General features: G+C 41.3%; 51 protein-coding genes and 1 tRNA gene (1 of these 52 only partly in view). 17 read left to right on the forward strand and 35 right to left on the reverse strand.

The window, feature by feature from the left end:
* The 8 genes from KVY11_RS13295 to KVY11_RS13330 all read right to left on the reverse strand — a co-directional run.
* Positions 1-27, reverse strand: the 5' portion of a protein-coding gene (locus tag KVY11_RS13295; protein WP_218289228.1) for an acyltransferase. It extends 540 nt beyond the left edge of the window; the window shows 27 of its 567 coding nt (coding positions 1-27); it begins with the start codon at positions 25-27; its stop codon lies beyond the left edge, outside the window.
* Positions 28-30: 3 nt separating this feature from the next.
* The gene (locus KVY11_RS13300) at positions 31-1,053 is read right to left on the reverse strand and encodes a TDP-N-acetylfucosamine:lipid II N-acetylfucosaminyltransferase (protein ID WP_218289229.1); all 1,023 of its coding nucleotides are present in this window, start codon (positions 1,051-1,053) and stop codon (positions 31-33) included.
* 8 nt (positions 1,054-1,061) lie between these two features.
* Positions 1,062-1,931, reverse strand: a complete 870-nt coding sequence (rfbA, locus tag KVY11_RS13305) for a glucose-1-phosphate thymidylyltransferase RfbA (protein WP_218289230.1) — start codon at positions 1,929-1,931, stop codon at positions 1,062-1,064.
* Positions 1,928-2,989 carry a dTDP-glucose 4,6-dehydratase gene (rfbB, locus tag KVY11_RS13310; RefSeq protein WP_160362233.1) on the reverse strand — a complete coding sequence of 354 codons (1,062 nt, stop codon included), beginning with the start codon at positions 2,987-2,989 and terminating at the stop codon, positions 1,928-1,930. The genes rfbA and rfbB overlap by 4 nt, the downstream gene beginning before the upstream one ends.
* 89 nt (positions 2,990-3,078) lie before the next feature.
* Positions 3,079-3,846 carry a glycosyltransferase family 25 protein gene (locus KVY11_RS13315; RefSeq protein ID WP_218289231.1) on the reverse strand — a complete coding sequence of 256 codons (768 nt, stop codon included), beginning with the start codon at positions 3,844-3,846 and terminating at the stop codon, positions 3,079-3,081.
* 11 nt (positions 3,847-3,857) lie between these two features.
* Entirely contained in the window at positions 3,858-4,622 is a 765-nt protein-coding gene (locus tag KVY11_RS13320; RefSeq protein ID WP_218289266.1) for a glycosyltransferase family 25 protein, read from the reverse strand.
* 9 nt (positions 4,623-4,631) lie between these two features.
* Entirely contained in the window at positions 4,632-5,603 is a 972-nt protein-coding gene (locus KVY11_RS13325; protein WP_218289232.1) for a stealth family protein, read from the reverse strand.
* Between the two features lie 37 nt (positions 5,604-5,640).
* Positions 5,641-6,414, reverse strand: a complete 774-nt coding sequence (locus KVY11_RS13330; RefSeq protein ID WP_218289233.1) for a glycosyltransferase — start codon at positions 6,412-6,414, stop codon at positions 5,641-5,643.
* A 182-nt stretch (positions 6,415-6,596) separates the two neighbouring features.
* Between KVY11_RS13330 and KVY11_RS13335 the strand changes: the two genes are divergently transcribed.
* On the forward strand, positions 6,597-7,766 hold the full coding sequence (locus KVY11_RS13335; protein WP_148825490.1) for a nucleotide sugar dehydrogenase: 1,170 nt from the start codon (positions 6,597-6,599) through the stop codon (positions 7,764-7,766).
* A complete protein-coding gene (locus KVY11_RS13340) occupies positions 7,763-8,785 on the forward strand; it encodes an NAD-dependent epimerase (RefSeq protein ID WP_218289234.1) in 1,023 nt (340 codons plus the stop codon). The genes KVY11_RS13335 and KVY11_RS13340 overlap by 4 nt, the downstream gene beginning before the upstream one ends.
* A gap of 484 nt (positions 8,786-9,269) precedes the next feature.
* On the opposite strand, the gene KVY11_RS13345 is transcribed toward KVY11_RS13340, so the two are convergent.
* From KVY11_RS13345 to KVY11_RS13365, 5 genes are all read right to left on the reverse strand, one after another.
* A complete protein-coding gene (locus KVY11_RS13345) occupies positions 9,270-10,145 on the reverse strand; it encodes an ATP-grasp fold amidoligase family protein (RefSeq protein WP_218289267.1) in 876 nt (291 codons plus the stop codon).
* Between the two features lie 211 nt (positions 10,146-10,356).
* On the reverse strand, positions 10,357-11,283 hold the full coding sequence (locus tag KVY11_RS13350) for a branched-chain amino acid transaminase (protein WP_087528050.1): 927 nt from the start codon (positions 11,281-11,283) through the stop codon (positions 10,357-10,359).
* A gap of 33 nt (positions 11,284-11,316) precedes the next feature.
* Positions 11,317-14,061: a bifunctional [glutamate--ammonia ligase]-adenylyl-L-tyrosine phosphorylase/[glutamate--ammonia-ligase] adenylyltransferase gene (glnE, locus tag KVY11_RS13355; protein ID WP_078388493.1), complete on the reverse strand. Its 2,745-nt coding sequence runs from the start codon at positions 14,059-14,061 to the stop codon at positions 11,317-11,319.
* Positions 14,062-14,142: 81 nt separating this feature from the next.
* Positions 14,143-15,411: a sensor histidine kinase KdpD gene (locus KVY11_RS13360; RefSeq protein WP_218289235.1), complete on the reverse strand. Its 1,269-nt coding sequence runs from the start codon at positions 15,409-15,411 to the stop codon at positions 14,143-14,145.
* Positions 15,412-15,771: 360 nt separating this feature from the next.
* A tRNA-Leu gene (locus KVY11_RS13365) sits at positions 15,772-15,858 on the reverse strand.
* Positions 15,859-16,042: 184 nt separating this feature from the next.
* Between KVY11_RS13365 and queA the strand changes: the two genes are divergently transcribed.
* The 7 genes from queA (at position 16,043) to secF (ending at position 23,517) form a co-directional block, all read left to right on the forward strand.
* Positions 16,043-17,083, forward strand: a complete 1,041-nt coding sequence (queA, locus tag KVY11_RS13370; protein ID WP_218289236.1) for a tRNA preQ1(34) S-adenosylmethionine ribosyltransferase-isomerase QueA — start codon at positions 16,043-16,045, stop codon at positions 17,081-17,083.
* 9 nt (positions 17,084-17,092) lie between these two features.
* Entirely contained in the window at positions 17,093-18,121 is a 1,029-nt protein-coding gene (locus tag KVY11_RS13375; RefSeq protein ID WP_218289237.1) for a hypothetical protein, read from the forward strand.
* A gap of 25 nt (positions 18,122-18,146) precedes the next feature.
* A complete protein-coding gene (locus KVY11_RS13380) occupies positions 18,147-18,716 on the forward strand; it encodes a LemA family protein (RefSeq protein WP_218289238.1) in 570 nt (189 codons plus the stop codon).
* Between the two features lie 296 nt (positions 18,717-19,012).
* On the forward strand, positions 19,013-20,143 hold the full coding sequence (gene tgt / locus KVY11_RS13385; protein WP_004697695.1) for a tRNA guanosine(34) transglycosylase Tgt: 1,131 nt from the start codon (positions 19,013-19,015) through the stop codon (positions 20,141-20,143).
* 104 nt (positions 20,144-20,247) lie between these two features.
* The gene (gene yajC / locus KVY11_RS13390; protein ID WP_004697692.1) at positions 20,248-20,577 is read left to right on the forward strand and encodes a preprotein translocase subunit YajC; all 330 of its coding nucleotides are present in this window, start codon (positions 20,248-20,250) and stop codon (positions 20,575-20,577) included.
* Between the two features lie 55 nt (positions 20,578-20,632).
* On the forward strand, positions 20,633-22,534 hold the full coding sequence (gene secD / locus KVY11_RS13395) for a protein translocase subunit SecD (protein WP_218289239.1): 1,902 nt from the start codon (positions 20,633-20,635) through the stop codon (positions 22,532-22,534).
* An 8-nt stretch (positions 22,535-22,542) separates the two neighbouring features.
* Positions 22,543-23,517, forward strand: a complete 975-nt coding sequence (gene secF, locus KVY11_RS13400; protein ID WP_171527554.1) for a protein translocase subunit SecF — start codon at positions 22,543-22,545, stop codon at positions 23,515-23,517.
* Positions 23,518-23,547: 30 nt separating this feature from the next.
* Here the strand turns inward: secF and KVY11_RS13405 are convergent, their stop codons facing one another.
* From KVY11_RS13405 to KVY11_RS13500, 20 genes are all read right to left on the reverse strand, one after another.
* On the reverse strand, positions 23,548-24,222 hold the full coding sequence (locus tag KVY11_RS13405) for a 4'-phosphopantetheinyl transferase superfamily protein (RefSeq protein WP_218289240.1): 675 nt from the start codon (positions 24,220-24,222) through the stop codon (positions 23,548-23,550).
* Between the two features lie 90 nt (positions 24,223-24,312).
* On the reverse strand, positions 24,313-25,722 hold the full coding sequence (gene der / locus KVY11_RS13410; protein ID WP_004697684.1) for a ribosome biogenesis GTPase Der: 1,410 nt from the start codon (positions 25,720-25,722) through the stop codon (positions 24,313-24,315).
* A gap of 169 nt (positions 25,723-25,891) precedes the next feature.
* Positions 25,892-27,037 (reverse strand): outer membrane protein assembly factor BamB, encoded by a 1,146-nt coding sequence (bamB, locus tag KVY11_RS13415; RefSeq protein WP_058870298.1) that lies wholly within the window; start codon positions 27,035-27,037, stop codon positions 25,892-25,894.
* The gene (locus KVY11_RS13420; RefSeq protein WP_005401704.1) at positions 27,034-27,732 is read right to left on the reverse strand and encodes a tetratricopeptide repeat protein; all 699 of its coding nucleotides are present in this window, start codon (positions 27,730-27,732) and stop codon (positions 27,034-27,036) included. The genes bamB and KVY11_RS13420 overlap by 4 nt, the downstream gene beginning before the upstream one ends.
* Positions 27,733-27,759: 27 nt before the next feature.
* A complete protein-coding gene (hisS, locus tag KVY11_RS13425; RefSeq protein WP_218289241.1) occupies positions 27,760-29,055 on the reverse strand; it encodes a histidine--tRNA ligase in 1,296 nt (431 codons plus the stop codon).
* A complete protein-coding gene (ispG, locus tag KVY11_RS13430; RefSeq protein WP_004697677.1) occupies positions 29,052-30,167 on the reverse strand; it encodes a flavodoxin-dependent (E)-4-hydroxy-3-methylbut-2-enyl-diphosphate synthase in 1,116 nt (371 codons plus the stop codon). Before ispG ends, hisS begins: the two co-directional genes overlap by 4 nt.
* Positions 30,168-30,185: 18 nt before the next feature.
* Entirely contained in the window at positions 30,186-30,962 is a 777-nt protein-coding gene (locus tag KVY11_RS13435; RefSeq protein WP_218289242.1) for a helix-turn-helix domain-containing protein, read from the reverse strand.
* On the reverse strand, positions 30,953-31,753 hold the full coding sequence (gene pilW, locus KVY11_RS13440; protein ID WP_218289243.1) for a type IV pilus biogenesis/stability protein PilW: 801 nt from the start codon (positions 31,751-31,753) through the stop codon (positions 30,953-30,955). The genes KVY11_RS13435 and pilW overlap by 10 nt, the downstream gene beginning before the upstream one ends.
* Positions 31,754-31,769: 16 nt before the next feature.
* Complete coding sequence (gene rlmN, locus KVY11_RS13445; protein ID WP_004697671.1) at positions 31,770-33,005, reverse strand: 23S rRNA (adenine(2503)-C(2))-methyltransferase RlmN; 1,236 nt, start codon at positions 33,003-33,005, stop codon at positions 31,770-31,772.
* Positions 33,006-33,127: 122 nt separating this feature from the next.
* Positions 33,128-33,559 carry a nucleoside-diphosphate kinase gene (gene ndk, locus KVY11_RS13450; RefSeq protein ID WP_004983508.1) on the reverse strand — a complete coding sequence of 144 codons (432 nt, stop codon included), beginning with the start codon at positions 33,557-33,559 and terminating at the stop codon, positions 33,128-33,130.
* A gap of 110 nt (positions 33,560-33,669) precedes the next feature.
* Entirely contained in the window at positions 33,670-33,870 is a 201-nt protein-coding gene (gene iscX, locus KVY11_RS13455) for a Fe-S cluster assembly protein IscX (protein WP_004697668.1), read from the reverse strand.
* A 90-nt stretch (positions 33,871-33,960) separates the two neighbouring features.
* Positions 33,961-34,512 (reverse strand): phosphatase PAP2 family protein, encoded by a 552-nt coding sequence (locus KVY11_RS13460; RefSeq protein ID WP_178904921.1) that lies wholly within the window; start codon positions 34,510-34,512, stop codon positions 33,961-33,963.
* Positions 34,513-34,704: 192 nt separating this feature from the next.
* Positions 34,705-35,985: a glycosyltransferase family 1 protein gene (locus KVY11_RS13465; RefSeq protein ID WP_178904923.1), complete on the reverse strand. Its 1,281-nt coding sequence runs from the start codon at positions 35,983-35,985 to the stop codon at positions 34,705-34,707.
* A gap of 140 nt (positions 35,986-36,125) precedes the next feature.
* Complete coding sequence (locus KVY11_RS13470) at positions 36,126-36,542, reverse strand: hypothetical protein (protein ID WP_218289244.1); 417 nt, start codon at positions 36,540-36,542, stop codon at positions 36,126-36,128.
* 13 nt (positions 36,543-36,555) lie between these two features.
* Positions 36,556-38,862, reverse strand: coding sequence for a fimbria/pilus outer membrane usher protein (locus KVY11_RS13475; protein ID WP_218289245.1), 2,307 nt, complete (start codon positions 38,860-38,862; stop codon positions 36,556-36,558).
* Between the two features lie 15 nt (positions 38,863-38,877).
* Positions 38,878-39,582, reverse strand: a complete 705-nt coding sequence (locus KVY11_RS13480) for a molecular chaperone (protein WP_218289246.1) — start codon at positions 39,580-39,582, stop codon at positions 38,878-38,880.
* Positions 39,583-39,672: 90 nt separating this feature from the next.
* Entirely contained in the window at positions 39,673-40,185 is a 513-nt protein-coding gene (locus tag KVY11_RS13485; RefSeq protein WP_218289247.1) for a hypothetical protein, read from the reverse strand.
* A 1,008-nt stretch (positions 40,186-41,193) separates the two neighbouring features.
* Positions 41,194-42,210 carry a ketol-acid reductoisomerase gene (gene ilvC / locus KVY11_RS13490; protein WP_004983494.1) on the reverse strand — a complete coding sequence of 339 codons (1,017 nt, stop codon included), beginning with the start codon at positions 42,208-42,210 and terminating at the stop codon, positions 41,194-41,196.
* 105 nt (positions 42,211-42,315) lie between these two features.
* On the reverse strand, positions 42,316-42,807 hold the full coding sequence (gene ilvN / locus KVY11_RS13495; protein ID WP_004697653.1) for an acetolactate synthase small subunit: 492 nt from the start codon (positions 42,805-42,807) through the stop codon (positions 42,316-42,318).
* On the reverse strand, positions 42,804-44,531 hold the full coding sequence (locus KVY11_RS13500) for an acetolactate synthase 3 large subunit (protein WP_035327125.1): 1,728 nt from the start codon (positions 44,529-44,531) through the stop codon (positions 42,804-42,806). The genes ilvN and KVY11_RS13500 overlap by 4 nt, the downstream gene beginning before the upstream one ends.
* Positions 44,532-45,300: 769 nt before the next feature.
* Between KVY11_RS13500 and KVY11_RS13505 the strand changes: the two genes are divergently transcribed.
* The 7 genes from KVY11_RS13505 (at position 45,301) to KVY11_RS13535 (ending at position 55,000) form a co-directional block, all read left to right on the forward strand.
* Entirely contained in the window at positions 45,301-45,669 is a 369-nt protein-coding gene (locus tag KVY11_RS13505; protein WP_218289248.1) for a DUF4124 domain-containing protein, read from the forward strand.
* Between the two features lie 134 nt (positions 45,670-45,803).
* Complete coding sequence (gene leuS / locus KVY11_RS13510) at positions 45,804-48,425, forward strand: leucine--tRNA ligase (RefSeq protein WP_218289249.1); 2,622 nt, start codon at positions 45,804-45,806, stop codon at positions 48,423-48,425.
* Between the two features lie 203 nt (positions 48,426-48,628).
* Positions 48,629-49,138, forward strand: a complete 510-nt coding sequence (gene lptE / locus KVY11_RS13515) for an LPS assembly lipoprotein LptE (RefSeq protein ID WP_010327541.1) — start codon at positions 48,629-48,631, stop codon at positions 49,136-49,138.
* Between the two features lie 9 nt (positions 49,139-49,147).
* Positions 49,148-50,137 (forward strand): DNA polymerase III subunit delta, encoded by a 990-nt coding sequence (holA, locus tag KVY11_RS13520; RefSeq protein ID WP_218289250.1) that lies wholly within the window; start codon positions 49,148-49,150, stop codon positions 50,135-50,137.
* Between the two features lie 115 nt (positions 50,138-50,252).
* Complete coding sequence (locus KVY11_RS13525; protein ID WP_218289251.1) at positions 50,253-51,587, forward strand: MacA family efflux pump subunit; 1,335 nt, start codon at positions 50,253-50,255, stop codon at positions 51,585-51,587.
* A 2-nt stretch (positions 51,588-51,589) separates the two neighbouring features.
* A complete protein-coding gene (locus KVY11_RS13530) occupies positions 51,590-53,581 on the forward strand; it encodes a MacB family efflux pump subunit (protein WP_058870313.1) in 1,992 nt (663 codons plus the stop codon).
* A 9-nt stretch (positions 53,582-53,590) separates the two neighbouring features.
* Positions 53,591-55,000 carry an efflux transporter outer membrane subunit gene (locus KVY11_RS13535; protein ID WP_218289252.1) on the forward strand — a complete coding sequence of 470 codons (1,410 nt, stop codon included), beginning with the start codon at positions 53,591-53,593 and terminating at the stop codon, positions 54,998-55,000.
* Between the two features lie 24 nt (positions 55,001-55,024).
* Here the strand turns inward: KVY11_RS13535 and KVY11_RS13540 are convergent, their stop codons facing one another.
* Positions 55,025-55,441, reverse strand: coding sequence for a hypothetical protein (locus tag KVY11_RS13540; protein ID WP_218289253.1), 417 nt, complete (start codon positions 55,439-55,441; stop codon positions 55,025-55,027).
* A 374-nt stretch (positions 55,442-55,815) separates the two neighbouring features.
* Here KVY11_RS13540 and KVY11_RS13545 point away from each other — a divergent pair, with 374 nt between their 5' ends.
* A complete protein-coding gene (locus KVY11_RS13545; RefSeq protein WP_218289254.1) occupies positions 55,816-56,577 on the forward strand; it encodes a hypothetical protein in 762 nt (253 codons plus the stop codon).
* A 157-nt stretch (positions 56,578-56,734) separates the two neighbouring features.
* On the opposite strand, the gene KVY11_RS13550 is transcribed toward KVY11_RS13545, so the two are convergent.
* Entirely contained in the window at positions 56,735-57,538 is an 804-nt protein-coding gene (locus KVY11_RS13550) for an enoyl-ACP reductase (protein ID WP_004983469.1), read from the reverse strand.
* Positions 57,539-57,671: the final 133 nt, after the last annotated feature.

Here is a 57,671-nt window from a genome sequence, read left to right on the forward strand (position 1 = left end):
GAGTTGTTCTTCAGATAAATATGCCACTTTTTATGACTCCAACAAACTTTTCCATTTATCTTCAAAGTTTTCTTTTGAAAAGTAATTCTTTATATTGATTTCATTTTTAACTAATTTTTCATTATTAGTTAAACTAAATTCTTCAATATCAAAAATATCAACACCCATTTCTTTCAATAGTTTCCACTGCGACGTTCCAGGCCTCAAGTACACTACTTTCCCCATCCCTAAGAGACTAATAGTATTACCCATAGCCTGCTGTCGTTTGTGATTAAAAATAGCAATATCTATATTTTTAAGAAAACACTGATATTTTTCATAGGTCATGAATTCAGTCAAGGGGACAAACTTATGCTCAAATATAGTCTTACCATATTCGATCACCTGTTCTGCATAAGCTTGATTTCCATAAGATAAAGGTACATAAATCTTAATATTTGACTCTTTAAATTTTTCGAGTTGAGCTAAAGCTTCAATGTGCTCATTTGCAGGGTCAGCAGAATTACCCAATAGAATATGGATAACTTCATTATGCTTTTGATCAGAACCGTGACTTGAACTAAAAATATTGCTTAAATAGCCAAGGTTTTCAACATACTTTCCTTTAGCTCCAAATCTTTTTCTCGCATATTCAACATCGCCTGGTAGATATGTGAGCAAATACCCCATATTCTTTATGACATATTTTTTATAATAAGCAGATAGGCCAGAATTTATATGAGTCTCATATAAATCCCCCCCCCACATGAGCCAATAGCATTTCTTTAATAGCCAAGGGTTATAAAAAAGAAGTTTTATAACTTTTGAACTAAATAATCCATGTAGTATCACTTTATCAGCGCTATACATTTCTGATAAGAGCTGAAAATAGCTGGTGTTATTAGCTTTTTTTCCTAAAAAAAACACCCCTCTATCTTTTAAAAAACCATAAACACTCTCATCTCCATAAAGATAAAAAACATTACCTTCATGTGAAAATTTTTCCTGTATAAAGTCAATCAAAGGAGGTAAAAACTTATCAGCCATACCGACGTGAATTATTTTTTTTTGCACAGTTTTACCTAATCAACCAATGAGATCAAATACTGACCATAACTATTTTTACTCATAGTATGACCAATTTTTAAAATCTGCTCTTTACTTAACCAACCTTGATTAAATGCAATTTCTTCCAAGCATGCCACTTTATAGCCTTGACGCTTTTCTAAAGTTTCTACAAATTGTGCAGCTTCAAGTAAACTACTATGTGTACCTGTGTCGAGCCATGCAAAACCACGTCCAAGTAGTTCCACATTTAAATCCCCACGTTCCAAATACATTTGGTTCACGGTAGTAATTTCTAATTCGCCACGCTCTGATGGTTTAACTTGTTTGGCAATTTGAATCACATCATTGTCATAGAAATACAGTCCCGTTACTGCAAAATGAGACTTTGGATGTTGAGGTTTTTCTTCTAGTGAAATTGCGCGTTTCTGATCATCAAACTCAACGACACCAAAGCGTTCTGGGTCTTTTACTTGATAGCCAAAAACTGTTGCACCTTTTTCACGCGCAACAGCCTGTTTTAGCATTGGTGTAAAACCTTGACCATAGAAAATATTATCGCCTAGTACTAAACACACATTACTATCACCAATAAACTCTTCACCAATAATAAATGCTTGTGCTAAACCATCTGGACTTGGCTGAATGGCATACTCTAATCGAATACCGAACTGAGCCCCATTGCCTAGTAAGCGTTTAAAACTATCTAAGTCTTCAGGAGTTGTAATGATCAGAACATCCTGAATTCCTGCCAACATCAGTACTGACAATGGATAATAAATCATTGGTTTATCGTAAATAGGCAGTAGCTGTTTCGATACACCTTGGGTAATCGGATACAGTCGTGTACCAGAGCCACCTGCTAAAATAATGCCTTTTGTGTTCATTGAGCATTTACACCTAATCTTTCTCGTTGGTAACTACCATCTTGAACTCGACGGGACCAATCTAAATTATTCAGATACCATTCAACCGTCTTTCGAATTCCAGTTTCAAAGGTTTCTAGAGGTTTCCAGCCTAAATCTTTTTCAATTTTTCCCGCATCTATGGCATAACGCAAATCATGCCCAGGACGATCTTCGACAAATTTAATAAGAGACTCATACTTTTGACCATTGGCTTGAGGCTTTAATTCATCCAAGATATTACAAATCGTTTTTACGACTTCAATATTTTGTTTTTCGTTATGTCCACCAATATTATAGGTTTGCCCTACAGCGCCTGTAGTAACAACTTGATACAGCGCACGTGCATGATCCTCAACAAAAAGCCAATCCCGAATCTGATCACCCTTACCATAAATAGGTAAAGGTTTCATATCTAGAGCATTGAGAATAACTAAAGGGATTAGTTTCTCTGGAAAATGATATGGCCCATAATTATTTGAACAATTGGTCACAATTGTTGGCAAACCATAGGTTCTGTGCCATGCGCGAACCAAATGATCTGAACTTGCCTTACTTGCCGAATATGGTGAACTTGGTGCATATGGTGTTGTTTCTTTAAAAAGGTCCGTCGTTCCCTCTAAATCACCATACACTTCATCGGTTGAAATATGATGAAAGCGAAAAGATTCTTTTACTTCTGCGGTTAGACTTAGCCAATATTTTCGTGCAGCTTCTAATAAACTATAAGTTCCCACAATATTGGTTTGGATAAATGTAGCAGGACCATCAATTGAGCGGTCGACATGCGATTCAGCAGCCAAATGCATCACTACATTCGGTTGAAAGTTTTCAAAGATTTTTTCTAATTCAACCTGATCACAAATATCGGTTTGGAAAAATTGATAGCGTTCACTTTTTTCAATGGATTGAAGTGACTCCAGATTACCTGCATAAGTCAACTTATCGACATTTAAAACATGATGATGGGTGTTTTCAATAATATGACGTATTACTGCTGAACCAATAAATCCAGCGCCGCCAGTTACTAGAATGCGCATTTCAAGCTGTTCCTATCATTTCATCACATTTATATTTTGATTTTTTAAATAAGGTATCAACGTATTCAGTTTAAGTATCAAATCAACTTTTATTTAAACTCAACCCGCTTAGCCACTAACGCATATTTTATTTGTTTCAATATACGTAAAATCTCCAGTCGAACTTTAGCCAAGCCCTTCTTCTTTTGCTTTTTCATTCGAGCTTTACGCTCTGCAAGCAAGTCGCTTGAAAGTGTCGTTTTCTTTTCAGGAAATAACATCATTTCCTGTATACATAAAGCAGGCGTCATCTGATATACAGGATGAAATGTATGACGTATAAATTCATCAAACATCACTTGGTCCAGTGGGATCAATTGAATTTTTTTCACATATTCCAAATATTTTTGAGCACCTTCAAGACTCAGGATATAACCTGCGGTGCCTAAGTTTTTTCCCGTGAGTTGAACAATATGACGCGTGCCATTTGCTATTTCCGACTGGGCATTACCGAGAAAAACTTGATCTGCAAATGCTTCCGTCTTAATAATGTCCCAATTTGGGTTGATCCAGCCTGCGTTATTTAATAATTCAGCAGCATTACCTAAATACACATCATCTTCAAAAATAGCCAAATGAGGAATGTGCTCATCTACCATTTTTTGCCAAATCGAGACATGACTCATAAAACAAGCCAACTCACCAGGACTTAAAAACTCATCCCGAATATTGAGCTGCATTTTTTCTGCTAAAGGACGTGCTAAATCAGGCGTCAGCGCATCAAAAAACTCAAACCCAACATTCTGTTTGCCGAATTCTCGCACGATATGCTCACGACGCGCAGCCGCTGTTTTTAAGCTAATGACTATATTTTTCATATCGATACTACTTATTTCGATGCAACCAAATGCTTTACAGCATAAAACTTATCACGCCACATCCGCTTTTGTTTTTTGATGCCGTGAGAAAGACTCCGCCCTTCTTTTTCTTTACGAGAAATACCTTGTGCTGCCACGGTGCCCAAGATATCACTATCCAAGCCAGCAGGTTTCACTAAAGCAGGCCACACGCCTAAACCCTTCCCATTTTTACTGAGCCATGTTTGAAAGAAAATATCGACAGGCATGGTCATTTTTCTCCCAGCTTGCATAAATGCTTCTGCACCTTGACGTGACCACACCAAACCTAAACCACGAATAGGAAAATAAAAAGCATGCCACAAACTCATACCATCAACATTCGTAATATCTTTAGCTAACTTTTTCTTTTTGGTTGCAATGTTAATCAAGTACCAATCCAGCTCTTTATGCTGATCTAGATACTCAATCACGCCATCAAGCTTGTTTTTAAAGTCTTGGTTGATTTTCATATCGTCTTCAAGCACCACCAAATAATCAGCATCTGTACTTAAAAATTTTTCCGCGCAGCCATAATGACTTAAATAGCAGCCCAATTCCGAATTCATCAGTTTACGGCCAAGTACGTCGTTCGCCCCTTGATCATCGTAGTTTGCAAATTCAGTTAACTCTTTACCACGACCATCGACTGCAGAAAAGCGATCAAAAGGCCAGTTGACTTGATTCAGCTGCTGAGTTGCTCTTTCAAGTCGTTCCTGACTGCCGTCCAAATTAATCAAATAAGTAACAACTTTCATCATGAACCTTTAAACTAAAACTGAATGGGGCAAATAGCCTGCTAATTTTTCCTGCATAGCCATACTGATTTTCTTTGCAGCATCACTATCAAGCTGATCCAAACTCTGTATGCAGCCATACTTAATCTCAGGATTATGTAGCGCTTGTATAAAACTATTCAAACTGTCCTGATTTTTAAGATAGGCCAACTCGAGATCAGGCTTTAACTCAGCCTGCTGTTTTTGAATCTTAATGTGGTTCATTAATGAAATCGGATTCAACTGTTCTACACTACGAAATTTAAACTTGATCTGCGTTTCTAAAAGCTGTGGATGTTCCAGCAAATAATCTTTTAATGCATGACGATCTACAATATGTGGATAATGATGGATTTCAAAGAATTTCTTAAAGCCCAAAACATCCGCACCAAGCATCTGCGCAATCATATGTTTCGGCTGAATTGGCTTTCCAAATTGGCGACTCATCAACTGACGATATTTGAGCTTTACCTTGAGTGCAAAACTATTCTGCCAATGGCCATAGATCACCAAGTTTTCCGCTTTTAAAAAGTCTTCGACTTGTGCAGGCGCATTAAAAAAGAAATCATCATTCAGATAAATAAAATAATCTGATAAGCCTTCAATATTCCAAAGCATACTTTCAATGGAACGGGTATTGAAAGTTGGTAAATGCTCTTCAAAACCTCTAAAAATTTCTTGGTGATCAACCACACGAATTTTATCTGAAGTGCACAAACCTTGCGCTGCAAATTCATCGATAAACTCAGGACGCTGACTATCTGCCACCACATAGATATGTCGACAGAACGGTACATATTTCAAGATGGAAGCGATGTTATAATAAATTTCGTTATTACTGGCAAAGCGCGTCGCACTAACTGCATCAGATGCATCTTCACCAGTCAGATATTTATGGCGTTTCTTTTTTAATTCAAGATCATTGCCATCTACCCAGGCAATCACGATATCAATATTTTGCATTCATTTGATCACTTCAAAATCTGAGTCTAATAGGCATTTATTGCCAAGCATCCTTAATCCACTGTGAAGGCAATACATAACGATACCATTTTCCACCACCACCATTAATAGCATCAGGTGGATTGATTTCACCATGGAAAATAATGACCTTAACCCCTTCAGGTTTTACAGGGGGTTTAAAGTATGCCAACGGAATTTTTTGCAAACAGTGATATTTGTAACTCTTACACCAACTATCAGGCCAGTAAGAAAGTTTTTTCTCTTGATCGACATACCAAGACAAATAAGCTTGCTCATTGCGGAATTTTTGACGAATTTCATCAAAATGCTCCCGAAAATAAGGCATCAGTCCAGGGAAAGCGCCCAGTTTAAAACGGTAAACCGAGCTGTTGCCTGTAATCCGCCAAGGACGTTTCCAGTCATGGATAATCAGGAAATCCCCAGGATGGGTAAAGAAACTATCGATATTGTCAACAATCACCACATCCAAGTCTAAAAAGAGTGCATTACCTTGTAAACCGTACAAGTCTGGCTCGAATGTAGACAATTTATTCCAGCCACGTTCAGGACTTCCTTCTGGAAGCGCTAAAGGTGGAATGGGAAAACATTCAACTGCAGGGTCGATTCCTTCGGTACGGTCTGTTAGACAAACCATTTTAAAATCAACCGTGGTGTGACGCTTCACCATGTTATATAAACGATTGACGTACTCGGCCCCATATTTGGTGCCCCATTTCATGCATAACACAATATTTTGATCTGTCTGTGTTTCAGCCTGTTTTGACAACGAGTCGTTTACGTTTTCCAGCATGTTCTATCATCCACCAGCATTCTGCGTTGTATCATAACATTTCTTGCAATAAGTTAGTGTATGGCTTTTTCAAAGCCCTCATAATACTCAAAAATAGTTTGTGCTATGATACGGAATCGCTTAGATAAATCCTTTACAGGGTTCACTTAGCTCTCATATGAAGAATATATAATCAGGTTGATATGAAAATAGCAGTTGCAGGCACAGGTTACGTCGGCCTTTCTAATGCCATGATCTTCTCACAACACCATGAAGTGATTGCACTAGACATCATCGACACGAAAGTTGACATGTTGAATCAAAAAATCTCTCCGATTCAAGACACAGATATATCAACATTTTTAAGCGAGAAACCGCTCAATTTTCGTGCCACAACTGACAAATATGAAGCCTATCGAGGCGCTGATTTTGTCATCATTGCAACACCCACCGACTATGATGTGCAAACTAATTATTTCAACACGCAAAGTGTGGAAAGTGTTATTCGAGATGTCGTCGAGATTAATCCTCAGGCAACGATGATTATCAAATCAACCGTGCCAGTGGGCTTTACGCAAAAAGTCAAAAGCCAGTACAACACTGACAATGTGATCTTCTCCCCAGAGTTTTTACGTGAAGGCAAGGCTCTGCATGACAACCTTTATCCCTCTCGGATTATTGTTGGTGAAAAGTCAGAACGTGCTCAATTGTTTGCAGATATGCTGATCGAAGGTGCAATCAAAAAAGACAGTCCTGTATTGTTTACTGACTCAACTGAAGCCGAAGCGATCAAGTTATTTGCCAACACCTATCTCGCGATGCGTGTCGCTTACTTTAATGAACTCGATACTTATGCCCAGTCTTTCGGTCTAGACACTCGTCAAATTATTGAAGGCGTATGTTTAGATCAACGCATTGGCAATCATTATAACAACCCATCGTTTGGCTATGGTGGCTATTGTCTACCAAAGGATACAAAACAACTTCTTGCCAACTACAATCAAGTGCCAAGTAACCTGATTCAGGCTATTGTAGATTCTAACAGTACCCGTAAAGACTTTATTGCAGACTCTATCATTGCAAAAAATCCCAATACTGTCGGTATTTATCGTTTAGTAATGAAAAGCGGCTCCGATAACTTCCGTGCCTCCGCAATTCAAGGCGTCATGAAACGCATCAAAGCAAAAGGCATTGATGTGATTGTTTATGAACCAACCTTAAATGAAGATGAATTTTTCAAATCCAAAGTGATTAATGATTTAGAACAATTTAAACAACAAAGTGATGTCATCATCGCCAATCGCAAGTCGCAAGATTTAAGTGATGTTGAGGATAAAATCTATACCCGGGATATTTTTGGAGGCGATGAATGAACGTTTTAGTAACAGGCGCAGCAGGCTTTATCGGCTTTCATGTCTCTAAAAAACTACTTGAACGTGGTGATAATGTTGTCGGTTTTGACAATATGAATGATTATTATGATCCTGCTTTAAAGCAAGCTCGTATCGACTTATTACATCAAACCGCTCAGCAAAGTACTGGCCAATTTGACTTCATTCAAGCCAATCTTGCCGATAAAACAGCAGTTGATCAATGCTTTCAACAACACCAGTTTGACCGTGTGATTCACTTGGCTGCACAAGCAGGCGTGCGCTACTCACTTGAAAATCCAATGAGTTATGTAGAAAGCAATATTATTGGCTTTACCAATATTATTGAAGCTTGCCGCTATGCGAAAACACCACATCTGACCTATGCCAGCACCAGCAGTGTATACGGTGCAAATACCACCATGCCTTTTAGTGAGCAGCATGGTGTCAATCATCCTGTCCAATTTTACGCAGCAACAAAACGTGCGAATGAATTAATGGCCCACAGCTATAGTCACTTATTTCAATTGCCAACCACAGGCTTACGCTTCTTTACGGTTTATGGACCTTGGGGGCGCCCTGACATGGCTCCCTTCAAATTCACTAAAAATATTATTGAAGGTAAAACAATCCAAGTATTCAATCATGGCAACCATAGCCGAGACTTTACTTTTATTTCAGATATTGTCGAAGGTGTGATTCGTTCAAGCGATCAAATTGTACAAGCAAACCCAAATTGGGACAGCAATCACCCAGATCCATCGACCAGCAATGCGCCCTTCCGTATTTTTAATATTGGTAATAATAACCCTGTTAAGCTAATAGACTTTATAAGTGCAATTGAAAAATCTACTGGTAAAAAGGCCATCACGGAATTACTCCCTCTTCAAGCAGGCGACGTGGCTGATACTTTGGCAGATAGCAGTGCTTTAGAAAAAAGTGTGGGGTATAAACCATCTGTTTCTGTTGAAGATGGTGTGAAACAATTTGTAGATTGGTATCGCGACTTTTATCAGGTTTAAATAAAAACCACTATCTAATTAATTAAACCAATCTAAAATAAAACCCTAATTACACAGTAGTTAGGGTTTCTAAATACAGGTCTATTTAAATTAAATTGTAGATCGTTACACCATAAAATTTTTCTTACTAAATCACCATCCACCACAAACCTGTCTCCTATACCTATACAAATTCTTTGAGGTAGAAAAAACCTATCCTTCGCTTGAATATCCTCAACTAAATAAACGAAGCTTATTTTTAAATAGCAACATCTTAGCAATAGGATAACTTTTATTTATACTCGCCGAGGTTTATGAAATGGCTTTTATTAAAAATTACAGTATCAAAAAACCATTAAGCTTATACAAAATATTGGCTTAAATTACTCAAGAGAAATACCAAATTAAACACCACCAGAGCCATCATAAATAATCCCATGATGACTCTACCTTTATAAAAATAATTTATTTATTTTTCTTTTTGCATATATTTATCAATATATGATTAAGAACGCCATAATTCTCCAAGTTTTACATCCCACTCAACAGGAGAAATAACCATACGTCCTGCATTTGGGGTCAATGTAATTTCACTAAACAGCACTTCATCTTGTGACAATAGGAAGTCAATTCGGCTATAACCATATTCCAAACATAACTGCTCAGATAGCTCAACCATTTTATGCATCTTGCACGGTTCTATCACCGCTTCTGGCGTATTCTCTTTGCAATCTACGGTGAAAGGCTGTAACACCCAAGAGGTATCATAAATATTTGAATACTCTGTACCATCACTCCCTTGGACATCGACTTCAACATACTTAGGCTGCCCTTCAAAACAGTGAACACGACACGTTGTAATGGTGGCATTCGTGTTAGCATCACGATATAAGTCAACATAATGCTCTGCCAAAATGAGCGGCGAAATATTTTTATAGTGCCACTCTCGCTTGCGGTAGTACATATTCATTTTTAAACTGTTATTTAGTTTACTTTCCGCTCTATTAACATCAAATGTACCTTTATCGCGACAAACAATAGCGCTTCCACTGTCGTGGGTACATTTCAAAACAAACTGGCTTGGAAATTGATCAAAATCAATATTCTTAAAGTCACAATATGTGCCTATAAGTGGGACCAGATGTTTTTCTCCAATCCGATCTATAATCAACTCTCTTACTGCCGATTTATCAGCTAATTTGGTATGTAATGCACTCCTTTCAAAAATCATTCGTGCAGTAACTTTCTCATTAAAACTTTCAGGTTGATTAAAATTTGGCATATACCCTAATTTATTAATGAACCTCTTTTTTAAATATCTCTCATCAGAAACAAACAATGTTCTAAATACTTTTGCTTTATATATAAGACTGTTAATCATGGGTAAAATTTTTAAATACATCTCATTTTTACCAAATAATAACAAATTAAATTATATTATGTATGCTTTAAGAATATTATTTTTACTAAAAGTTCAAAAATCTTCGATCCCTTATAAACAATTAAATGCTATAAAATATAATCCATATATCTTTTTAAATAATGAAAAACAAAAAAGGGCTCCAAAGAGCCCTTTTTTTTCATCGAACCACTTATTTTACATAAGTTAGCCAGTGTGCATATTTCGGGTCTTTACCCTGTACTGCATTAAAGAATGTGGTTTGAATTTGTTCAGTGATTGGACCACGCGTGCCGGAACCAATTTCACGGTCATCATATTCACGAATAGGCGTCACTTCAGCAGCAGTACCTGTAAAGAATGCTTCATCCGCAATGTAGAATTCATCACGTGTAATACGACGCTCAACTACGTCATAGCCCAAGTCTTTTGCAATCGTAATAATGGTCTGGCGCGTAATGCCATCAAGTGCACCGCCCGCGATATCTGGCGTATGTAAAACACCATCTTTTACCAAGAATACGTTTTCGCCAGAACCTTGGCATACATAACCTTGAGGGTCGAGCAACATTGCTTCGTCATAACCTGAGTGTGCTACTTCTTGGTGAGCTAAAATCGACAAGGTATAGTTACCTGACGCTTTTGCTTTACACATCGTCACGTTTGGATGGTGATGGGTAAATGATGAAGTTTTCACACGAATACCTTTCGCCATTGCTTCATCACCTAAGTACGCACCCCAGCTCCACGCAGCAACCACCGCATGAATCGTATTGTCTGTTGCAGCAATACCTAATTTTTCAGAACCAATAAAAATAATTGGACGCAAGTAGCAAGACGCTAATTTATTTTCACGAACCACATCAATTTGAGCTTGCTCTAGTGTTGCTTGATCAAATGGGACTTTCATTTGATAAATTTTTGCAGAGTTCAATAAACGCTTAGTGTGTTCTTTTAGACGGAAAATAGCCGTGCCATTCGGTGTTTCATAGGCACGGACACCTTCAAACACACCCATGCTGTAGTGCAAGGTATGTGTTAATACGTGAGTTTTTGCCTCACGCCAGTCAACCAATTGTCCATCTTGCCAAATAAAACCATCACGATCAGCCAAATTCATGACACACACTCCAAATTTATATACACAGTCATGTTACCCAATGCTCACGATTGAGCTTGGATCAATTAATCTTTGCCATAATTTGCAAACGATCACTCGGGTATCGCGCCAGTCCGCAGCATTTACTTGCATGGATTGATTCGCAAGGGCTAAACGGTGGCTCTCGGCTCGTTCACTGAGATAAGCTTGAATCAATGCAGTCGCATCGTCACTGGATAAGCAACTGGCTTTTGCAGCGTCCTCAAGGATTCGTACATTGTCGGAATAATGGGCAAGATCTGGATGAGATCCGCTCCATGCCAACACAGCATACTGTGCCATAAATTCGATATCGACGATACCACCTGCGTCTTGTTTTAAATGAAAAATTCCATCTTTTTGTTGTTCTTTAGAAGAACCCAAATGGTCTTTCATTTTTTGACGCATCTTCAGCACTTCTGCGCGTACATTTTCCTCATCTCGTGGCTGCGTCAAAATCCGACAGCGCAATGCTTCAAACTTATCACGCAAACTTGGCTCACCCGCAATCGAACGAGCACGTACCAAGGCTTGATGCTCCCAGACCCATGCATTTTTCAACTGATATTGCTCAAAGGCTTTTAAACTGGTGACCAAGACCCCCGCCTCACCCGATGGGCGTAAGCGCGTATCGATTTCATAGACCCGACCATCGAGGGTCTGCGTGGTCATCAACGACATAAATTTCTGCGCAACACGCATTGCAAACTCGAACCCACTGATCGACTTCAGCCCATCTGTATCGGCTTGCTCATCCATATAATGAATAAAGACAAGATCTAAGTCCGAGCCATAACCCAGCTCAATCCCACCAACTTTGCCATAACCCACAACAGCAAATGCCAAATGATCGATCGAACAGCGCTGTCCTTCAACATCGAGCGGATAACCATGTTTCTTTGCCGTCATTTGGTAAGCCAAATTTAAAGTTGTACTGACCGAAACTTCTGCAATATCGGTCAAAGCATCGGATACTTTCATCAACGGACTTTCAGCCAAGACATCACTGGCTGCAACCGCCAATACATTGGATTTTTTAAACAGGCGCAGCACACGCATCAAATCTTCAACATCATCAAGTTCAATACGAAGCAACTGTTGACGCAGAGAATCTTCCAAATCTTGACGGCGCGGCAGCTCAAAGTCCATGGACAAAAATTCATCCAAGAGTACTGGATAATGGGTCAATTCTTCACAAATCCATGGACTTACGGTTGCCATTTTAACTAAGCGCTGTAACGCCCCTTTACTCTCAATCAACATGACCAAATATACGGTGCGGCGCATCACAGACTCAACCAAGGGCATAAGGCGAAGTAGCGCGGCTTGCGGCTTATCTGACTGTAAAATCGCTTCAATCAAATGCGGCCAAAACATTTTTAAACGCTGCACCGCTTTTGCAGGCAGCTTTTTTAGCGCATGACCATTCCAAAATTCATGAATGAGGTTTTTTGCATTCGCATCTAACACCTCATTTAACCGCGCTTCTAACTGACTAAAACTTTCTACGAAAGGGTCATGCTCTTTTTCTTTAATTAAATGCTCAAACTGGTAAATGACTTTGGCGCGCTTTTGATTTAAATGTTCAATAAAAGCATCCCAGCTTACAAAGCCTAAGGTGTCAATCATCCTTTGTCTAAGTTCTGGTTCTGTTGGCAAAGACTGGGTTTGTTGATCATTTAGAGCTTGAATGGCATGTTCTACACGGCGCAGAAATAAGTAGGCATCTTCCAGCTCACTGACTGCTTGCCCATCCAGCAAACCCACTTCACCCAAATGATGTAAGCTCACTAAACATTGACGGTCTTGTAATTCTAATTTTGCCCCACCATAAATTAGCTGAAAAACCTGCACAATAAATTCGACTTCACGAATACCACCCGCACCCAGCTTAATATCATCTTCGATATTGCGGCGTAATACTTCACGCTCAATCATGGCTTTCATTTCGCGCATGGCTTCAAAAGCGGTGTAATCGACATACTTACGGAACACGAAAGGACGAGTCATGTCCAACAACTCATTCCCCTCTTTGCCCCCTGTCACAATCCGCGCCTTAATCCACGCATAGCGCTCCCACTCGCGACCATGCTGGCTTAAATACTTCTCCAGCGCCGCATGACTAATGGCCAATGCAGAACCATCACCCCAAGGACGTAAGCGCATATCCACACGGAAGACAAAACCATCAGCCGTGATATGGTCCAACAAGTAAATGAGTTTCTGACCCCACAAAATGCAAAACTGTTGTACGTCTATGCATTTACGACCATCAGTTTCACCTTGCTCATCAAAAGCAAAAATCAAGTCGATATCACTGGAGAGATTCAACTCTTGTGCACCGAGCTTCCCCATCGCGACCACAATTAAATCTTGAATTTTATGGTTATAACCCACAGGCTGACCATGTTTAGTCACCAATGGCGCTAAGGCAAACGCTTTTGCCACACAAATGGCTGCATCGGCAAAATCCGATAACTCTCGCGTTAGCGTCATCACATCGATCAGTTGATTGGCATCCTGCCAAATCCAGCGAAACATTAAACGCGCACGTAAAATTCGGATGGTGCGCATCCATGTGCTTTCATCACTGATCTCTTTTAAGCTGTTTTGAACGACATTGAAAATTTGTTCGGTGGTCAATGGCTGAGAAAATTGATCAATTGCATAATCTTGTTCAAGATAAACCTGATGTATAGATAGGACTTGTTCCGCATATTGACTTGCGCGCAATGTCTTTTGCAATTGCTCAGCATTCATGATCGACCCTTTCGCATTGTTTTGGTTATTTATAACAGCAGATCATGAGATTAGGCGAATTATTTTATAAGAAAGGTATGATTATTCACTAAATTCTTGCTGGGATGTCTCGAGTGGCAATGCTTGATGTGTGCTGTTCGAACATGGCAGGCTGACGATAAAAGTTGAACCGACACCTTCTTTCGATGTGACTGAAATTTCACCTTTATTCAAATCGACAAACCGCTTACACAGCACCAGACCTAGACCCGTACCTTTCTCCCCCGCTGTCCCCTTAAAACTAACAGTTAGTTTCGGTTCAAACAACGATTCGATTTGGCCCAATGTCATACCTAGACCCGTATCTTGAATGTAGATATCGATAAAGTCATCACGTTGTTTGGCATCAATCGTCACAACACCTTCGCCATGCATATGGGTAAATTTCAGCGCATTTGAGACCAAGTTTTGGATCACCGAGGTCACCATATTGATATCTGCAAAAATTTTTAAATCATCGGGTACACGGTCAATCAGTTGAATATTTTTATTGATAGCCAACGCATGCAACACATCAAAAACAATTTGAGAGGACTGCTTAAGTTTGTAATGGATGGGGTGATAAACAAAGCGCCCGCCTTCTGCCATCGCCCAATTCAGTAAACTCTCCAGCAAGCTATAAGTCGACTGTGCGGTATCATGCAAATAATCTGCAATGCTTTGCACACCAGACTCATCCAAACTTTTACGCTCTTCAGCCAATACTTCTGAGAAACCAATTAAGCCATGAAAAGGGGCTCTTAAATCATGTGCAATAATTTGGAAAAATTTGGTTTTACTGACATTCATGGCCACCTGTTGTTCATACAACTCTTTGAGCTCCGCATTTTCCATGCGCAAATGCAGCAGATTGAGAAAACCAGAGGCCAGTTCATAGACATTTTCTACAGCATCCTGCGTAAAAGCGTCCAACTGTTCATCAAAGAAAATCACTTGCCCCACGGATTTATCCGATGCCTTTAAATCCAATGCGATGACCCGCTGATGTTTAAATCCTAAAGCACCAACCTGCTGAGAAAGATGATGATAATGGCGATGCAGGACATCAATCGCGATATCCCCTTCAAAATGAGTAGCAAAATTGGCTTCAGCGGGCAACTGAAAAGCATTGAATGCGTGTTTGCCCGCATACCAACTATAAGGTTCATTGCTAAACGTTAAAATTGCGGCATGTGCACCTAAAATTTTTCGCGCAAATTTGAGAAAGCTCTTAATTTTATTGTCATTACTGTTCACGCCCAACAATAAAGATAAGTGACAAGCACTTAACTGTTCTGTATCAGACACGACATCTAGCAATTGAATACCCATTTCTGCCTCATCTTTTGTGATTTTTTCGGCACAAACCTATTATTTACTTCTATTTATTAGCAAATTTTCAGCATTAAAACAATATAAAAATACAACAATACAAGCGTGGCATTTAACAAAAAAATCAATTATGTCAGAATTTTATCTTGTGACTGCTTTTGCTTTTTGAAAATTCGTTATTTATCAGAATGATTAAAACAAAATTTTGAATCCATCATATGAGGAAATAATTAAGCAAACCCACACCGAACAATAAATTGCTTTAAACCATCTGTAACGTTTTACGGCGATTTGATTCAAATCTTAAATTTCAGGCAATAAAAAACCCAAGACTGAATATGCTTGGGTTTTTTAATATCTTGGTCCCGAGGGTCGGACTCGAACCGACACGTCATCTCTGACAGCGGATTTTGAGTCCGCCGCGTCTACCAATTTCACCACCTCGGGAAGGTGTTGATGCGTATATTAAACTTTTTGAAAAACTTGTCAACGCAAGTTGGTGGTGATTGGCTATTTTTAAGTCACATTTGATTTTTTAGCTTTATATTTGTTCAATTTCAGCGTTTTTCTGCAAAAACGCATATACTAAGCGCAATTTTGACCTCCCTTATTTTGACGCTGCTTTCCCATCATGCAACTTTCTGATTTTAATTTCGACCTCCCTGATGAACTCATTGCCCGTTATCCTTTAGACACTCGCAGTGCTTCTCGACTATTACACCTCGATGCTCAAGGTCAGCATCATGACTTTCAATTCACCGACATTTTAGATTTGCTCGATGCAGGTGATTTACTGGTCTTAAATGACACCAAAGTGATGAAAGCACGTCTCAAAGGCAAACGTGCCAGCGGCGGAGCTGTCGAAGTTCTGGTTGAACGCATGCAAGATGCATTTATTGCACACTGCCACATCAAAGCCAGCAACACACCCAAAGCCGGCGCTGAGCTCTTTATTGGCCCAGATGCCGTTAAAGTCACGGTGCTAGGTCGTCATGAAAATTTATTTATTGTGGAGTTTTCCCAGCCAATTTTAACGGTACTGGATTTATACGGACAACTTCCGATCCCTCCTTACTTCAACCGTGAAGCTGAAGCCATTGATACCGAGCGTTATCAAACAGTATTTAATGATCCAACCAAGTTAGCCAGTGTCGCTGCACCTACCGCAAGCTTACACTTCGACCAAAAGCTGTTGGATCAACTTGAAGCCAAAGGTATTCAGAAAACCTTTGTCACTTTACACGTGGGTGCTGGTACCTTTCTGCCTGTACGTACCGATGATATTGCCAATCACATTATGCACAGTGAATGGTGTGATGTTCCGGAGCACGCCGTTGAGCTGATTCGCCAAACCAAAGCTCGTGGTAACAAGGTCATTTCTGTTGGAACAACCGCCACCCGTGCCGTAGAAAGTGCGGCTCAAGCGCATCAGGGTGAACTCAAAGCGTGGACGGGAGATACTCAAATTTTTATCTATCCAGGTTATGAGTTCAAAGTGGTGGATCGTCTTATCACCAACTTCCATCTGCCTGAATCGACCCTTCTGATGTTAGTTTCAGCGCTGTCAGATCGTGATAATATTTTGACGGCTTATCAACATGCGGTAGCCAACCAGTATCGCTTCTTTAGTTATGGCGATGCCATGCTAGTCGACCAACTTCAACCCAAATAAGAACCTCACATGCCTATCGATACAATCAAACATTCCATTCATATTCGACGTAAAAAGAATAAAGTTGTGTTTGATAATATCGACAGGCTTTGGGACATCGGCCGAGGGGCCGATTCGGCACAAGACATTCTTGACCGACTGCACCCTTGGAATGCCCCGATTACCCTCAAATTTGAAAATGTGCTGCCTATTCTACTTGGAATAGTCGGCATTTTTTTTATTGTGCCAGTGTTCTTTGCCGGAGAGCACATTTGGACCTTATTCAGCTTTTTATTCGGCTTAGGCTGTCTACTTTGGGCCTATTTAAGTTATGAGCAAGATGATCCGCTTGAAGAGGTCACCGACTATCTAGAAAAACAAATTATTCATAAAAAATACCAGCTCAATGAGTTTACCCCTCCGCAGCATATTGGCGTGGCCCTACAACCTGCATTTTTTATTGCCCATTTAAAGCAGCTGTTTCCAATTTTTAACCAAGGCACCATCAGCAACGATATTCCTTACTACGCCAGTACCACTTGGCAGGATGAAGCAGGACAAGAGCATCAGGTTTTACTATTTCAATACCACTTTGTCGATGAAATTCGCGTACGTGATAAAGATGGCAATGAGTTAAAAGTTAAAGAAGTGCATAAAGACTTATGGGGATGTTTTGTCTTTGAGGTACCCACGCAAGGACTAGCGATTACCGCATACAATAAAAAATTTTATTATCCTTATAGTTTTCCGTGGCATAGCAGTGATATTCAGATTAACCAGAAACTCAAATTTTTTGGCACTGACCAAATGCAGATGGCCAAACTCCTCTCCCCTGCATTTGTGCTACGTACTGCCGATTTTTTCCGTTCCCGTGAAGGCGATTTACTTTTTCATCCTGAAAAAAATATCTTGTGCTATATCAGCCCACAAAACCTGTTTGAAATATCCAGCAGAGCAAAAAAAATCAATGACATTTCGACATTACGTGGACACTTACGCACTTTTAAATTACCTTATCTAGAGCGCTTAGAATCTGATCTAACGCAATTTTTAAAATAATGACATTTTGCCGTTTGAGGACTGTATGGGGCTATTGATTTTCTTCTTGATTATTATTGCAATCGTGTTTGGCGTGATCGTCATTCGCAATAATATTGTGCGACACCACAATGCAACCATTCGCGCATGGTCGGATGTAGCAACCTATGAGCGTCAGAAAATAAAAATTCTAGATGGCTTAGAACCTTTGGTCGAACAATACTCTAGCTTTGAAAAAGGTACCTTGGAAAAAGTCACGGAACTGCGTCAAAACATTCTAAACCTGAACTTAAACAATACAGATGTCAATCAGTTGCAGCGTATCGAAGCATTAAACCAAGAGCTAATGCGCAGCCTCAATGTTGTAGTCGAAAACTACCCTGAGCTCAAGGCCAATGAGATTTATCTAAAGATGATGAATGAAATTGAAGAGCAAAATGAAAATGTCGGTGCTGCGATCAGCATCTTTAACCGCAATGTCGAGTTATTTAACAACCACATTCAAGTTTTTCCAAACAACATTGTCAACACCATGACCGTGGGTAAAAAAGCGGTACGTCCTTTCCGCGACGCGACTGCACTACAAAATTTTGATTACCGTCCAAATTTCAATTAAAGCCGTAATAAGCCAAAGGTATATTTAAAGGCACTCCGATGAGTGCCTTTTTCATCTCCTGTGTTATTTTTTCCAGCAAAGCCTCCCATCACATCTAACACTACTCCACAGCATCAACACAACTTTAAACAACCGTAACCAGCTACGATTCAACTTAAAAAGCTTTGCTTTAAAAGTGTTACAACACTGGTGTTTATTTGCATAATCAAGGAAAATAGCCTCCTTTTAGCGGCGAACTGTTTTTTCGCTCTTGCGCTGCAAGCAGAGCAGTGCTTTGCTCTTGTTCAGGATATTCTATGAAGTTTGAAAAATTAGGTCAGTCGGGTCGCGCCCGTCGTGGTCGTTTAACTTTAGAGCACGGTGTGGTTGAAACCCCTGTGTTCATGCCTGTCGGTACTTATGGTACGGTGAAAGGCATGCTCCCGCGTGATATTGAAGACATCAAAGCGCAAATTATTTTAGGTAACACCTTCCATCTTTACCTACGCCCTGGCCTTGAAGTAATTAAAGAGCACGGCGGCCTGCATAAATTCATGAAGTGGGATAAACCCATTCTGACCGATTCAGGCGGCTTCCAAGTCTTCAGTTTGGGCGCGATGCGTAAAATTAAAGAAGATGGCGTAACGTTCCGCTCTCCAATTGACGGTTCTAAAGTATTTTTGTCTCCTGAAATCTCAATGGACATCCAACATACATTGAACTCAGATATCGTGATGATTTTTGACGAATGTACGCCTTATCCTGCAACGCATGAAGAAGCGCAAAAGTCGCTACAATTGTCATTGCGTTGGGCAAAGCGTTGTAAGACTCAGCATCATGATGTGCTTGAAAATAAAAATGCGCTATTCGGCATTATTCAAGGCGGTATGTATGAAGACTTACGTGATGAGTCTTTAAAAGGCTTGCTTGAAGTGGGTTTTGACGGTTATGCCATTGGTGGGCTGTCCGTCGGTGAACCGAAAGAAGAAATGATTAAAGTGCTGGATTATCTTCCAGAAAAAATGCCAGCAGACAAACCGCGCTACCTGATGGGCGTGGGTAAACCTGAAGACATCGTGGAAGGCATCCGCCGTGGCGTCGATATGTTTGACTGTGTCATGCCTACACGTAATGCCCGAAATGGACATTATTTTGTAACCGACGGTTTAGTACGTATCCGTAACAGTAAATACCGTCATGATCAAAGTCCGCTGGATCCACACTGCGACTGTTATACCTGTACCAACTTTACTCGCGCGTACTTATTCCATTTGGAAAAATGTGGTGAGATGCTGGGTTCAATGCTCGGTACTATTCACAACTTACGTTACTACCAACGTTTCACTCAAGACATTCGTGATGCATTGGATAACGATCGCTTTGATGCCTTTGTTGAAGATTTTTATGCACGTCGTGGTTTAGAAGTTCCACCTTGCCCCCAAGATTAATTGTTGTGAGCATTTGCGCTTGGTAAAAAGACAAGGTAAATTGCAGAACAAGTCTATTTATGATCAATTCGTTGGTCACCGTTTTTTTAGTTTAGGAATTTGAAATGAGCCTTTTTATTTCTACAGCTCACGCAGCGGGTGAAGCTGCACAACAACCAAGTATGGTCGCAAACTTATTGATGATTGCTGTTTTTATTGCAATCTTCTACTTCTTAATTTGGCGCCCTCAAGCAAAACGTGCCAAAGAGCACCGCTCTTTGGTTGAAAGTCTTGGAGTAGGCAGCGAAGTGGTATTTGCTGGTGGCTTAATGGGTAAAATCACTAAACTCGAAGGTGACTTTGCAGTGGTTGAACTGAGCCGCGGTGTAGACGTAAAAATTCAACGCGCAAGTGTGATTTCAGTTCTTCCTGAAGGCACATTAAATAACCTTTAATCAAAAAAATTAGTCGTGCATCCGCACGACTTTTTTCATTTTAAGAAGAAAACAAATGCGTTACCCAGCATGGAAATATCTACTGATTCTCGTGGTTTTGACGATCAGTACATTATATGCCCTGCCTAGTTTGTATCCGGATGAGCCTGCGGTTCAAATTTCTGGTGCCAAAGCTGGTACCCAAATTGACCAAAGCATCGTACAAAAAGCAGAGCAGATTTTAAAATCTGAAAGTATTTCAAGCCATGACAACAGTTTTAGCAATAATGCTGCACTGTTACGTCTTGACTCTAGCGAAGCACAATTAAAAGCCAAAGAAGCGTTACGTCGTGGCCTTGGTGATGACTATGTTGTCGCGTTGAACTTGGCGCCAACCACGCCAGAGTGGCTACAAAAAATTGGTGCAAAACCAATGAAGCTCGGTCTGGACTTACGTGGTGGTGTTCACTTCTTATTAGAAGTGGATATGGATAAAGCGATTGCTCAGCGCATGGAAACCTCTGCGACGGATTTACGTCGTCAGTTCCGTGACAACAAAATTAAATTTAACAGCCTTGCATTAAACAACAACACCATTACCGTTCAGTTCGCCAACAATGATGATCGTACTGTGGCTCAAGACTACTTACGTAGTAATGGTAATGAGTTTAATCAGCAAGCGGTCGCAACTGCGACAGGTTCAACCTTACGTTTAACCTATACCGATGTTCGCCGCCAAGAAATTCAATCTTATGCCGTGAACCAAAACTTAACTACTTTACGTAACCGTATTAACGAGTTAGGTGTGGCAGAAGCCTTGGTACAAACACAAGGTAGTAACCGCATCGTGGTTGAGCTCCCAGGTGTTCAGGACACTGCTGAAGCAAAACGTGTCTTGGGTCGTACAGCAAACCTAGAGTTCCGTTTGGTCTCTGACCAAAATGACCAAGTGATTGACCCTTATACGGGCAAGAGCAATGGTCAGCCACTTCCACCAGGAACCGAGCTTTTTGCATATCAGTCTTTAGACAGCGGACGTGAATTACTTTTAAACCGTAACCGGATTTTAACGGGTGAACGTGTTCAAAACGCATCAAGTGGCTTTAGCCAAGACACTGGTGGCGCTGAGGTAAACATTACCTTAGACACCGCAGGTGGCAAACTGATGGCGGATGCAACCCGTAATGCGGTGGGTAAGCGTATGGCTGTGTTGTTCATTGAAAATAAGCAGCGTATTAGCTATATCACCGATCCTGCGACTGGTGCGCAAACTGAAGTCCGTACACCTTATGCAGAGTCTGTAGTGATTAACGCTGCAACTATTCAAGCAGTACTCGGCTCTCAATTCCGTATCACGGGTCTAGACTCGCCTCAAGAAGCGTCTGAACTCGCACTAATGCTACGTGCTGGTGCACTTGCTGCGCCAATGTACTTTGTTGAAGAGCGTGTTGTTGGTCCAAGCCTCGGTCAAGTAAACATTGATAAAGGTGTGCTATCGACTCAAATCGGTTTCTTACTGGTAGCAATCTGGATGGTAGTCTTCTTCCGTCTCTTTGGTTTAATTGCCAACTTTGCCTTGGTCTTCAACTTAGCCATGATTCTAACGGTCATGTCTTGGATTGGTGCTTCCCTTACCCTGCCGGGTATTGCGGGTATCGTGATTACCATTGGTATGGCGGTCGATGCCAACGTCTTGATCTGTGAGCGAATACGTGAAGAAATGAAGTGGGGAGCATCGCCCAAACAAGCCATTGTGGCGGGTTATGACCGTGCTTATAACACCATTTTCGACTCAAACTTAACCACGTTCTTAGTTGCGTTTATCCTATTTGCTATCGGTACAGGCCCAATTAAAGGCTTCGCTGTGACCTTAATGATCGGTATTATCTGCTCTATGTTTACTGCTATTACAGTAACACGTGCGATTGTACAGCTCATTTATGGCAAAAAACGTAACTTGAAAAAGTTGAGCATATAAGGAGATCGATGATGACTGATGTGACTCAACAAGATTCAAAAAAATACGGCCGTCCAGATGATGAGCGTGTGATTGATTTTATGAAGATTGCGCTGCCTGCAGCCATTCTTTCTATTGTCTTAACCATCGGTAGCCTATTCTTTATTTTCACCAAGGGTCTTAACTTAGGTTTGGACTTTACTGGTGGTATTTCTGCCGAATTGAACTATAGCAAACCAGTGAAGTCGGCCGATGTCTCTGCTGCACTAACCAAAGCTGGCTTTCATGACCCTGTGGTACAAACCATTGGTTCAGATCGTGATTTGATTGTGCGTATGCCTGTACAAGAAGACACAGCCGCAGAAGACTTAACCAAAACCATTACCCAAGCTGTACAGCTACCGGGTAACTCTGCTTCAGTTAACAAAGTTGATGTGGTGGGTGGACAAGTCGGCAATGAACTCTACATTCGCTCAGCGGGTGCTGTGGCTTTAGCGTTACTGCTGATGTTGGTCTACGTAACGATTCGCTTTGAATTCAAACTGGCGATGGGTGCGGTACTGTCTTTGTTCCATGACGTGGTGGTCACCATCGGTATTTTTGCCATGATGCAGTGGCCATTTGACTTAACTGTATTGGCTGCAATTCTGGCTCTGATTGGTTTCTCATTGAATGACAACATTGTCGTTTCGGATCGTATTCGTGAAAACTTCCGTAAGATTCGTGGCGCTTCGCCTTTAGAGATCGTTAACATCGCTTTAACTGAGACCCTACGTCGTACCATTCACACCTCAATGACTTTATTGTTGGTAGTGATCTCAATGATGCTTCTTGGTGGTGATGGCCTTAAATGGTTCTCTGTTGCAATGTTTGTGGGCGTTTTTGTGGGTACCTACTCTTCAATCTACATCGGTACAGCTTTTGCTTTATGGCGTGGCTTAAACCGTCAAGACTTCATTGTTCAAGTGAAGCCTGAGTTTGAAGAAGAAAATGAAATTCCATAAATACACACCATAGTGTGAAAAAAAAGCCTCTCAATCGAGAGGCTTTTTTATGTCGGTGAGAAGGTGTTGTACCAGCTCAATCTGAGGCAACGCATAGCCACGGCAGGACTGTTCTGCCCGCCAAGCCACGGTCAACATCACATCTCCCAACTCAAAATTTTGATAGGCAAAACTCCCAATCAGCGGATGACTACACATGCCGCCATTATGCGTTGGATGTGCTTGAGTATTCAGTTCATTTAAGTTTAAACGAATGCCTAAACCCGAGGCTTTAAGCACCGCTTCTTTGGTGGTCCAGACCTTAAACCAGTATGCTTTGTCCTGATCAAACTCGTGCCACACGCGAAGTTCCTCTACGTGAAAAGCATGTTTAGCCAAAGCCTCAAAGCGTACTTTTCGGCTTAATTCTTCCACGTCCACGCCTAGATCTTGCATCCGCTCACTGGTAGCTAAAGCATAGTAATTTTGGCTGTGACTATGATTAAAATGAAAGGAAGGCTGATCAAGCAAATAAGGTTTACCTGTCTCACTCAACGCAATGGAGTGATCATCCACAATCATCTGCCGTTGTTCGGATAAGCATTGATTGCGATATTGATAAATGGCTTGTTTTCGCTGTGCAATTTGCTCAACACGTGACAGGTTGTGATCCACCAGCACAATGTCCTCAATCTTTTTCAGCTCAACACGTATTGTCCTTGCCACTTTGCCTTCCTATCATAGTTTCATGCATCATAAAATAAAAAAGCCCAAAGATCACTTTGGGCTTTTCAGCATCAAAACCTTAATGCCTGATTAGCGTTTGAATTTCTTCTCAGCTTTCTTAAATTTCTGAACATAACGACGCTTACGCGCTGCTGTACGTTCATCCACCTGTGATTTACGTCCTTCAAATGGGTTTTCAGAGGTTTTAAACTCAATACGTACTGGCGTACCTTCAAGTTTGTACACTTTACGGAATACGTTTTCTAAATAACGACGATAATCCGCAGGCGTTTTATCAACTTTGTTACCATGCACCACAATCGTAGGTGGATTTTGTCCACCCATATGGGCATAACGCATTTTAATACGACGACCACCGACCATTGGCGGTTGGTGCGCATCCGTAGCATCACTTAAAATTTGTGTGATTTTTGCAGGCGAAACTTTCAAATGGGACGAATCATAAGCACGGTGAATCGATGGATATAGATCCCCGACACCCGTACCATGCAATGCAGAAATTAAATGCACTTTCGCCCAGGGAATAAAGTCAAAGCGACGATCGACATCCAATTTACATTGTTTACGATCATACTCAGACATATTGTCCCATTTGTTAATCGCAATCACCATCGCACGGCCCGCTTCAAGCGCGTAACCAATCAAATGTAGATCTTGCTCAACCACACCTTCACGTGCATCAAGTACAACCACAATGACATGGGCATCTTTAATGGCTTGTAGCGTTTTCACAATTGAGAACTTCTCAATCATTTCATCGACTTTACCTTTACGGCGCACACCTGCAGTATCGATTAAGGTGTACTGACGACCATCACGTTCATACGGAATATAGATCGAGTCGCGGGTTGTCCCCGGCTGGTCAAATGCAACTACACGCTCTTCACCCAATAAACGGTTCACTAGCGTCGATTTACCGACGTTTGGACGACCAATAATCGCTAAACGTAAGCCTGTGTTTTTGTCGTGCTCATCTGCATCTTCATCTTCAGGTACACTTGAAAGCACATCTTCAAGCATTTGCTGCACGCCGCGACCATGGCTCGCAGCCACTTGCATAGGTTCGCCCATACCCAACTTGTAGAATTCAACAAGTGCAGCTTCGGCATGTACACCATCAACTTTGTTCGCCACAAGGTAAACTTTCTTACCCAGTGTACGCAGCTCACGCGCAATTTGCTCATCCGATGCGAGCAGGCCTGCGCGTGCATCGACTACGAATACAATAATATCGGCTTCATTGATGGCAGTTTTAGACTGTTCCGCCATGTAAGAGTCGATACCGCCTTCATTTTCGCCAATACCACCAGTATCAACCACAATGAAAGACTTATTTTGAAATACAGCATCACCATATTTACGGTCACGAGTCAGACCGGCAAAGTCAGCAACAAGCGCGTCTCGGCTTTTGGTGATCTGGTTAAATAGCGTTGATTTTCCGACGTTCGGACGACCAATGAGCGCAATTACGGGTTTCATAGATTAACCTTTATTCAAGATCAGCCAGTGAGACTGGTCTGAACATCAGAAACTGGAAGAAAAATTAGGTGAAAAACCTGAATAAAAACTCGGGGTTTTGACTAAGCAAACACCCCGAGGAATTTAAAAAAATACGAATTTCGACTAGTTTAACATAAGTCGAACAGAATTAACGATTCTGCCAAATGCTTAATGCACCCTTTCGTGTCGCAACATAGAGTTGATCATCAATCACACGTAAAGTACGCACTTCACCAGACGTCTTCGCACGACCAATCAATTCACCTGTCGCAGGGTTCAGCATGTGCAAAACGCCATCTAGATCACCAACAATTAGGTCTTGGCCTAACATCACTGGATTACTCAATTGGCGGTTCAGCAGGCTGTCATTTTCCCAAAGCTTTTGACCCGTGCTAATTTCATAAGCCACTAACTTGCCGTCAGTTTGCGCCACGAATACACCATTACCCACCACTTCAGGGCGCTGCGTACTACTCGAATCTTCACTCCACACCACTTGCTGTGAAGCCAAATCTGTCATGGTCACTTGACCTTGATAGCTGGTCGTAATCAAGTACTGACCTGCTACTACAGGATCACCATCGACATCATTCAAACGTTGAATATCCGAACGACCATCCGACACAGCTACACGGCGCTGCATACGGGGTACACCTGTAAGCACATCTAAAGCATAAACATAGGCATTTGCTGAAGAAATCAGCACTGTACGCGCATCAACAGGAACAGGCGCTGCATTACCACGTAAGCTAAGTTGTACATTTGGTAAGTTATAGGTCCACACTTGCTGACCTGTTGCCAAATCATGCGCAAAAACAGTGCCATCATTACTGACAGAAATGACACGACCAGCTTGAATCAACGATGGCGCAAGAAGTGCACCTGTTAATTGTGCAGTCCATTTTTGCTCGCCAGTTGCCTGATCTAAAGCAAACAACTGACCTTTGGCGTTACCTACAATGACATGACCATCGGCAGCCTCAACACCTGAACTCAAGCCTGCTTTAGATACTTCTTTTTGCCATAGTTTTTGTTTACCTTGATATGCCGTTACGACACCTTTAGGGTCAAGTGCAAAAACTACACCGTTGTCTGCATCTAAGCGTAAACGTAAAGGATCAGCAGTCGAAGTTGAAGACACACTTTGAGAAAATACAGGAGTCAGAGTTTTCGCCTGCGTCAGTTTTGGAAGTGGATTCGGCTTAACTTCTTCTACTTTTCCGCTACTTGCACAACCCGCAAGTGCTAAAGTTAATACGGTTAATGCGCACGAAATTTTGTATTTTCTATTCATTCAGTTTCTTCCGCTGCTGTTTCTATAAGTGGACGTTCGATTTCAGGATCATCAACTAAAATACCAACACTTTCGAGTTTAATTTGTAAAATTTGGCGTTCTTGTTTACGTTCAACCAACTGATCCCATGCACTTTGGTACGCTTTTTTTGCATTTTCGATGTCGTTTTTAGCCACATAGACATCACCCAAAGCTTCATCGGCTGTCGCTTTAAAAGCAGGATCTTTTACCAATGCAAGGTTTTTAATCGCATCATCAAACTTCTTTTGCGCCAATTGTGCATACGCTAAACGCAATTTCACAATTTGCACTAAGCCGTCGTCATCCACTTTCGAGTTTTCAACTTTCTTCAACGCTTTTTCAGCACTAGCATAATCCGCCTTGTCATAGGCCAATTTTGCCATTAACAATTGCGTTTGAATGGCCTGCGCCGAATCTGGGGCTTCTTTCACAATTTTGTCCGCAGTTGCAGACAAGGCTGTAAATGCATCGCCTTGCGTTGCACGTGCTTCATCCATCAATTGCTGAACTTTAGCCGTGTTCATTTGGTTCTCGGCCAAAGTTTTCTTCTGCCAGTATTGCCATCCAAAAAAGGCAATCAGCGCAATTAAAATCCCACTAATAATGGCTGAACCATATTTCTTAGTGAAAGACTTTAAACTATCAAGTTGTTCTTCATCACTTAATGCGCTCATGTGACTACCCTTTCCTTATATTTTGGCTTATTTTGAAGAAAATTTTTCAATCATAAATGGCACGATGTCATCCACCGCAACCAAAGTTTGTTCAGCTGTCGCCAACTCTTTTACGGCAAACTGCGCAGCTTCCACCTCGCGCTCACCCAAAATGAGGGCAAACAATGCGCCAGACTGATCCGCTTTTTTCATTTGCGACTTCATTGAACCATGTGATCCAACTTTCAAACGAAGCGTGCTTGATGCAGCATCTAACTGGTTACGAATTTGTTCTGCAAGAACCAAAGCTTTGCCTTGAGAAGCGGGATCTGCCAACAAAAACATTTCACAGTCACGTACAGGTGTAGCGTCTTCCACTTGTTCAAGCAACAACAACAGACGTTCCATGCCCATCGCAAAACCAACTGCAGGTACAGACTGATCGGCCTTGCCTTTAAGCTGACCCACTAAGCCATCGTAACGACCGCCCGCACACACTGTGCCTTGTGAACCTAAATGCGTGGTGGTCCACTCAAATACAGTTTTATTGTAATAATCTAAGCCACGCACCAGTTTTTGGTTAATCACGAAGCTCACACCTGCATCAGTTAAATATTGCTGCAAAGTTGCAAAGTGCTGTAGTGTCTCCTCCCCCATAAAGTCATGCAACTTCGGCGCATTTTCTAAAATGGCTTGAGTTTTGGCATCTTTAGAGTCAAGGATACGTAGTGGGTTGGTGGTTAAACGACGCTGTGAATCTTCATCTAAATCATTTTTATGTGATTCTAAGAACTCCACCAATGCCGCACGATAAGCTGCACGCTCATCAGACTCACCCAAAGTATTCAACTCAAGTTTAACTTTATCTGCTACACCCATGCGTTTCCACAGACGTGCTGTCATCAAAATCAGCTCAGCATCCATATCTGGGGTTGCCACACCAAAGGTTTCCACGCCAAATTGGTGGAACTGGCGGTAACGACCCTTTTGCGGCTTTTCATAACGGAACATTGGCCCGATATACCAGACACGAGGCGTCGCACCGCGAAGCAAGTTATGCTCCAGCATGGCACGTACACAGCCTGCGGTTCCTTCAGGACGCAAAGTCAAAGACTCAGGCGGATTACCTTTGTCCAAGAAGGTGTACATTTCTTTTTCAACGATATCCGTTGCATCACCAATCGAACGTTTGAACAAATTGGTTTGCTCAACAATAGGCAAACGAATTTGCTGGTAGCCATACGCATCCATCAATGATGCGAGATGCTGTTCAAGACGTCTCCACGCTGGTGTTTGCGTAGGAAGAATGTCATTAAAACCTTTGATTGCGACAATTGAACTCATGATGAACTACGGATGATCTCTTTAGATTTAGCTTCTTCAAGCTCTGAAACACGCTGACGAACCATCGTTTCGATTTCGTCAACCAACTGATTTGTGTCAATTAAATGGCTCTTTTCACCATTACGATACACCAGTGAACGTGGACTTGCACCAACTACACCAATATCGGCTTCTTTGGCTTCACCCGGACCATTCACTTTACACCCAATCACCGACACATCCATTGGGGTACGAATATCTTCTAAACGCTCTTCCAAGGCTTGCATCACTGAAATCACGTTAAACTCTTGACGTGAACAGCTTGGACAAGCAATGAAGTTAATGCCATTTGAGCGAAGACTGAGTGATTTTAAAATATCAAAACCAATCTTAATCTCTTCTTCTGGTTCCGCTGCCAAGGAAATACGCATGGTGTCACCAATGCCATCCAACAACAAGCCGCCCAATGCAATCGCAGACTTCACTGAACCTGTACGATAAATCCCAGCTTCTGTCACACCCAGATGTAACGGATTATCAATTTGCTGTGAAAGTAGGCGATAAGCGTCCATGGTTAAAAACACATTGGATGCTTTCACTGAGACTTTGAATTCATGGAAATCTAAACGGTCTAGAATATCAATATGACGCATCGCCGACTCAAGCAATGCCTGACCGGTTGGCTCACCATATTTCTTTTGAATATCTTTTTCCAGTGAACCTGCATTCACTCCAATACGCATAGAAATATCGTTATGACGTGCTGCAGCCACCACTTCACGAATTTTAGCTTCAGAGCCAATATTCCCGGGGTTAATCCGTAAACAGTCCGCACCCAAGTCCGCAACACGCAGTGCAATCTTGTAGTCAAAATGAATATCTGCAACCAACGGTACCGATGAACGCTTACGAATTTCACCAAAAGCCTCTGCCGCTTCCATCGTCGGTACAGAAACACGCATGATGTCCGCACCCACATCTGCACAGCGCTGAATTTGCGCCAGCGTTGCTTCCACATCACAAGTTTCAGTATTGGTCATACTTTGAATGCTGATGGGTGCATCGCCACCGACATAGACTGAACCTACACGAATCTTACGAGTAGGCTTGCGTTTAATTGGATTTACAATCATTGCTTTTCCTTGATCCCATTAACGTGACAAGCGGAAATCTGCTTTTCCACCGACGGTATATGGTGACAATGAAATACTTTCATTATTTAAGCTGAGTGACACAGCAGCGGCATCATCGATACGAATCTGAAAAGGAGTCTCACCCGCAAGCTCAAGTGTAGAGGCTTGACGCCCTGTTGCCAGTACTTTGCCAGTTGAATCGACAATATGTACAGACGTAGGACGATTGAACTCAAGTTTCAACTGATCCCCTGTGGTTGCAGCAGCCCCATTCATATTGATGATTTGCACATCAGATTCCGTCTGCTGAGTCGCAGCCTCATCTGTACTGCCTGACCAATTCTGAATCATGCCGAACAACGCTGCCAAAATCGCAATTACAACAATCGCAATCAGCCCACGTTTCAACCATTTACGGTTACGGTCACGGTTAGAACCGGGTAATTTACCCATGATTTTAATCGGTGAATTATTCAGTGCGTGATTCGGCAATAGCCCCGTATCATTGGCATAGATGTCATCAAAACGCTGAATAATCGTAGTAGCATCCACTTTTAGGAACTTCGCATAAGTACGATAGTAACCCTTAATGAAGGTTGCTTCTGGAAGCGCCGTATATTCGTCCTGCTCAAGCGCAGTTAAAGTCTTGAGTGGAATATTCAACTCTTTGGCAACGTCGCTTAATTCACGTTTTTGTGTAATACGAATTTGACGAAGATAATCACCCGGACGTTGGATATTTCCTAAAGCATTGCTAGAACCATTCGATTGTGGTGAATTAGGATTTACTTCCATACGGCCTCAGTAGTGTACTGTAATTGCAAATAACGTTTGTATTCTTGACTGTCTGGATACAATGCACGTAACTGGTTGACCAGTACTTGCGAACCCATTGTGTCATGATTTGCTCGCGCAATTCGGATCCCAATCCAAAGCGCACGCGCATCTAAATTTTTCTCGCCCACCGCCTGCACAAACTGCTCATAGTATTGCGCAGCTTCAGCATTTTGCTGACGTAAATATGAAATTTCCGCCATTTCGATCATGGCAAGATAGGCACCTGAGTTTACCTGTAGGGCTTGTTTAAAAGCAGCTTCTGCTTCCGCCACTCGACCTACTTGTAGATACGCACGACCTAAATTTTCCAATGCTCGATAACGTTGATCATACCCTAAAGTTGAACCTGCAACTTGAAGTTGATCAATCGCGTCATTATAACGCCCAATTTGATATAAATACGTACCGTAGTTGTTACGAGCCTGTGCATTTTTTGGCTCAGCCGCAATTGCATGCTTAAAATAACGCTCTGCCTTTTCCACATTTTGCGGACTGCCTTCGCGCTGTAACAACACCCCCATCATCATATTTGCAGATGCATCACGAGAGTCGATATCTAATGCCTGATCCAATGTACGTTTCGCAGCATCGTAATCATTCGACTTAATATATTCAGCCGCCAATTGCGTTCTAACTTGTACTGCTTTACTTGGGTCACCTTTCGTATTCACGGTTTGGCAACCCACCAAGTACCACACTGACACACCCAGTGTCAGCGCAAGGTAAAGTTTAGAAACGGGTTTTTTCAATTGGCATCCCCTTATATTATCCTTGTGAACGTAGAATCTCGTTTTTCTCTGCTACTTTCTTTTTCCACTGCTCAGCACGACGTGTTCGATCAGCCACTTGACCGACCAATTGTCCGCAGGCAGCATCAATATCATCACCACGCGTTTGACGAATCGTACACACAAATCCGGCGTCAGACAAAGTTTTTTGGAAAGAAATAATGCGGTTGCGACTTGAACGACCATAAGGCGCATGTGGAAATGGATTAAACGGAATTAAATTAATTTTACTTGGTAAGTTCTTCAACAGTTTAATCATCTGCTGTGCATGCTCAGGATGATCATTCACCCCATCCAACATCACATATTCAATCGTGACATGCTTACGCGCACTTTCATTACCGTCTTTAGCAATATAACGCTGACATGCTGCAATCAATTGTGCCAATGGATATTTTTTATTGATTGGAACCAATTCATTCCGTAGTTCGTCATTTGGCGCGTGTAGGGAGATTGCCAATGCAACATCAATATCTTGTGCCAATTGATCAATTTTCGGCACTACACCCGAAGTCGATAAGGTCACACGGCGCTTAGACATGCCATAAGCAAAATCGTCTAGCATAATACGCATTGAGCTCAAAACGGCATCATAGTTCAGTAATGGCTCGCCCATCCCCATCATTACGACGTTGGTCACCGAGCGCTCACGCTCAGCTACAGGCACATCTTCCATATAAGAATAGTTTGCAACCCATAGCTGACCAATAATTTCATCTGGGTTTAAGTCGCGCTGAAAGCCTTGTTTACCGGTTGAACAGAATGAACAATCCAGTGCACAGCCTACTTGAGATGAAATACATAAAGTACGGCGCAAACCACTGCGATGTTCAGCAGGAATCAATACGGTTTCAACCAAAGAACCTTCGCCCTCACCAACACGAAACACCCACTTACGCGTACCATCTTTAGAATAATTTTTATGCACCACTTCTGGCGCTTTAATTTCACAAAGTTTTTCAAGTTTTTCACGTAACTTGCCTGAGATATTGGTCATCTCTGCAAAATCAGTCACAAAAAACTGGTGAATCCATTTCATCACCTGTCCTGCGCGAAACTTTTTTTCTCCCATATCTTCGAAGAATTTTTCAAGCTGCGGACGTGACATGCCAAGTAAGTTCACTTTCGCAACAGAATTTTGCTGTGCAGGAGCGGATGGAGATTGTTGCTGTTCAGCCGAAACTGTAGAGACAGCGACCACTTCAGTACTCATGTGTATTACCTAAACCATGTCTAACGATGAAAGGAGAAGCTCAATAAACGAGCAGAAATTTATTCAGGGAATAAAAAAACCAGATAAGTATAATAACACTTATCTGGTTTGAATACTTCGAATTAACGAGTACGTGGAGCAATCTCAGTTTGAGCGAAGAAGTAGTTAACTTCACGATCAGCAGATGCTACAGAGTCAGAACCGTGAGCAGCATTTTCGTCGATGCTTACAGCGAAGTCAGCGCGGATAGTGCCTGGAGCAGCTTCTTTAGGGTTAGTTGCGCCAAGAATTTCGCGGTGAGCAAGAACTGCGTTTTCGCCTTCAAGAACTGAAACAACAACTGGACCAGAAGTCATGAACGCAACTAGGTCAGCAAAGAAACCACGTTCTTTGTGCTCTGCGTAGAAACCTTCAGCTTCAGTTTGAGTCAAGTGTTTCATTTTAGTTGCAACGATTTGAAGACCAGCTTTTTCAAAACGAGCAAAAATGTCACCGATGTGGTTTTTAGCAACTGCGTCTGGTTTTACGATAGATAAAGTACGTTCAATAGCCATGATTGGCTCCTTAAGTCAATGTAGACATGAAAATTTTGGCGCATTATACCGACATAATGCACAATTTTCTGCTTTTACTCTGTAAAAAGTTGCTTTTTTCGATGCAAGGATTATCGTGCTTCGTCAATCCATGCCATTTGAATTGCTTCAAGCAAACCTTCAGTCGACTTGGTCGGATCATCACTAAAGTCTGGTAAGGCACACACCCAAGCATGTAAGTCCGTAAAGCGAATCCACTGCGGATCGACATCTGGATGAGCCTCATACAACTCAATAGCAATATCAATAGTGTCTGACCAACGTAAGCCCATGGTGGAGTCTCATCACAATGTAGAAGATGCTGTACTGTAGCAAACTCTGAAATTTAAGCGCTAGTTTGTTTGAGATAAAATTGGGCTTTTTTACAACACGATATTTAAAAATGGTGCACTACAAATTAAAGTGACGGCTACAACCGCACCTATAGCCGCTCCCACCAACACATCACTTGGATAATGCAGCCCTAAAATCATGCGTGACGCGGCAACCAAAACAGTAAAAGGCAACATGAGCACCAATAAAATTGGCTGTACAAAGCCCAATAAAGTACTGACCATCACCGCATGTAAAGTATGACCAGAAGGAAAACTAAAATGGTCAAGCGGTCGCTCACCCATTCGAATTACCTGATGCACTTGATAAGGTCTTGGGCGAATAGTTTTGATTTTTAAGACTTTATAAATTAAAGTCCCGCACAATGAACCAAGAACCAAATACACGATTTGTAAACTGTAGACCAATCCTTGCAACAACCAAGTTAAAGCCAACATCGTGTACCAAAAGATGCCATCTCCCAATCGACTGATCCGCTTAAAAAAATTGGCTACGGTATGCGAATGGGAAAAATGATTGAGATAAACACAGCCTTTTAAATCTAAATCTAATATTCTTATTTTTGCAGTTTTAAGATTCATACCACTTCTCCTTAACAACAATGTTGAAAGTTCAGCTGGAAAATCATTGTTATATGACGATTTAATTCATCAAAATCGCTTCTCGTTAAGCTCATATTAAAGGGTGTTTTTGACAGTTTGATGATTTAAGTTAAAACTCATCAAAATTACCCAACTCATCTTTATCACTGACGCTTTTAAAACAGCTATTGGCTAAGGTGCTGCCTTAATATTGGCCACATGATATAAGGCTTGCTCAAACTGTTTCACAGGATACTGCCAGCCTACACTTTCAATATCTTGACGTGCTTGAGTTCCCATACATCTAAGCACCTTTTGCTCTGGCAGTTGAATAATAGTCTGCATAAAATGTGCCACTTGTCCAAAAGGACTTAACCACCCTGTTATACCTTGCTTGATATAACGCTGCGGACTGGCATAGTTATAGGCCACCACGGGCAAGCCACTGGACATGGCTTCGAGTACTACATTACCAAAAGTCTCTATTTGACTGGCAAAAACAAAAACATCTGCACTGGCATAGGCTTGAGCGAGTGACTTACCTGTTAAGCTTCCCGTAAAAATCACATCTGAGCCATTTGCCATTTCAGTTAAACGCTTACGATCTGGCCCATCGCCCACAATCACCATTTTCAACTTGCGCGATTGCTGCTTCTTGATATTCAAATAGCTTTGAATGAGGACGTCGACTTCTTTTTCTGGAGATAAACGTCCCACATATAGCAACACAGAAGTATTTGCATCTGCTTGCCAGCACTGACGCAATTGTTCTGAGCGATGCTCTGGATGGAAGCGAGTTGTATCCACCCCTCGCCCAACCTCAACCAAGGGGCAAGTCACACCAAAGGCCTTAAGTTGATTTAACGTCGTTTGACTCGGCACACAGGTGAGTACCGTATGGTTATGAAACCAGCGAAGATAACTTTCAATCGGTTTGACCAGCAAAGCCAAATCAAAGAAGCGACTAAAGTCATGAAACGTTGAATGGAAACCACTAGACACTGGAATTTGATGTGCTTGAGCAGCATACAGTGCCGTCAACCCCAACGGTCCTTCCGTCACTATATGGACCACATCTGGTGCGAAGCATTCAATCGCTTTGCTGACTTTGACATACTGTGGCATACCAAATTGCATGTCGGCATATTTAGGAATGCTTTTTGCCCAAACCAAACACTCCTGTTCTGCCTGAAAGTCGGCACATATGTTTTTTTGTATTGGACGGATGAGCTGAATACGATGTCCCAGTGTCTGCAAACCTTTACACAGTTGTAACAAAGAGTTCGCCACACCATTAATTTCTGGTGACCATGTTTCCGTCACGATGGTTATTTTTAACTTGGGTTTGAGGGTTTCTTCAAGGATAGAGAGTTCTTGCTGAATATTATGCCGATGTTGTTGTTTGAGGTAAAACCGCTGTGTTTCTGGAAAATTGTGCTGTTTGAATAATTTTGTTGTCATTGAACCGATCATGCTATTCCAAACTTTTCTTATTTTCCCTCAAGTTTAGTTAAACTATTTGACAGTTTGATGATAACCATCATCTAAATAAAAAAGATACCTAATTTTTATAGGTATCTTCTTATCAGCCAAATGCATATAGAACCCTCATATTAGAACATCAAGTTAATATACAAATTGTCTCTATACTCCCCTGCGGGTGTATAAGCACTAGGAGGATCAACCAACTGAACTAAAACAACAAACTTATTTCGTTCAGTCGCTGGTTGGAAAATTGGAGCATTCCAGCGAGAAGCTGTTGCCCCTGAAATATTCATTTGAGTTCTTAATCTATTGTTTCTCTCATTGATCAAGAAGCTACTCCCCGAAGCACTTGTCAAATTACGTGTATTAAATTTGATTGCGTAATTACTATCACATGCTACTGAAAACGAAGTGGCTGCTTGACTCAAATAAGAAGCATTCAAGTTGAGTTGTGTTGCTACTAAATTCTCGATTTGACATTGTTTTGCATACAAAAAGTTGCTTGTCGACAATAACATGATAGCCAGCATAATGACTTTTTTCATATTATTTCTCCTCTCATTGGCATTCGAAGATGATTGTGCGAACATCTTCACTCGTTTGCGCTTCTGTCACAACCAACTCAGCATTACATGTTTTAGAATCTGCTGTCTTGATTTGTAACGTATACGTTTTTGGCACTAGACCATACAAAGTAATTGTTCCATCCGAACCAACTGGATAAAGCTCTCCCTCCTCATTATTAATATATAACTCCGAACCCGCTAAAAATGCTTGATTTGATTGACCTACAAGTGGACGAATCGTCACTTGTTTTGCATGATAAATTGGAAAATCAATGGTATATCCCCGCTGATTTAATGTAGCAATTTGTTTAGATGAATACGGTATCTTGTCTTCAATAGGCAACTGATCCACATCAAATGAAATATCATATTTCACATAAGGAATAATCTCATGCACAAATGCATAACCTTTGCTATTCGTTTTATTTGCATAAGTTAAAGAACGCAAAACATCAATATCTTTATAATCACCTACTTTCACCAAAGCAAAAGCATTATCCACACGCTTAGTTAAGCTAAACTTCCCATCCAAAAAGACCATTGCGCCTTTATAATTAACTTGAGAGTCACTCGAGTGCTCACCTTGAATATGATATAGATTAAGGTCACCGATATTGGTTTTCACAGTAGCATTGGCATTTAATACAGTTTCACTATCACGATAATCTGCCCCAAAATTGTAATCCACACCTACCTGACTCGAATCATTTTTAACAAATTGTAAGTTCGCACTTTTATCCGCAGAAGCACTAAAGTAGACCGACTTATCATCAAAGTTATAACTAAGAGACAAAATCCCACCTGAATCCTTATTATCCCCAAAATTATTAAAATAGCTTAAACCAAATGTAAACCCATTCCTAAAACTTCTATTAAAACCAACGGTAATTAACTTTTGATCTGCTGAATTATTCTGGGTATTTTTATAGTGGCGCTGCTCCGCATAGTTAATATTAAAATTACCAATATAAGGCAAATTACTAATTCCAACATATGCCAAATTTTCAAACTTTGGATAAGTAAAAGTAGATTCGAGCTCATCGCCAAGAAAAATAAAATCTCGGTCATTATATTTTGTACTTAACCCCAGAGATACTCTACCAAAATCTTTACTGGCTGAAAGTCCATAGGAATAGTTCATATCATGAGCATCATCATGTGAAGCTAAAATCACACTATCTAACACTAGATAATTAGACACCCCTTGTGTCCAAGTAAATCCTACATTTTGAATATCTTGACTATAAGATAAATTTGTACCAAGCGTAGTGGAATTTGAAAGACCTCTTCGATAATAAGTATTTGCAAAGAAATCGCGATAATCTCCACTATCTGTAGAATAATTATATCTTAACTTACCTAAAGCAACATTATACTCACTTAAACCAGAACGAAGTAAACGATTCGTCACCATAATGGGAAAGTTCTGTACACTTCGATTTCCTAACACATCCTCTACCACAATTTGGGCATTGCCTGCTTGCTGAATCTGGGCACCTGTTTGCAATGCATAGTCACCCGGACTAACTCTCTCACTATAGATTTTTGTTCCGTTAATATATAAATCAACTGTTGATGGTATTCGCGCACTTCCCTGTAATACAGGCAAATTCCAATAGATAAAGTCTGGTCGTTCTGTATAGTTCGTTCCCCAGCTTAGTCCTGCAAAACGAAGTGAGTTGATTAATGGATTAGATGCTGTTGTTGTATCCCCCAAGGTAAGGCGTGTCATTTTTTCTGGAAAATCAATATCTAAACTACTACTTAATCGTACAACTCCATCCTCCTCTGAAGAGTTTCTATGAATCAAAGAGTTTTTTAATATCCAATAATCTTTAAAAACCCCTAAATCAACTAAGCTATTAAATCCATCATCATGATCACTATTTGTGGTATATAAGAAATCATAATTAATAAAACCACCAAAACTTGCTTTCTCTGGTGTTAAGCTGTTATTAATTCCACCTGCATTTTGTGCAAAATATTTTGTCGGAATATCTATTTTTATAGATTGTGAAGCTTCATCAAATACTGAATTTACCTCACCACCAGAAACCAAACAGTAGTTATCTTTATTAGTCAGTTTTACAAATCCAATAACATCAATATTTCTTTCTTTTAAAATATTACAGTCAATATAATACTGATCATCCTTTTGTATGAGGTCCACATCAATGGCATGATCAAGCCCATTAATCCATAAATTTGCAATTCTTTCTTCAGATTTAATTTCAACAGCTGTAACATTTAATGAAATAAAAAAATTAATCAACAAGAGTACTTTAGTATTAGTTCTCATAAAAATTCCCCTTATCTAATTTGAGAATTTCAACTCCACCACATCATCATTTTTATCTGAATTAAATTGAATAATATAATTTGTAGATTTTTTCAGTTGAACATCCTTTAAAGCATAAGAGGTACTCTTTTTAGCCAACAAATACTTCATTTGCTCACTTTTATAAATGACTTTTTTATTCGTATCTAAGACTTTCAAGTTGCTTATTCTAATGTGTGAGTTTGCATCATTTTTTACAATTAAGTGGTCAGAATTGGTACTAAAATTTAACTTTATATTTTCTTGCAGCCCTACAAACAATGGCATATTAAAACTAACTAAGAAGTTAACCGTTGACCCTTTAGTCGCTTGCTGCATTTCATTAATTATAATTCGCCATGTACCTTCCTGTCCTTGCGATAAAACTGAGTCAATTGGTCGATTAAAGCCTACTCTTATCACTTGCTTTGCATTTGGTTGCAAAATAAAATTTTTGGGGTTAATTAATAACGAACTATCCGCTTCATAAAGATCTTCCCCCTTATCATTTTGAGTCCACTTCACTGCATTCACTTCAAAAACTTTTTTTTCTGCTTCATCTTTTGATTCCAACGTGACAGTAGTCGTTCTTTTTTGATCTTTTCCAGAAATGTAAAGCTGAACTGGATCTATCGAAACGCCCGCATGTATTTGTGAAGTACAAAACATAAAAAAACAGCAAAAACCCATGATTTTATTCATATTTTATCTTCCTCATTATTTTTATGCTAAATAACCCAATCCAATGTTTCCATCAGATCAGGTTATTTTATATACTATTACAAAATTAGTTTAATAAAAAACTTTAATTTTATAAGTATCAGTATAATCACCAGCACGTTGACTTGCGCTTACTGCAGGATTGTTCACGATAACATTATAGCTATCAGTTGAAACACCATCATGATTTGTGTTCCCCCAAGGTATAGCACCAGGTGAACCCACTTTATTCGTTGTAATAGAAGTGAACACTTTATAAGTTGTACTATCTGCCATCAACTTAACGTAAGTTGTAGGGTTGGTACCTGCATTCTCAGTTTCTAAATTGAGTACATATGGAGTATTTGTAGTAATTGTATAGCCAGAGCTTTTATTTCCGCCCTCATGGCTCAGTACAATTGGACTTCCTCCTTTAATCTCACATTTTTTTGGTACGTTAAGTTTAATTGGAATATCTTTTTGACAACCAAGAGAAGTACAATTAGACCATTTATCGCCGCCTCGATCTGCATCTTCTGCCAAAACTGCCGTAGACGCAGCACCTAATAGTGTTGCAACTAGCGATGCTTGTAGTAATTTATTCATAGCTATTCTCCGAGATTTTTCTTCTAAACCAAATTAATTGTTATGGTGTTTACCCTTAATCAAACTGGGCCTTGCATGGCTACCAAGCTTTTCTTAAGTGTGTGTTTATTCTAATTGTTCTGTACAAAAAACCACCTATGCACCCTTTTTCACTCAAATAGAGGACCAACTTTAAAACTCCAAAAAAATAAAATTAAAATAATGTTTTTATTTCTATTTTATTTATTAATTAACTTTATAAATCCCTAAAAACAGTTACACCACTTTCAGTGATGCACAATTTTAGTGCTTTTTTATATTTTAAATAGATCTCTGTTTTATTTTAGAAATTCACTTTTACATTTCATTACATCTTCAGTTGGATAATTTCTTAAATCGCTAAAAAATTCATTTTTCATCTTTTTTTTACTTTATATTTCCATTAATTTTTTAATTCAGGCCGATCATCTAGCTAAAATCCAAAGTTTATTCACATGCTATTTACCCAATTTCAGTGATTGAACAACATAACTAAAATCACATAATCAAGCCTTAAATTTACATGACCCACTATTTTAGAAATCTAAATCTCACACTAAAAACCCAAACGTAAGCATAAATACACTTTGTTGAGAGTTTCATTTATTGCAATAAAGCCCATTGATACGTTATTAATCCAATAATTTTTTGACAATATATGCTGCCCATATATCTAGCACTGAAATGGAATTCTCGTTGACTCCTTATAACGATTTTGAACACGGGTAAGATCAACTTATAGCTGTGTACCGATAGCCATATCAGCACCCTATTTATACTCACATCTTTTTAATTACTAGCTTTTCCCTACATAAAACATGATAGTAGATCAATAAAAAAACCCTACCGAAGCAGGGTTTTATTACTTAAAATCAGCTAGATCATAACCTTAGTTCTTCTCTTTATCTACAATCTTGTTCGCTTGAATCTAAGGTACGAAAAAAAAGGGAAAGCATTGCTTTCCCTTTTTTAAAGGCACGTAACGTAACCTTAGTTCTTTTCTTTATCGACGATCTTGTTTGCTTGAATCCAAGGCATCATCGCGCGTAACTTACCACCTGTTACTTCAATACCATGCGCTGCGTTTTGACGACGACGTGCAGTCATTGATGGGTAGTTCAACGCACCTTCGTTAATAAACATCTTCGCGTATTCACCAGATTGGATACGTTTAAGTGCATTACGCATCGCTTCACGAGACTGTTCGTTGATTACTTCAACGCCAGTTACATATTCGCCATATTCAGCGTTGTTAGACACTGAATAGTTCATGTCCGCGATACCACCTTCAAACATCAAGTCAACGATTAGCTTAAGTTCGTGTAAGCATTCGAAGTAAGCCATTTCAGGTGCATAACCTGCTTCTACCAAAGTTTCGAAGCCCATTTTCACAAGTTCTACCGCACCGCCACAAAGAACTGCTTGCTCACCAAATAAGTCAGTTTCAGTTTCTTCACGGAATGAAGTTTCGATGATACCTGTACGACCACCACCTACACCAGAAGCATAAGAAAGTGCTAGGTTACGTGCATTACCAGACGCATCTTGATGAATCGCGATTAAATCAGGAACACCCGAACCGCGTTGGTATTCAGAACGTACTGTATGACCTGGTGCTTTTGGTGCAACCATGATGACGTCAAGATCAGCACGTGGAACCACTTGGTTATAAAGAACAGAGAAACCATGAGCAAATGCTAAAGTTGCGCCTTCTTTGATGTTTGGCTCAATCACGTCACGATAAAGTTGTGATTGGAACTCATCTGGAGTCAAGATCATGACAACGTCAGCTTGAGCAACTGCAGCAGGAACTTCAGCAACTTTAAGACCTGAATTTTCAGCTTTTTTCCAAGAAGTAGAACCAGCACGTAGACCTACAGTTACGTCTACACCAGAATCTTTAAGGTTAAGCGCGTGTGCGTGACCTTGTGAACCGTAACCAATGATCGCTACTTTCTTAGATTGGATGATAGATAAGTCGCAGTCTTTATCGTAAAAAATTTGCATTGCTGTCTCCGCTAAAATGCTTGGTATTCTGTAATTCCATCAAGGGGTTTATTGTTTGATGAAATCCTCCTCTTTCTCAAAAGGAGGTTGAATCGTGTTGATTAATTAAATGGTTAAAACTTTTTCGCCACGCGCGATGCCTGAAACACCTGAGCGTACAACTTCCAAAATGGTGTTCTCTGCTAAAGCATCAATAAAACCATCAATTTTTTCAGTCGTACCCGCGATTTGAATGGTATACGTCGTTGGGGTGACATCAACAATTTGCGCACGGAAAATGTCCGCAGTTCGTTTGATTTCAGCACGCGCCGAGCCAAGTGATTTGACTTTAATCAACATCAACTCACGCTCAATGTGCGCACCTTCAGACAAATCAACCACTTTCACCACTTCAACCAATTTGTTGAGCTGTTTGGTGATTTGTTCAATTTTATGATCATCGCCATAAGTCGTTAATGTCAAACGAGATAAGGTCGGATCTTCCGTTGGCGCAACGTTTAAGGTCTCAATGTTATAACCACGTTGAGAAAATAAACCCACCAAACGAGAAAGCGCACCAGCTTCGTTTTCTACAAGTACAGAGATAATGTGTCTCATGACGTGCGCTCCCCTTTACCTAACCACATATCTTGCATTGACTGACCTGCAATAAGCATTGGATAAACATGCTCTGTACGATCAACCATCACATTAATAAATACACATTTATCATTGATCGCCATTGCTTCAGCAAGCTTCGACTCTAGCTCATCCGCATGGTCAATTTGAATACCAACATGACCATATGCTTCCATCAATTTAGGGAAGTCAGGCAATGAATCGATATAAGAACTTGAGTGACGTCCTTCATAGTTCATATCTTGCCACTGCTTCACCATCCCTAAAGCTTGGTTATTCAAGCAGAGGATTTTTACGTTTAGACCATATTGCTTACACGTCGAAAGCTCTTGGATACACATCTGAATCGATGCTTCACCCGTGATACACACTACTTGCTGATCGGGGAAAGCCAATTTCGCCGCCATCGCATAGGGTAAACCAACACCCATGGTACCTAGGCCACCTGAGTTAATCCATTGGCGTGGACGTTTATACTTGTAATAGTTCGCACCAAACATTTGATGCTGACCTACGTCAGAAGTAATGATCGCATCACCATTGGTGATTTTATCCAACGCTTCCACTACTTGTTGTGGTTTCATTACGCCGTTTGCACCAGACTCATAACGCATGCCATGAACTTTACGCCATTCATTGATTTGCGCCCACCAAGCAGCGATATCTTCAGGATTTGGTTTAGACACATTCATTTGTTTCAACTGTGTCAACATTTCTTGAAGGACAGGTTCTACCGCACCCACGATCGGGATATGCGCCATGATGGTTTTTGAAATCGTCGCAGGGTCGATATCAATATGAATCACTTTGGCATTTGGACAGAATTTTGCTGGATTATTGGTTACACGGTCATCGAAACGCGCGCCGATACACAAAATCACATCAGCATTGTGCATGGTCATATTGGCTTCATAAGTACCATGCATACCCAACATGCCAATAAACTGCGGATCATTGCCAGGAAAGGCACCAAGCCCCATCAAGGTATTGGTGACTGGGAAGCCCAAAATATGTGCCAGTTCGGTCAATTGTGCAGAAGCATTGCCTTGTACCACGCCACCGCCAGTATAAATCACAGGACGTTTAGCGTGAATCAACTCTTCAATCGCTTTACGAATTTGACCTGAGTGACCACGATGCGGCGGTTGATACGAACGCATCTTCACTTTTTCTGGGTATTCGTAAGCAAATTTCTCAGCAGGATTGGTTGCATCTTTTGGAATATCAACCACAACTGGACCTGGTCGACCTGAAGCTGCAATATAAAATGCCTTCTTAATAATCGAAGGAATTTCGCTGGCATGGCGCACTTGGAAACTATGTTTTACGATCGGACGAGAAATACCGACCATATCTGTTTCTTGAAATGCATCTTCACCAATTAAATGTGACGCAACCTGACCTGACAAAATCACCATTGGGATTGAGTCCATATAAGCCGTTGCAATTGGAGTCACAGTATTGGTTGCACCCGGACCTGAAGTCACGAGGACCACACCCGTCTTACCTGTTACGCGTGAGTAAGCATCGGCCATATGACCAGCAGCTTGTTCATGGCGCACGAGGTAATGATTGATTTTGTCTTGTTGAAAGAACGCGTCGTAGATATGTAAAACTGCGCCGCCTGGGTATCCAAATACATGTTCAACGCCTTCGTCCGCCAATGCGCGAACGAGCATTTCACCACCAGATAAAAGTTCCAACGTGATTCACCCTAATCTTTATCACTGCAATGGTGGAAGGCACCAGCAGTGTTTCATTCATTGATTGTCTGCACTGTTATAGCACACATATTTCTTAGTTTTCATAGCAATAGGAAAAAATTCTGATCTGTATGCTGTTTGAGCAATATGAGATCTAAAACGTGTTGGGATAAACACATTTTTTTACTTTGTTCACGGTCTCGGCTAGAAAGCGTGTCCATTGCATGAAATGACACTTTATCGAAGGGTGATCGAGTAAAGGCATATAAAACTAAAGACAGCATTTTTAGGAGTTTCGTGACTAAAGTCAAGTTTAAAAATTAGCTTTTTTTTGTTTATTTACAGAGCGTTTGTTTTTTATTCATCACGGACAAAGAAAACTGAGCTGCTTTTTCTTGGTTTTTTAGTGCAAAAACAAATAGATTTCTATTTCACTGAATTTATTAATAAAAAAACATAATAAAACCCATAAATAAGTTTAATAAGATATTCACCCAAATTTAAATCCAACATCTATCTCAGATTTTTTCAGTTTTAAATATAGATCAGCATTTATACATCAGGTTTTAGCATAACCTTCTTATTTTCATACTGTGCCATAACGCATATTTCACACTTTAAACTGAGGGTTTGACCTGCAAAATATTTCAAAAAACTCAGATGAAAAACGCATCAAACACTGCTTATTGCTCTCAAATTGGCATAAAATAACGACAACGATAAACCCGATAAAATCCAATGACTACGGATATAAAAAGGACAATGGTAGATGAGTATTCAGTTTGCAAAAATGGCAGCATGTTTGGTGGGGATGGGGCTTGCAATGAGCAGTACACAAAGCTTTGCCAAGACGTATTATAAGTGGGTTGATAGTCAAGGCTCGACACATTACACCACGACACCTCCACCCAAAACAGCAAAGAAAAAAGGCAAAGTCGATACCTATGGTTGGAAAAATTCGCCACAAGCTGCGTCATCGGAAGCACCTGCGCCGACCAATATGCCAAATACCGTACCAGCTCCTCCCAATGCTGTACCAAGTGCTGCGCCAGCAGTTCCAGCAGTTGATTTAGAAAATCAACGACGTGAAGCGAATGAAGCACTTGAACAAGGCCAACAAGTCCGCCCTGCGGTTTAATCATTCCGTACGGTTCCAGATTTATTTTCAGCTTGTTTAATTTCCTGCACAAAACATAGCGCAAAATTCACTTTTAGGTGCATTTTGCGCTATGCTGTGCAACAAACTTTTTAACCATTGTTCTACATACGTATATGACTACTCACATTGACCCTGAATATCAAGCGAGCGCGATTGAACCTACCGTCCAACAAGACTGGGAAGCTCGTAAAGCCTTTAAAGTTGCCGACTCTGTAGAAGGTCCACGTCGTTATATCCTCTCGATGTTCCCTTATCCAAGTGGCAAACTGCATATGGGTCATGTGCGTAACTACACCATTGGTGATGTCATCAGCCGTTTCCACCGCCTTAAAGGGGAAACTGTCCTGCAACCTATGGGTTGGGATGCTTTTGGTTTACCTGCTGAAAACGCGGCGATTGCACACCAAGTTGCACCTGCAAAATGGACCTTTGAAAACATCGCATATATGCGTGACCAATTAAAAAAACTAGGTCTATCAGTCGATTGGGATCGTGAATTTGCGACTTGCACCCCTGAATACTACCGCTGGGAACAGTGGTTGTTCGTGCAACTTTATAAAAAAGGCCTCATTTACCGTAAACTTTCAACAGTAAACTGGGATCCTGTGGATCAGACGGTACTGGCCAATGAACAAGTTGAAAATGGTCGTGGCTGGCGTTCAGGTGCATTGGTTGAAAAACGTGATATTCCAATGTATTACTTCCGCATTACCGACTATGCGCAAGAATTATTAGACGATTTAGATACCTTAAAAGACGGTTGGCCACAACAAGTCTTGACCATGCAACGTAACTGGATTGGTCGTTCACAAGGGATGGATATTACCTTCCCTTCTGCAAATCCTGACGTATATGCAGATGGCTTAACAGTATTTACGACACGTGCTGACACCTTAATGGGTGTGACTTATGTTGCAGTTGCAGCAGAACATCCAATGGCGCTGAAAGCTGCGGAAAATAATGCTGAACTTAAAGCATTTATTGAAGAATGCCGTATGGGTTCAGTAGCAGAAGCTGACCTAGCTACCGCTGAAAAGAAAGGCATGGCAACAGGTCTGTCTGTGAAGCATCCTGTCACTGGCGAAGAAATTCCTGTTTGGATTGCCAACTACGTGTTGATGTCTTATGGCTCTGGCGCAGTGATGGCTGTACCTGCACACGACGAACGTGATTTTGAATTTGCCAATAAATATGGCTTAACCATTAAACAAGTGATTGATGCTCAAGGTGCAGACGATGCAGACTTTGATGCTGCGCAATGGCAAGAATGGTACGGCTCTAAAGAAGGTAAATTGGTCAATTCAGCAGAATTTGACGGTTTAGACTTCCAAGCTGCTTATGATGCGTTCCTTGCGAAATTAGAACCAACAACTCTTGCAAGCACGAAAGTTCAGTTCCGTTTACGTGACTGGGGTGTATCGCGTCAGCGTTATTGGGGTTGCCCGATTCCAATGATCAACTGTGAAAAATGTGGTCAGGTTCCTGTACCTGAAGAGCAACTTCCAGTGGTCTTACCAACTGATGTCGTACCTGATGGCTCGGGTAACCCATTGAACAAGATGCCTGAGTTCTATCAAACCACTTGCCCAAGCTGTGGCGGCGAAGCACGTCGTGAAACCGATACTTTAGATACCTTTGTAGAGTCATCTTGGTACTATGCACGTTATGCATCTCCTAATTTTACTGATGGTTTAGTTAAGCCTGAAGCTGCTCAAACATGGCTTCCTGTAAACCAATACATCGGTGGTGTTGAACACGCGATTCTGCACTTACTTTATGCACGCTTTTTCCACAAATTGATGCGTGATGAAGGTGTAGTACAAGGCAATGAACCATTTACCAACCTGTTAACTCAAGGTATGGTCTTGGCAGACACTTATTACCGTGAAGCTGAATCAGGCAAGAAAACTTGGTTTAACCCTGCGGATATCGACCTCGAACGTGATGAAAAAGGTCGTATTCTATCTGCGAAATACCAAGGCGATGGTCAAGACGTGATTGTTGGCGGCCAAGAGAAAATGTCGAAATCGAAAAATAACGGTATCGACCCACAAGCCATTATTGATCAGTACGGTGCAGATACAGCACGTGTATTCATGATGTTTGCAGCGCCACCAGATCAATCACTTGAATGGTCTGATGCAGGTGTGGAAGGCGCAAACCGTTTCTTGAAACGTGTATGGCGTTTGGTTGCCAGCTTCCTTGAAAAAGGCAATGCAGCATTTGCAATTGATACTGCTCAACTGTCTACAGAAGCACAAGACTTACGTCGTAAAACGCATGAAACCATTCAAAAAGTGGGTGATGACATCGAACGCCGCCATGCCTTTAACACGGCTATTGCAGCAATGATGGAACTGTTAAATGCGAACAATAAGTTTGAAGCGAAAAATGATAATGATGTTGCGGTTGCTCGTGAATCGATTACGACGCTTTTAACTTTACTTGCGCCATTTGCACCACATTTAAGCCAGACTTTATTGGCTGAATTTGGACTGGACTTAACCTGCGTGTTGTTCCCGACTGTAGACGAATCTGCACTCACACGTAATACGCAAACGATTGTTGTTCAAGTGAATGGTAAACTGCGTGGCAAATTAGAAGTGTCTGTCGATACATCGAAAGATGAATTGCTTGCACTGGCTAAAGCATTGCCAGAAGTTCAACAATTCTTGACGGGTCAAACCAAGAAAGAAATTGTGGTGCCAAATAAATTAGTGAATTTGGTGGTTTAAAAAGCTTTAAAACGCCTTCTTAAGTTCCCTCTCCTTCAAGGAGAGGGCTAGGGAGAGGTAAATTCCCCTCATCCCTAAGGGAGAAGGAACTGAAAACGATAAACAAAACCCAAACAAAGCCCGTTGCCAGTCAACGGGCTTTGCACATACAATCACGACATATTATTTTTCTTTTATCAAAAAGAGCAAACAGAGGACAACACATGCATTTAGGCAAACGTTTGGCAGCTATTGTTTTAACTTGTGGCCTAAGTGCTGGCTTGGTCGGGTGTGGCTTTCATTTAAAAGGCACCAATCCAAGCGCAACACCGATTGCTTATTCAAAAATGAATTTGGTGCTTCCGAAGAACTCCGATGAATTGCATGAAAAATTGGCCATTTATTTAGGTGCGTCGGGTGTACAGCTGAGCAGTGGTTCAGATGCCTATGTGCTTCGCGTGCTAGATTATAAACCGCAGCGTTTAGAGTTGAACGGCAAACTGATTGAAGTGTTATTGCGCCTCAATGTCACCTTCCGTATTGAAGATGCCCAAGGCCGTCCAATCACTGAACCACGAACCGTAGTTGCAACGCGTAGTTATCAATACAACGTTGAAACCGTCAACACCGATGACCAAGAGAAATACTACTTAAATCAAGTCATCGTAGATGATGTCGCTCAGCAAATTGTGCGTCAGATTTCTTCGAACCGCCTACCACCAGCACAGCAGTAAGGTTTAACAATGAAACTTGACTATTTGCAGGCCCTAAAACGTGTCGATGAAGCTCGCGGCGCGTGGATTATGCAAGGTCAAGAACCATTGCTTGAGCAAAATTTACTGGATGCCTTTCGAGCAAGTTGGCAAAAGCAAGAGATTGAACGACAACGGCATGACATCAACAATGTCAATGACTGGAAAAATGTCTTTAATGCACTCAACAGCTTGTCCTTATTTTCAAGTCAGCTTGCCATTGAAGTTCATGGCAATATTAAGCCCGATGCTAACGCTTTAAAGTTGCTAAAAAGCTATATCCAAAGCAATGAACAGAACTTGCTTTTGGTGGTGATGCCAAAACAGGACAGCGCTAGCCTAAAAACGGGCTTTTTTCAAACGGTTGAAGCCAATGGTGTGCATGTTGCCCTGACCGCGAATTATCCGCGTGACCGTCAGCAGATTTTAAGCATTGAAGCAGATAAGCTTGGGGTTAAACTGAGTCAGGATGCATGGCAGTGGTTAGAACAACACCATGAACACAACTTACTCGCAGCTAAAAATAGCTTAATGCGTGTCAGCGACACCTTTGCCGAGGTTGAGCTGATTCAGATTGATCATTTACATGCCTGCTTACAAGATCAGTCCCGCTATAGTACTTTCGATTTAAGTGATGCTCTGCTCGAAGGCAATTTGGCGCAATCGATTAAAATTTACCAATACCTGATTGCCTCAGGTGAACCCCTCAGTCTGATTTTGTGGAGTATCAGTAAAGAAATGCGTTTATTCATGCAACTGTTTGAGCAACCGCAAAATGCACTGCAACTGGGGATTTGGAAGAATAAAGTCAGCGTCTATCAACAAGCATTACGTCGACTAAACCCGCAGTGCTTTTTAACGTGGCCCAGTCTCCTGCTTCGCATTGATGCTTCGATTAAAGGTTTGGGGCATGAAAATGCTGAACATGTCGTGATGCAAGCCATTGCAACGCTGTGTGGAAAGTCACTCTTTCCCGCTTAAATTACCGCAAAGAGTCTTTTTAAAATAATAATCATTTCTATTTGTTCAAAAAATTCACGATTTATCCGTATTTCGCTTTTATACTATCTGCAATTCTGTTTACTCCCTGATTCCAATGCAAAAAATAAAAGCTGTCAAAATGGTTATCGCGGTACTGTGTGTTGCCGTACTTGCTTATGTCGCGTGGACATATTTCAAACCAAAACAAGAACAACCACAATATATTAGCGAATCCGTCACTCGTGGTGATCTTGAAAATACGGTATTGGCGACAGGTACTTTAGATGCAACCAAACTGGTGAGTGTCGGCGCACAGGTCTCAGGTCAAGTACAGAAAATGTATGTGCAACTGGGCGATGAAGTTAAACAAGGTCAATTGATTGCGCAGATTGATTCAACCACCCAAGAAAACAGCTTTAAAACAGCAGAAGCCAATATTAAAAATTTGCAGGCGCAGCATCTACAACAAGAAGCCAGTCTTAATGAGGCGCAACTGGCATATAAGCGTCAACAACAAATGTATGCACAAGATGCTACATCAAAAGCCGAATTAGAATCGGCTGAGGCCAGCTATAAAACAGCACAAGCACAGATTAAAGCCATTGATGCACAGATTGAATCTGCAAAAGTAACCAAGTCGACCGCACAAACCAATATCGGTTATACCCGCATTGTGGCACCTACTGATGGTACTGTGGTGGCGATCGTGACTGAGGAAGGTCAAACTGTAAACGCCAATCAAAGTGCGCCGACTATTGTTAAAATTGCAAAATTGCAAAACATGACCATTAAGGCGCAGGTCAGTGAAGCGGACATCATGAAAGTTGAAAAAGGCCAACAGGTGTATTTCACCACTTTAGGTGATGACAGCAAGCGTTATGCTAGCCTACGTCAAGTTGAGCCCGCGCCAGACTCGATTACAGATGAAAGTACCACCAGCACATCAACCAGCACCGCAATTTACTACAATGCTCTATTTGATGTACCCAACCATGATGGCAAGCTACGTATTGATATGACTGCACAAGTCTACATCGTGCTCGATTCTGCAAAAAATGCGTTATTAGTCCCTTCTTCTGCAATTTCCACTCGTCCTGCAAATGCAAAGCGGAACAGCGGTTCAAATACGCAAGCAGCGTCATCGACACAAAGCAAATCGGACTCAGACCGACCTCAAGGTCCGCGACTTGAACGTCTAAATTTAAATGCAGCGCAACAACAATTGGTCAAAGAAGGTAAAGCTACGCTGAGCGTAGTCCGTGTCTTACAAGCGGATGGCTCAGCTCAACCCAAACAAATTTTGGTGGGTATCAATAACCGCGTCAATGCACAAGTGCTTGCAGGCTTAAAAGAAGGTGATCAAGTGGTGATCGCAGACAGTTCGGAGAATACTGCCGCTTCTGCCAATAGCAGCAACCGCCGTCGCAACAGTCCACCAATGGGAATGTAAGCATGACCAAAAAAGCCTTGCTTGAAGTCAGCAATTTGGTGCGAGAGTTTCCAGCTGGCGAAAGTACTGTCCAAATTCTCAAAGGCATTGACCTAACCATTTACGAAGGTGAATTGGTTGCCATTGTCGGTCAGTCGGGTTCAGGTAAATCGACCCTGATGAATATTTTAGGCTGTCTCGACCGCCCGACCTCTGGGAGTTATCAGGTCAATGGTCGCGAAACTGGCAAACTCGAACCGGATCAATTGGCCGAATTACGTCGTGAGTATTTTGGTTTTATTTTCCAGCGTTACCACCTTTTAGGCGACTTAACCGCAGAAGGTAATGTTGAAGTCCCTGCGGTTTATGCAGGGGCAACACCGTATGCACGTAAACAACGTGCCACTGCTTTACTGACAGAATTAGGGCTGGGCAATAAAACTCAAAACCGTCCAAGTCAACTTTCTGGGGGACAGCAACAACGTGTCTCGATTGCACGTGCCTTGATGAATGGCGGTGATGTCATTCTCGCTGACGAACCGACAGGTGCCCTAGACTCGCATAGTGGCGTGGAAGTGATGCGGATTTTGCGTGAGTTAAATGCCGCAGGCCATACCATTATTTTGGTCACTCATGATATGCAAGTGGCGAAAAATGCTTCGCGGATTATCGAGATCAGTGATGGGCAAATCATTGCAGACCGAGTCAATCAACCTGAGCATGACACTGAACTACACAGTGACCCTGATGCAGAAACTGCGATTTCTGCCCAGCAAGAAAAAAATAAAAGTGTTTCCGCATGGCGTTCCCTGCTCGACCGTTTAGGTGAAGCCTTTCGTATGGCACTTTTGTCCATGAATGCACACCGCATGCGAACATTTTTGACCATGCTCGGCATTATTATCGGGATTGCCTCCGTCGTGACAGTAGTGGCTTTAGGAAATGGATCACAACAACAGATTTTAAGTAACATCAGTAGTTTAGGAACTAACACCATTACGGTGTTCCAAGGGCGCGGTTTTGGTGATAACTCCAAAACGGCCAACTTTAAAACTCTTGTTCCTGCCGATGCTGAAGCGCTCGCCACCCAACCGTATGTGAGTGCGGTCAGTCCCATGGTGAGTTCATCTAAAACCATTCGCTATCAACAAAGTGAAGCCAATGCCACCATTAATGGTGTCGGTGGCGATTATTTCACAGTGAAAGGCCTGACCTTCAAAAATGGACAAACCTTTGACCAGCGAAGTGTCCGCGACCGCACCCAAGACGTGGTCATTGACACCAATACACAAAAACAGTTTTTTAGTGATGGTAGCAGTCCGATTGGGCAAGTTGTACTTTTGGGCAGTGTCCCTGCACGAATTATTGGTGTAGTCGAACCACAAACCAGTGCTATGGGTTCCGATGATACTTTGAATGTCTATATGCCCTACACCACGGTCATGAGTCGTATGCTCGGTCAAAGTAATGTGCGTAATATCGTGGTGCAAATCAACGATAAGTACTCCACCAGCGCGGCTGAAAACGCAATTGTGAACTTACTCACCTTGCGCCATGGTCAACAAGATGTGTTCACCATGAACAGCGATAGTATTCGCCAAACCATTGAAAAGACCACCAGTACCATGACCCTATTGGTTTCTGCAATTGCCGTGATTTCTTTGGTGGTAGGTGGTATCGGTGTAATGAATATTATGTTGGTCTCGGTCACCGAACGGACGCAAGAAATTGGGGTTCGGATGGCAGTGGGTGCACGTCAAAGTGATATTTTGCAGCAGTTCCTGATTGAAGCCATTTTAGTCTGCCTGATTGGTGGGGTTTTAGGCGTGTTGCTCTCACTTGGCTTAGGACAAATCATTCAAAAATTTGCTGGGGGCAATTTCGGGGTTGCTTACTCAACCACGTCTATTATCGCCGCATTTGTATGCTCGACGTTAATTGGTGTGGTGTTTGGTTTCTTGCCTGCCAAAAATGCAGCCAAACTCGACCCTGTTGCAGCACTTGCCAGAGAATAAGGAAAAAATATGCCTTTTTTATTAACGCGCCTTTGTACCGCGATGCTGCTTGGCAGCACTTTGGTTGGCTGTGCAGCTGTGGTTAAAACCCCTTATCAAGCACCAGCAGTACAGACGCCAACTCAGTTTCAATACGACAAAGCAACATCACAACAACGCCAACAAGCCTTGTATGCCGATCAATGGTGGACGTTATTTGGTGATGCACAACTCAATCAACTGGTCGATGCTGTGCTAGCAAAGAATGCCGATTTAGCCATTGCCGGGATGACCTTAAAACAAGCGCGCTTACAAGCAGAACTGGCTGAGAATCAACAAAAGCCACGAGTGAGCTCTACAGTATCTACAGGTCATCAGTTCGACTTAAATTCAGGCAATGACAGCTCAAGTGGCCTGTCTTTGGGTGCTGGCTTAAGTTATGAAGTCGATTTATTTGGTAAATTGGCTCGTCAAACTGAAGCAAAGAGATGGGAAGCACTAGCGACTGAGCAAGATTTACAAGCCACTGCTCAAAGCTTAATTGGCACCACGGCGAAATTATATTGGCAGTTGGCCTATTATAATGAAAGCCGTACAACTGCCGGGCAAAGCCTTGCGACCTCACAAAAACTCTACGATCTGGTTAAAGTTCAGTATCAAGCTGGGGCTGTATCAGGACTGGACTTAACTCAAGCTGAACAGTCAGTACAAAGTCAAAAAGCCAGTCTGAGTCAAATTCAGCAAAGTTTGGTCGAGACCCGTACCGCAATTGCCGTGTTACTGCATATGCCTGTACAGCAGTTGAATATTGATGAACCACAGCGTTTACCACGCTTAGCTTTGCCAAGTATTGCTGCGGGCTTACCTGCCGACATTTTGTCGCGCCGTCCAGACTTAAAAGCGGCTGAGCTGCGTTTACGTGAGAGTTTAGCGACCAAAGATGCCACCACGGCAAGCTATTATCCTTCGATCAGTTTGACTGGGAATCTTGGTTCAAGCAGCACCTCGCTCTCGCAACTGCTCAAGAACCCAGCCCTAACCTTAGGCGCAAGTTTAAGTCTGCCGTTCTTGCAATATAACGACATGAAACGTGACCTTGCGATTAGTCAATTGGACTATGAAAAAGCTATCGTGCAATATCGTCAGACTTTGTACCAAGCCTTTGCCGATGTGGAAAATGCCCTGTCTGCACGTACTGAACTCAGTCAACAAGTACAATTGCAACAGCGAAATTTGGAACTTGCTGAAAAAGTGGAACGTTTGACCCAAGTGCGTTATCGCTATGGTGCTGTGGCTTTAAAAACCTTATTGGATCAACAAGAAACCACGCGTACTGCGCGCTTAACCTTGGTCAATACCAAACAGAGTCAATACAACGCCTATGTGACGTTGATGCAAGCCTTGGGTGGAAGTCCTGTAAAAGAACTAGCAAAACAATAGTCCTAGCACTATTGTCTTGTTCTCTTATTCTTTCACCAGATCTGGATTATTCTGGATCTGGTGAATACGTTTAATATTGTCTTGATCATCAAAAACAACTTCATACGAAAGTTGCTGACCATCGAAATACATCTCGGCTGGAGAGCCAATCACTTCCCATAGACCAATCGAGGCAATATCCGCAGTCGTGTGCCATAACGTACGACTGATTCTGGCTGCTTTTGAGTAACCCTGTTGGAAGGTATAAATCTCTTTACGTTCTCCATTGACGGTTTCTGAAGTAACTGGTGCACCCAATTCAGAAATCACATAATTACGGTGTTTTCCAACCTCTAAAACTGTCAGATTCTTTTTATGCGGCTGGTTACTCGCCATCACTGCGGCACAACCTTGAAGTGAAAGAAGAGTGACTAATCCTAAAACAACAGTTATCTTTTTCACGCTTTTTCCCTACCCCGAAAGCTAAAAATTATATTTTTATCGACATTATCTTTAGAATTTTAATTCAACAAAAACTAGGATTTATTAGCATATAAAATATTCGATGACAAATAAATAATTATACTTTTTGATAAAACTTCAACTGATCAAACATCACGCAATGGAATATCAAGTCAAAACTCATAGAGTGATGTTGCTCATAGCTTTCGTCTTGACGTAAATATTACTGTTTTATACGCTGATTAAAATATAGCTACATCAAATAGAGTTCAAATTGATTATATGGCTTTTTATTTTGGTTATGCGGCAAGTCTGCCGTATAACTGTAGCAAGACTTATCGAATCCCACACGAAGATAGCAAGAGGAGCATGATTTGAAGCTAAAGATGCCATGTATAAAGTGTTTTGATCAAGATGGAATTCTAGAACCCGTATTCTCGTATCTAGAGATTGGCGACAGCAATATTCACGAAGCCACTTGCACTCGCGGACATACTACGTTCGTTGCTCTGACTCAGCATAAGCACGAAGTTTTATTTGAGATTGGAGCAATGGCGCTAGCTGATGGATATCCTAGAGAGGCAATCGCAACCATTGCAGCTGCGCTCGAGCGGTTCTATGAACTATGCGTTCGTGTCATCTGTGCGAGTCAAAAAATTCCCGACGAACAATTAAACGCAGCATGGCGCTTAGTTGATGCTGCATCAGAACGTCAGTTTGGCGCTTTCATGTTTTCTATGCTCCTGTGGTCAAACGAATCTCCAGAAGTGATTGACAATATGAAGCCAACATTTCCAAACACACCCAAAGGTAAAACGAAAACATGGAAAGAATTCCGAAATGCAGTCATCCACAAAGGACTGCTTCCTACTGAACATGTTGCGATAGAGTATTGCGAGCTAGTCTATGCACATATAAATCAACTCACGAAAAAACTAACGTCGGAGCATGAAGTGGAATGGCTAGCCCAAGCCCACAGGCAGGCAAAAGAAGCACAGCAAGAGAACTCAGAAAAAGAGCTAGTACTTTATAGTGTTCCAACCACTCTATTCTTGGCTCGCGGTACAAATGCACCTGATAGCTTTATGGAGGCATTGCAGCAATTAGGTGGCTACAGGGAGATTTATACCCGCTGAATGGTACTATCAACAAATGTAACTCAATGAAACAACATTAAAAAGCTGTACCTTCACACTCCAATTAAACTAGAGCATTCTAATTTGAATATCTCACAATCTTAAAAAACAAAGCCGCTATAAAAGCGGCTTTATCAAATGATTTAGATCAATCTAATCATTCATCGAGCATCAAGTCTGGGCTCATCCCCACAGTATTGAAACCTGCATCGACATACATGATTTCACCCGTAATACCATTTGCCCAAGGTGAGCAAAGGAATAATGCGGCATTACCTACATCTTCAATGGTCACATTACGTTTAAGTGGTGAAATTTTTTCGTTTACATCTAACATTTTGCGGAACGACTTAATACCTGATGCCGCCAAAGTACGGATTGGGCCTGCTGAAATCGCATTCACACGAATCCCTTCTGCACCCAAGCTAGAAGCCAAGTAACGTACGCCCGCTTCTAATGATGCCTTCGCCATACCCATCACGTTGTAGTTTGGCATCACACGCTCAGAACCTTGGTAAGTCAAGGTCAATAAGCAACCTTGACGAACTAAAAGTAATGGCTTCGCAGCACGCGCCATAGCAATGAAGCTATATGCACTGATGTCATGTGCCACTTTAAAACCATCACGATCCGTTACATCGGTAAAGTCACCATCCAAAGTATGCGCAGGCGCAAAACCAATCGAATGCACCACACCATCTAAACCATCCCAATGTTTTGCCAATTCAACAAAAGTTTGTTCAATTTCAGCATCGACAGCCACATCACATGGTAGAACAATCGTTGAGCCAAATTGTGCTGCAAATTCATCTACACGTTTTTTCAGTTTTTCATTTGGATAAGTAAACGCAAGTTCCGCGCCTTCACGGTGAAGTGCTTGAGCAATACCAAATGCGATTGATAATTTACTTGCAATACCTGCTACTAAAAAACGCTTTCCAGCCAATAGTCCTTGTGCCATGTGACTCTCACTCAAAATAATTTATCTGCATAATGCCAAGTTTAAGTTGAAACCGAAATTGCATAATGCGCCTTTTTTCAATTCATCAACATTCAATAATAAATACGCCCCAATGAAGGGGCGTATTTGTTAA

Origin of the sequence: Acinetobacter sp. CWB-G5 (assembly GCF_019209785.1) — a bacterium.
GTDB lineage: Bacteria > Pseudomonadota > Gammaproteobacteria > Pseudomonadales > Moraxellaceae > Acinetobacter > Acinetobacter johnsonii.

Coding starts and splice junctions, on each gene's coding strand:
- rfbA (WP_218289230.1), bottom strand. CDS start 1,931: ATGAACACAAAAGGCATTATTTTAGCAGGTGGCTCTGGTACACGACTG.
- rfbB (WP_160362233.1), bottom strand. CDS start 2,989: ATGCGCATTCTAGTAACTGGCGGCGCTGGATTTATTGGTTCAGCAGTA.
- KVY11_RS13315 (WP_218289231.1), bottom strand. CDS start 3,846: ATGAAAAATATAGTCATTAGCTTAAAAACAGCGGCTGCGCGTCGTGAG.
- KVY11_RS13320 (WP_218289266.1), bottom strand. CDS start 4,622: ATGAAAGTTGTTACTTATTTGATTAATTTGGACGGCAGTCAGGAACGA.
- KVY11_RS13325 (WP_218289232.1), bottom strand. CDS start 5,603: ATGCAAAATATTGATATCGTGATTGCCTGGGTAGATGGCAATGATCTT.
- KVY11_RS13330 (WP_218289233.1), bottom strand. CDS start 6,414: ATGCTGGAAAACGTAAACGACTCGTTGTCAAAACAGGCTGAAACACAG.
- KVY11_RS13335 (WP_148825490.1), top strand. CDS start 6,597: ATGAAAATAGCAGTTGCAGGCACAGGTTACGTCGGCCTTTCTAATGCC.
- KVY11_RS13340 (WP_218289234.1), top strand. CDS start 7,763: ATGAACGTTTTAGTAACAGGCGCAGCAGGCTTTATCGGCTTTCATGTC.
- KVY11_RS13345 (WP_218289267.1), bottom strand. CDS start 10,145: ATGATTAACAGTCTTATATATAAAGCAAAAGTATTTAGAACATTGTTT.
- KVY11_RS13350 (WP_087528050.1), bottom strand. CDS start 11,283: ATGAATTTGGCTGATCGTGATGGTTTTATTTGGCAAGATGGACAATTG.
- glnE (WP_078388493.1), bottom strand. CDS start 14,061: ATGAATGCTGAGCAATTGCAAAAGACATTGCGCGCAAGTCAATATGCG.
- KVY11_RS13360 (WP_218289235.1), bottom strand. CDS start 15,411: ATGGGTATTCAATTGCTAGATGTCGTGTCTGATACAGAACAGTTAAGT.
- queA (WP_218289236.1), top strand. CDS start 16,043: ATGCAACTTTCTGATTTTAATTTCGACCTCCCTGATGAACTCATTGCC.
- KVY11_RS13375 (WP_218289237.1), top strand. CDS start 17,093: ATGCCTATCGATACAATCAAACATTCCATTCATATTCGACGTAAAAAG.
- KVY11_RS13380 (WP_218289238.1), top strand. CDS start 18,147: ATGGGGCTATTGATTTTCTTCTTGATTATTATTGCAATCGTGTTTGGC.
- tgt (WP_004697695.1), top strand. CDS start 19,013: ATGAAGTTTGAAAAATTAGGTCAGTCGGGTCGCGCCCGTCGTGGTCGT.
- yajC (WP_004697692.1), top strand. CDS start 20,248: ATGAGCCTTTTTATTTCTACAGCTCACGCAGCGGGTGAAGCTGCACAA.
- secD (WP_218289239.1), top strand. CDS start 20,633: ATGCGTTACCCAGCATGGAAATATCTACTGATTCTCGTGGTTTTGACG.
- secF (WP_171527554.1), top strand. CDS start 22,543: ATGATGACTGATGTGACTCAACAAGATTCAAAAAAATACGGCCGTCCA.
- der (WP_004697684.1), bottom strand. CDS start 25,722: ATGAAACCCGTAATTGCGCTCATTGGTCGTCCGAACGTCGGAAAATCA.
- bamB (WP_058870298.1), bottom strand. CDS start 27,037: ATGAATAGAAAATACAAAATTTCGTGCGCATTAACCGTATTAACTTTA.
- KVY11_RS13420 (WP_005401704.1), bottom strand. CDS start 27,732: ATGAGCGCATTAAGTGATGAAGAACAACTTGATAGTTTAAAGTCTTTC.
- hisS (WP_218289241.1), bottom strand. CDS start 29,055: ATGAGTTCAATTGTCGCAATCAAAGGTTTTAATGACATTCTTCCTACG.
- ispG (WP_004697677.1), bottom strand. CDS start 30,167: ATGATTGTAAATCCAATTAAACGCAAGCCTACTCGTAAGATTCGTGTA.
- KVY11_RS13435 (WP_218289242.1), bottom strand. CDS start 30,962: ATGGAAGTAAATCCTAATTCACCACAATCGAATGGTTCTAGCAATGCT.
- rlmN (WP_004697671.1), bottom strand. CDS start 33,005: ATGAGTACTGAAGTGGTCGCTGTCTCTACAGTTTCGGCTGAACAGCAA.
- ndk (WP_004983508.1), bottom strand. CDS start 33,559: ATGGCTATTGAACGTACTTTATCTATCGTAAAACCAGACGCAGTTGCT.
- iscX (WP_004697668.1), bottom strand. CDS start 33,870: ATGGGCTTACGTTGGTCAGACACTATTGATATTGCTATTGAGTTGTAT.
- KVY11_RS13460 (WP_178904921.1), bottom strand. CDS start 34,512: ATGAATCTTAAAACTGCAAAAATAAGAATATTAGATTTAGATTTAAAA.
- KVY11_RS13465 (WP_178904923.1), bottom strand. CDS start 35,985: ATGATCGGTTCAATGACAACAAAATTATTCAAACAGCACAATTTTCCA.
- KVY11_RS13470 (WP_218289244.1), bottom strand. CDS start 36,542: ATGAAAAAAGTCATTATGCTGGCTATCATGTTATTGTCGACAAGCAAC.
- KVY11_RS13475 (WP_218289245.1), bottom strand. CDS start 38,862: ATGAGAACTAATACTAAAGTACTCTTGTTGATTAATTTTTTTATTTCA.
- KVY11_RS13480 (WP_218289246.1), bottom strand. CDS start 39,582: ATGAATAAAATCATGGGTTTTTGCTGTTTTTTTATGTTTTGTACTTCA.
- KVY11_RS13485 (WP_218289247.1), bottom strand. CDS start 40,185: ATGAATAAATTACTACAAGCATCGCTAGTTGCAACACTATTAGGTGCT.
- ilvC (WP_004983494.1), bottom strand. CDS start 42,210: ATGCAAATTTTTTACGATAAAGACTGCGACTTATCTATCATCCAATCT.
- ilvN (WP_004697653.1), bottom strand. CDS start 42,807: ATGAGACACATTATCTCTGTACTTGTAGAAAACGAAGCTGGTGCGCTT.
- KVY11_RS13505 (WP_218289248.1), top strand. CDS start 45,301: ATGAGTATTCAGTTTGCAAAAATGGCAGCATGTTTGGTGGGGATGGGG.
- leuS (WP_218289249.1), top strand. CDS start 45,804: ATGACTACTCACATTGACCCTGAATATCAAGCGAGCGCGATTGAACCT.
- lptE (WP_010327541.1), top strand. CDS start 48,629: ATGCATTTAGGCAAACGTTTGGCAGCTATTGTTTTAACTTGTGGCCTA.
- holA (WP_218289250.1), top strand. CDS start 49,148: ATGAAACTTGACTATTTGCAGGCCCTAAAACGTGTCGATGAAGCTCGC.
- KVY11_RS13525 (WP_218289251.1), top strand. CDS start 50,253: ATGCAAAAAATAAAAGCTGTCAAAATGGTTATCGCGGTACTGTGTGTT.
- KVY11_RS13530 (WP_058870313.1), top strand. CDS start 51,590: ATGACCAAAAAAGCCTTGCTTGAAGTCAGCAATTTGGTGCGAGAGTTT.
- KVY11_RS13535 (WP_218289252.1), top strand. CDS start 53,591: ATGCCTTTTTTATTAACGCGCCTTTGTACCGCGATGCTGCTTGGCAGC.
- KVY11_RS13550 (WP_004983469.1), bottom strand. CDS start 57,538: ATGGCACAAGGACTATTGGCTGGAAAGCGTTTTTTAGTAGCAGGTATT.